This is a genomic window from Egibacteraceae bacterium, from assembly GCA_040905805.1.
In the GTDB taxonomy this organism is placed as follows: domain Bacteria; phylum Actinomycetota; class Nitriliruptoria; order Euzebyales; family Egibacteraceae; genus DATLGH01.
Window position 1 is genome coordinate 1 of sequence record JBBDQS010000035.1, and the last position, 46,875, is coordinate 46,875.

Annotated in this window: 39 protein-coding genes and 1 tRNA gene; 13 read left to right on the forward strand and 27 right to left on the reverse strand. The window is 72.9% G+C overall.

Translation table 11 applies throughout. The features are described from left to right. Positions 1-283: 283 nt before the first annotated feature. From WD250_04725 to WD250_04740, 4 genes are all read right to left on the reverse strand, one after another. The gene (locus WD250_04725; GenBank protein MEX2619504.1) at positions 284-1,912 is read right to left on the reverse strand and encodes an acetolactate synthase; all 1,629 of its coding nucleotides are present in this window, start codon (positions 1,910-1,912) and stop codon (positions 284-286) included. Between the two features lie 80 nt (positions 1,913-1,992). Further along, positions 1,993-2,952 carry a patatin-like phospholipase family protein gene (locus WD250_04730; GenBank protein MEX2619505.1) on the reverse strand — a complete coding sequence of 320 codons (960 nt, stop codon included), beginning with the start codon at positions 2,950-2,952 and terminating at the stop codon, positions 1,993-1,995. A gap of 34 nt (positions 2,953-2,986) precedes the next feature. Further along, positions 2,987-3,412 (reverse strand): HIT family protein, encoded by a 426-nt coding sequence (locus WD250_04735; GenBank protein ID MEX2619506.1) that lies wholly within the window; start codon positions 3,410-3,412, stop codon positions 2,987-2,989. 61 nt (positions 3,413-3,473) lie between these two features. After that, positions 3,474-3,635 carry a hypothetical protein gene (locus WD250_04740; protein MEX2619507.1) on the reverse strand — a complete coding sequence of 54 codons (162 nt, stop codon included), beginning with the start codon at positions 3,633-3,635 and terminating at the stop codon, positions 3,474-3,476. Positions 3,636-3,741: 106 nt separating this feature from the next. On the opposite strand from WD250_04740, the gene WD250_04745 reads away from it, so the two are divergent. After that, positions 3,742-4,224 (forward strand): hypothetical protein, encoded by a 483-nt coding sequence (locus WD250_04745; GenBank protein MEX2619508.1) that lies wholly within the window; start codon positions 3,742-3,744, stop codon positions 4,222-4,224. A 31-nt stretch (positions 4,225-4,255) separates the two neighbouring features. Here WD250_04745 and WD250_04750 read toward each other — a convergent pair whose 3' ends face one another. Continuing rightward, a complete protein-coding gene (locus tag WD250_04750) occupies positions 4,256-6,298 on the reverse strand; it encodes a prolyl oligopeptidase family serine peptidase (GenBank protein ID MEX2619509.1) in 2,043 nt (680 codons plus the stop codon). A 164-nt stretch (positions 6,299-6,462) separates the two neighbouring features. Here WD250_04750 and WD250_04755 point away from each other — a divergent pair, with 164 nt between their 5' ends. Next, positions 6,463-6,942, forward strand: a complete 480-nt coding sequence (locus tag WD250_04755; GenBank protein ID MEX2619510.1) for a hypothetical protein — start codon at positions 6,463-6,465, stop codon at positions 6,940-6,942. A gap of 51 nt (positions 6,943-6,993) precedes the next feature. On the opposite strand, the gene WD250_04760 is transcribed toward WD250_04755, so the two are convergent. From WD250_04760 to lepA, 4 genes are all read right to left on the reverse strand, one after another. Next, a complete protein-coding gene (locus tag WD250_04760; GenBank protein MEX2619511.1) occupies positions 6,994-8,130 on the reverse strand; it encodes a J domain-containing protein in 1,137 nt (378 codons plus the stop codon). A gap of 26 nt (positions 8,131-8,156) precedes the next feature. Beyond that, positions 8,157-9,218, reverse strand: a complete 1,062-nt coding sequence (hrcA, locus tag WD250_04765) for a heat-inducible transcriptional repressor HrcA (GenBank protein MEX2619512.1) — start codon at positions 9,216-9,218, stop codon at positions 8,157-8,159. A gap of 509 nt (positions 9,219-9,727) precedes the next feature. Further along, positions 9,728-10,894, reverse strand: a complete 1,167-nt coding sequence (hemW, locus tag WD250_04770) for a radical SAM family heme chaperone HemW (protein MEX2619513.1) — start codon at positions 10,892-10,894, stop codon at positions 9,728-9,730. After that, positions 10,887-12,716, reverse strand: a complete 1,830-nt coding sequence (gene lepA / locus WD250_04775) for a translation elongation factor 4 (GenBank protein MEX2619514.1) — start codon at positions 12,714-12,716, stop codon at positions 10,887-10,889. The genes hemW and lepA overlap by 8 nt, the downstream gene beginning before the upstream one ends. A 175-nt stretch (positions 12,717-12,891) precedes the next feature. Between lepA and rpsT the strand changes: the two genes are divergently transcribed. The 4 genes from rpsT (at position 12,892) to WD250_04795 (ending at position 16,322) form a co-directional block, all read left to right on the forward strand. Continuing rightward, on the forward strand, positions 12,892-13,152 hold the full coding sequence (gene rpsT, locus WD250_04780; protein ID MEX2619515.1) for a 30S ribosomal protein S20: 261 nt from the start codon (positions 12,892-12,894) through the stop codon (positions 13,150-13,152). A gap of 6 nt (positions 13,153-13,158) precedes the next feature. Beyond that, on the forward strand, positions 13,159-13,965 hold the full coding sequence (locus WD250_04785; GenBank protein MEX2619516.1) for an HAD-IIA family hydrolase: 807 nt from the start codon (positions 13,159-13,161) through the stop codon (positions 13,963-13,965). Between the two features lie 193 nt (positions 13,966-14,158). Then, positions 14,159-15,607: an Ada metal-binding domain-containing protein gene (locus WD250_04790; GenBank protein MEX2619517.1), complete on the forward strand. Its 1,449-nt coding sequence runs from the start codon at positions 14,159-14,161 to the stop codon at positions 15,605-15,607. A 136-nt stretch (positions 15,608-15,743) separates the two neighbouring features. Further along, complete coding sequence (locus WD250_04795) at positions 15,744-16,322, forward strand: methylated-DNA--[protein]-cysteine S-methyltransferase (GenBank protein MEX2619518.1); 579 nt, start codon at positions 15,744-15,746, stop codon at positions 16,320-16,322. On the opposite strand, the gene holA is transcribed toward WD250_04795, so the two are convergent. From holA to leuS, 3 genes are all read right to left on the reverse strand, one after another. Further along, entirely contained in the window at positions 16,252-17,196 is a 945-nt protein-coding gene (gene holA / locus WD250_04800) for a DNA polymerase III subunit delta (protein ID MEX2619519.1), read from the reverse strand. The genes WD250_04795 and holA overlap by 71 nt on opposite strands. Positions 17,197-19,924: 2,728 nt before the next feature. After that, entirely contained in the window at positions 19,925-20,623 is a 699-nt protein-coding gene (locus WD250_04805; protein ID MEX2619520.1) for a ComEA family DNA-binding protein, read from the reverse strand. A 628-nt stretch (positions 20,624-21,251) separates the two neighbouring features. Next, positions 21,252-23,735: a leucine--tRNA ligase gene (gene leuS / locus WD250_04810; protein MEX2619521.1), complete on the reverse strand. Its 2,484-nt coding sequence runs from the start codon at positions 23,733-23,735 to the stop codon at positions 21,252-21,254. A gap of 106 nt (positions 23,736-23,841) precedes the next feature. Between leuS and WD250_04815 the strand changes: the two genes are divergently transcribed. Beyond that, positions 23,842-23,914 (forward strand) — tRNA-Ala (locus WD250_04815). A 73-nt stretch (positions 23,915-23,987) separates the two neighbouring features. Here WD250_04815 and WD250_04820 read toward each other — a convergent pair. The 6 genes from WD250_04820 to nadD all read right to left on the reverse strand — a co-directional run bounded on the left by WD250_04820 (position 23,988) and on the right by nadD (position 29,316). Further along, complete coding sequence (locus WD250_04820; protein ID MEX2619522.1) at positions 23,988-24,521, reverse strand: ester cyclase; 534 nt, start codon at positions 24,519-24,521, stop codon at positions 23,988-23,990. A 16-nt stretch (positions 24,522-24,537) separates the two neighbouring features. Next, on the reverse strand, positions 24,538-26,058 hold the full coding sequence (locus WD250_04825; protein ID MEX2619523.1) for an NAD(P)/FAD-dependent oxidoreductase: 1,521 nt from the start codon (positions 26,056-26,058) through the stop codon (positions 24,538-24,540). After that, complete coding sequence (locus WD250_04830; protein MEX2619524.1) at positions 26,055-27,182, reverse strand: 3-oxoacyl-ACP synthase III family protein; 1,128 nt, start codon at positions 27,180-27,182, stop codon at positions 26,055-26,057. Before WD250_04830 ends, WD250_04825 begins: the two co-directional genes overlap by 4 nt. A 356-nt stretch (positions 27,183-27,538) precedes the next feature. After that, complete coding sequence (locus WD250_04835; protein MEX2619525.1) at positions 27,539-28,207, reverse strand: histidine phosphatase family protein; 669 nt, start codon at positions 28,205-28,207, stop codon at positions 27,539-27,541. After that, a complete protein-coding gene (rsfS, locus tag WD250_04840) occupies positions 28,204-28,587 on the reverse strand; it encodes a ribosome silencing factor (protein ID MEX2619526.1) in 384 nt (127 codons plus the stop codon). Before rsfS ends, WD250_04835 begins: the two co-directional genes overlap by 4 nt. Positions 28,588-28,647: 60 nt before the next feature. After that, entirely contained in the window at positions 28,648-29,316 is a 669-nt protein-coding gene (gene nadD / locus WD250_04845) for a nicotinate-nucleotide adenylyltransferase (GenBank protein MEX2619527.1), read from the reverse strand. 179 nt (positions 29,317-29,495) lie between these two features. Here nadD and WD250_04850 point away from each other — a divergent pair, with 179 nt between their 5' ends. Together WD250_04850 and WD250_04855 are read left to right on the forward strand one after the other, a co-directional pair. Then, the gene (locus WD250_04850) at positions 29,496-30,968 is read left to right on the forward strand and encodes an S-layer homology domain-containing protein (protein MEX2619528.1); all 1,473 of its coding nucleotides are present in this window, start codon (positions 29,496-29,498) and stop codon (positions 30,966-30,968) included. Between the two features lie 11 nt (positions 30,969-30,979). Further along, on the forward strand, positions 30,980-33,550 hold the full coding sequence (locus tag WD250_04855; GenBank protein MEX2619529.1) for a cyclic nucleotide-binding domain-containing protein: 2,571 nt from the start codon (positions 30,980-30,982) through the stop codon (positions 33,548-33,550). Positions 33,551-33,554: 4 nt separating this feature from the next. On the opposite strand, the gene WD250_04860 is transcribed toward WD250_04855, so the two are convergent. Further along, positions 33,555-34,799, reverse strand: a complete 1,245-nt coding sequence (locus WD250_04860; protein ID MEX2619530.1) for a glutamate-5-semialdehyde dehydrogenase — start codon at positions 34,797-34,799, stop codon at positions 33,555-33,557. Between the two features lie 54 nt (positions 34,800-34,853). On the opposite strand from WD250_04860, the gene WD250_04865 reads away from it, so the two are divergent. From WD250_04865 to WD250_04875, 3 genes are all read left to right on the forward strand, one after another. Continuing rightward, a complete protein-coding gene (locus tag WD250_04865; GenBank protein MEX2619531.1) occupies positions 34,854-35,363 on the forward strand; it encodes a hypothetical protein in 510 nt (169 codons plus the stop codon). Then, entirely contained in the window at positions 35,312-35,695 is a 384-nt protein-coding gene (locus tag WD250_04870; protein MEX2619532.1) for a PEP-utilizing enzyme, read from the forward strand. Before WD250_04865 ends, WD250_04870 begins: the two co-directional genes overlap by 52 nt. 89 nt (positions 35,696-35,784) lie before the next feature. Further along, positions 35,785-36,339, forward strand: coding sequence for a Uma2 family endonuclease (locus WD250_04875; protein MEX2619533.1), 555 nt, complete (start codon positions 35,785-35,787; stop codon positions 36,337-36,339). 21 nt (positions 36,340-36,360) lie between these two features. Here WD250_04875 and WD250_04880 read toward each other — a convergent pair whose 3' ends face one another. The 7 genes from WD250_04880 to WD250_04910 all read right to left on the reverse strand — a co-directional run bounded on the left by WD250_04880 (position 36,361) and on the right by WD250_04910 (position 44,870). Beyond that, positions 36,361-37,635 carry a S8 family serine peptidase gene (locus tag WD250_04880; protein ID MEX2619534.1) on the reverse strand — a complete coding sequence of 425 codons (1,275 nt, stop codon included), beginning with the start codon at positions 37,633-37,635 and terminating at the stop codon, positions 36,361-36,363. A 121-nt stretch (positions 37,636-37,756) separates the two neighbouring features. Beyond that, positions 37,757-39,145, reverse strand: coding sequence for an adenylate/guanylate cyclase domain-containing protein (locus WD250_04885; GenBank protein MEX2619535.1), 1,389 nt, complete (start codon positions 39,143-39,145; stop codon positions 37,757-37,759). An 11-nt stretch (positions 39,146-39,156) separates the two neighbouring features. Beyond that, on the reverse strand, positions 39,157-40,281 hold the full coding sequence (gene proB, locus WD250_04890) for a glutamate 5-kinase (protein ID MEX2619536.1): 1,125 nt from the start codon (positions 40,279-40,281) through the stop codon (positions 39,157-39,159). Then, positions 40,278-41,648: a GTPase ObgE gene (gene obgE, locus WD250_04895; GenBank protein ID MEX2619537.1), complete on the reverse strand. Its 1,371-nt coding sequence runs from the start codon at positions 41,646-41,648 to the stop codon at positions 40,278-40,280. Before obgE ends, proB begins: the two co-directional genes overlap by 4 nt. 24 nt (positions 41,649-41,672) lie before the next feature. Next, entirely contained in the window at positions 41,673-42,806 is a 1,134-nt protein-coding gene (locus WD250_04900) for a cystathionine gamma-synthase (GenBank protein ID MEX2619538.1), read from the reverse strand. Positions 42,807-42,844: 38 nt separating this feature from the next. Then, positions 42,845-44,248, reverse strand: a complete 1,404-nt coding sequence (locus tag WD250_04905; protein MEX2619539.1) for a cystathionine beta-synthase — start codon at positions 44,246-44,248, stop codon at positions 42,845-42,847. 58 nt (positions 44,249-44,306) lie between these two features. Beyond that, positions 44,307-44,870: a hypothetical protein gene (locus WD250_04910; protein ID MEX2619540.1), complete on the reverse strand. Its 564-nt coding sequence runs from the start codon at positions 44,868-44,870 to the stop codon at positions 44,307-44,309. Between the two features lie 340 nt (positions 44,871-45,210). On the opposite strand from WD250_04910, the gene WD250_04915 reads away from it, so the two are divergent. Beyond that, a complete protein-coding gene (locus WD250_04915; GenBank protein MEX2619541.1) occupies positions 45,211-45,618 on the forward strand; it encodes a hypothetical protein in 408 nt (135 codons plus the stop codon). 290 nt (positions 45,619-45,908) lie between these two features. Here WD250_04915 and WD250_04920 read toward each other — a convergent pair whose 3' ends face one another. Then, entirely contained in the window at positions 45,909-46,262 is a 354-nt protein-coding gene (locus tag WD250_04920) for a hypothetical protein (GenBank protein ID MEX2619542.1), read from the reverse strand. Between the last annotated feature and the right edge of the window lie 613 nt (positions 46,263-46,875).

Consider the following 46,875-nt stretch of genomic DNA (forward strand, 5'->3'; position numbering starts at 1 on the left):
CAGTAGTGGAACTACCGAGCTGTCATTTAGACCGACTTATTTTGCGGAGGGCCCTAAGTGAACTCGTTGACCATCCGTGCTGGCACGAGCTCGGGGACGCCTCCGAGACCTCCATCACCGGCCATGGCCACTCCGTCAACTCAGTTGTCTAGCACAGTAACGCTTTCATCCTGGACGCCAGGGTCGCGCGGTCCAGGGGCGGCGCAACACCGCGTGGTGGTCGTGCTCAACGGGGGTCAGCAGCAGTTCCTCTCACCACCCCATCGGTCGCGCTCGACTGGCGTCAGGCGAGCGCGGTCCGGCGGGGGTAGGCGACCGCCGGGTCGGTCAGCACGTTCACGAGGTAGGGGACCCCCGAGTCGAAGGCCCGGCGCAGGGCCGGTCCGAGCTCGGCGGGTTCGTCGATGGTCTCCCCGTCCCCTCCGAGGGCCTGGACGACCTGGTCGTAGCGCAGGCCCGACTGCAGGTCGGCGGCGGCGTCCCACCCGCCGTACAGCTGTTGCATGGGGTGCTTCTCCAGACCCCAGATGCCGTTGTTGCCGCAGATCATCACCAGCGGCAGGTCGTGGCGCACGAGCGTGTCGACGTCCATCAGGCCGAAGCCCGCGGCCCCGTCGCCGAGCAGCGCCACCACCTGCGCGTCGGGGCGCGCCAGCCGGGCCGCGATCGCGTAGCCGAGGCCGGTGCCGAGGCAGCCGTAGGGGCCGGGATCGAGCCAGCAGCCGGGCGTGTAGCTGTCCACGTACTTGCCGGCGAAGGACACGAAGTCGCCCCCGTCACCGATCACGACCGCGTCGCGCTCGAGGATCTGGCGCAGCTCGCCGTACACCCTGGCCGGGTGGATCGGCGTCGTGTCCGTGGCCAGGACGTCCCCCTCGTCGAGGCGCGCCGACGCCTCGGCGTCACGCAGCCTCGCCGCCCAGGTGGCACGGCGGTCGGCGCCCTCGTCGCCCTCAGCGGCGTCGGCCAGGGCCAGCAGCACCGTGCGCAGGTCTCCGGCCACCACCCCGGCGAGGTCGACGTGCCTGGCGATCGCTGTGGGGTGGTCGACGATGTGCACGACGGCGGCCGCGCCGAAGTCGCCGTACCCCAGGCGGAAGTCCAGGGGCGCGCCGACCACGACGACCAGGTCGGCCTCGCCCAGTGCCGTGCGCCGCGCCCGCGAGATCGCCAGGTCGTGGTCGGCCGGCAGGCAGCCCCGCCCCATGCCGTTGGCGACGACCGGCAGGTCGACCGACTCGGCCAGGTCACGCAAGGCCTCCTCCGCGCCGCCCAGCCACACGTCGGAGCCCGCGACGACCACCGGGCGGTGCGCCGCGCGCAGGCTGGTGGCCACCGCACCGACCGCCTGGAAATTGACCTGGACCGCCGGTGGGGGCATCCACGGGGGCACGCTGCGCTCCCCGGCCGGAGCGAAGACCACGTCCATGGGCACGTCGACGAACGCCGGCCCGCGGTGAGGCGCCGCGGCGATCCGCAGCGCGTGCAGCACGTCGCGCGGCACCATCTCCGCGGCGGTCGATGTGGCGGCGTGCTTGGTCACCGGCTTCATGAAGGCGACGTGGTCGATCTCCTGCAACCCCCCGCGTCCCCAGGTCCCCTGTGGCGCCCGCCCGCCGAGGACGAGCACGGGCGACCCGCTGAAACGGGCGCTGGCGATCGCGCTCATCCCGTTGGTGACCCCCGGGCCGGCGGTCAGCGCCGCGACCTGCGGCCGGCGGGTGAGCTTGGCCAGACCCTCGGCGGCGAAGACGGCGGTCTGCTCGTGGCGGGTGTCGACGATGCGCACGCCCTCGTGGCGACAGCCGTCGTAGAACGGGAACAGGTGTCCGCCCGACAGGGTGAACAGGTGCTCGACCCCCGCGCCCCGCAACGCCCGGATGGCCAGGTGTCCGCTGCTCAGCTCGCCCATGTTCGCCCCTGTCCGGAAAGGTGCACGGCTCGGCAGCGTAGCGGAGAGCGACACACGCCCCGGCCGGTCAGCTTCACGGCTCAGGGCAGCTGACCGGCTCGCCGCCAGTCGGCGAGGGCACGCCGACCGGCCTCTCGTCCCATCGCGATGTTGCGCGCGGCCTGGCGCGGGTCGAAGCGCAGGCCCTCGCCGAGGTCCAGGCCCTCGGGCTCCACGACCAGGAACGTCACCTCGCGGGCCGTCGTGGCGGACGGGGCGGCGTGCGCCAGCTCGTTCAGGACCTCGGCCCTGGCCAGGTCGTTGTGCAGGGAGTGCGCGAGCACGTTGTCGATCAGCAGGGACAGGGCCTCGCCGAGGTTGGCCGGCGTGGGAGCGGGCCGTTGCCGGGTAGCCGTGGTGACGACGATGACGGTGTCGGGTTCGTAGGCGAGCACGGGCGCGAGCGGGGTGTTCGCGACGATGCCGCCGTCCCAGAAATCCACGCCGTCGACCCGCCCGGGTCGGAACACCAGCGGGATGGCCGCGCTGGCGACCAGGTGGTCGACGTCCAGGTCGACGACGCGGAATCGCGAGCTGTTGCGGTGGGGTGGCGGGCGGGCGCTGGTGAAGCGCACGAGCTCACCGGTGGCCTGCACCACGGCCGACACCATCGCGACGAGGTCCGTGCGGACGGGCACGCGCGCACCGCCGAGGGCGTCGACCAGCGTGTCACGCAACGGCGCGTTGTCGAGGAACCAGGTCCACCCCACGGTGGCGAGCAGGCGCCCCGCGAGGTTGCCCCCCGCCAGCAGCTCTTGCAGGCGAGGCATGCGCCACACGTCGCGGCGCAGTCGGAAGACGTCGGCGTCGCCGATCGACGTCCAGAGCTCGGCGAGGCGCGCGGCGTCGAAGCCGGCCGCGATGGCCGCGGTGTTCAGCGCCCCGGCGGAGGTGCCCGACACGACGTCGGGACGCAACCCCGCGTCCTCGATCGCCGCCACCACGCCCGCCTCGAACGACCCCTTCGCGCCGCCGCCCGACAGCACCAGCCCCAGGCGCACGAGGAGCCCGCCTACCCGGCGACGCCCGGGGGCGTCACGAGTCGGACACGCCGCTGACCCCGAGACTGCGCAGGGACTCGCGGATGGTGTCCGCAGCCAGGTCGAGCTCGTCGGCGTCGGGGTCAGGATCGGCCTGCGCGAAGTCGAGGTCGTGGACGTCGTTGATGGGCACGAGGTGGATGTGCACGTGCGGCACTTCGAGACCGGCCAGCATCATCCCGACCTTGGCGGGCCGGTAGCCGCGCTGCAGCGCGGACCCGATCGCCTTGGACACCCGGGTGAGGTGCTCCCAGGTCCCGAGGTCGAGGTCGATCCAGTGCTCGATCTCCTGGCGGGGCACGACCAGCACATGGCCCGGGTTCAGCGGGTTGATGGACAGGAAGGCGGCACACAGCTCGTCGCGCCACACGAACCGCCCGGGCAGCTCGCCGTCCATGATCTTCGTGAACACACTCGCCATCAGATGCGCCCCTGTCGCCTCGCGGACCGCGGGCGACCGAGTCTAGGAGACGCGGGCGCCGCTATGCGTGGTCGTGGTCCTCGGTGGGGTTCTCGACGTCGGCGTGCTCCCCGCAGGCGCAGCGGCCGGGGGTCTTGGTCGCCTGCCCGAGCGTTTGCAGCATCGGGGCGCCTGCCGTGTCGATGAACTCCGCGGGCTGCTCGTCTGTGCGGTTGTCGCTCATCCTCGTAGGGTACCCGTGCTCGCAGCCGCCGGCACCCGTCGGTACCCTCGGCCACGGGGGATGCAGGGCCCGCCCCAGCCGGGGCGACCGCGAGGGAAGGCTGAGGGTGGTCCAGCGACACAACAGGCGCGGATGGGCGGAGATTGTCCCGCTGGCAGCGGCAGCGGTGCTGCTCCTCGCCGCGTGCTCGCCCGGCGAGGGGTCCGGTGGGACCGACGGCGGGGACGACCCCGGCGTCCTGACCGCCGAGGACTGCCAGCGCTACGTCGGGGCGTTCCAGCAGGCCGGCGCCGTGAACGATCCGAGCCACGCGGAGGCGGTCGGGCAGGTGGCCGGCATCCTGGACGACGGCGCGGACCGGGTGCCGGACGAGATCAGCGACGACTTCCGGGTCATGGCCGGTGCCTACCAGGGGTTCGCCGACGCGCTCCAGGACATGAACACCGACTTCGCCGACCTGGGCTCCCTGTCCGAGCTGGACCCCGAGGACCTGACCGCGTTGGACGCGGCCAACCGGGCGCTGAACACCCCACAGGTGCAGGACGCCGCCGCCAACATCGATGCCTTCCTGACCGAGCACTGCACCTGATCAGCGGTGCCGCTGACCGCCGCGGCCGCGGTCAGCTGTCGACGCCGAGCGCGCGCACCAGGAAGGCGAGGACGTCGGCGCGCTCGTCGATCAGCTTGGCGGTTGGCTTGCCCGCGCCGTGCCCCGCGTCGGTCTCGATGCGGATCAGCGTCGGCGGCCCACCCGGGTCCTGGGCAGCCTGCAATGCCGCCGCGAACTTGAACGAGTGGGCGGGCACGACCCGGTCGTCGTGGTCCCCGGTCGTGATCAGGGTGGCGGGATAGCGCGTGCCCGGAACGAGGTTGTGCAGCGGCGAGTAGGCCCGGACCCAGGCGAACTGCTCGGGGTCGTCGGGGTCGCCGTAGTCGCTGGTCCACGCCCAGCCGATCGTGAAGCGGTGGAACCGCAGCAGGTCGAGCACGCCCACCTCGGGCACGCAGGCGCCGAACAGGTCGGGGCGCTGGACCACGCAGGCCGCCGCAAGCAGCCCGCCGTTGGATCCGCCCTGGATCGCCAGGCGCTCGGGGCGTGTCCAGCCCGCATCGACCAGCCACTGCGCGCACGCGATCGCGTCGTCGAAGACGGTCTGCTTATTCGCCAGCCGGCCGGCGTCGTGCCAGCCGCGTCCGTACTCCCCCCCGCCCCGGAGGTTGGCGACGGCCAGGATCCCGCCCCGCTCCAGCCACACGAGTCCCGCCACCCCGAACCCGGGGGTGAGGGAGATGTTGAAACCCCCGTAGCCGTACAGCCTGGTCGGCGCCTGCCCGTCGGCCTCGACGTCACCACGCCGAACGAGGAACATCGGGACCCGCACGCCGTCCGGGCGCTCCACGAAGACCTGCTCGGCCACGTAGGCGTCGGCGTCCACGTCAAGGCTCGGCGGTTGCACGAGGGTCACGCGCTCCGTCGCCACGTCGACGCGGTAGACGGTCTGGGGCTGGGTGTAGGTGACGACCCCGACGTGGAACGCGTCGTCGGCGGCGCGCCCGGTCAGGCTCGATACCGTCGCGATATCGGGCAGGGCGACGTCCGGACCGGGTGTGCCGTCCAGGTCGTGCAGCCGCAGCCGACTCCGTGCGTGGTGCAGCCGAACAACCACGAGACGACCGCCGACGATGCGCGCGCTCTGCAAGGTGTCCTGCCCTTCCCCGACGACCTCGCGCATGCGCGTCGGGTCCGCCGCGTCGAGCGCCACGACCCGCATGCGGGGGGCATCGCGGTCGGTCAGCACGTAGAGCTCGTCGCCGTCGGTGCCGACCACGAAGTAGGCGGCATCGTGGTCGTCCAGCAGCGGCCGCAGTGCCGTGTCCACCCCGAGCTCCTGAACCCACACCCGTGTGCGGGGGTCGGTGCCCTCCGAGATGTGCACGACGAGCCAGCGCCCGTCCTGGGTCACCGCGGGCGACAGGATCCAGTCGGGCTCGTCGGGGCGGGCGTACACCAGCACGTCGTCGTCCTGGGCGTCGCCGAGCCGGTGGTAGCGCAGCTGGTGGACCCGGTTGGCCTCGGCGTGGTCGCCGCCCTCGCCCGGCGCGTCGAAGCGCGCGTAGTAGAAGCCGGTGTTGGCGGGCGACCACGCCGCCCCGGCGAACTTGCTCCACGCCAGCTCGTCGGACCTGTCCGCGCCGGTCGCGACGGCCCGCACCCGCCAGGTCATCCAGTCCGAGCCGGCGGCGCTGGTCGCATAGGCGAGCAACGTGCCGTCCTCGCTGAGCGATGTCGCCGAGAGGGCGACCGTCCCCTCGGCGGACAGCTCGTTGGGGTCGAGCAACACGCGGCCCGGCTCGCCGGGTGCCGCCATGGTCCACAGCACGTCCTGGTTCTGCAGGCCGGTGTTGCGCATCTGGAACCAGGAGCCGCCACGCCGCCACGGGGCGCTGGCGCGCGGGTGGTCCCAGAGCTCGGCGAGCCGCGCGCGGATGGCCGGGCGGGCCGTGACCTCCCCGAGCCAGCGCTGCGTCACCTGGTTCTGCTCGTGGATCCAGTCGCGCACAGCCGGGGCGTCGGGGTCCTCCAACCACCGGAACGGGTCGGCGACCGGGGTGCCGTGATAGTCGTCCACCTGGTCGACGGTCGGCGTGTGCGGGTAGTCCATGCGCGGGGCGGCTCCTCGTCGGGGATGGCATGCAACCACACCAGCACGATCGTTCCGGACCGGCTACGCTGCACGGCGCTGCACCCAGAAAATCCGGCCCCGGCGGGGCACCCGAGACCGGGAGGTCGACTGTGATCCACCAGCGCAGGTCCCCACGAGCCGCAGTGCTCGCCGTGATCGCCGCGGCGATGATGACGCTGGCCGCCTGCGGCGGCGGGGAAGACCCCGACACCGCGATCACCGACCCGACCCCCACCGAGACGGACACCGACACCGGCGGGGGTATCGCCGCGCTCACCGACGCCGACTGCCAGCAGTACGCCCAAGCGTTCCAGGACGTGCCCAACGTCGCCGACCCCAGCAGCCTGGAGTCCATCGGTGAGCTGGCGGACGTCCTCGACGACGCGGCGGACCGCGTGCCGAACGAGATCAGCGACGACTTCCGGGTCCTCGCGGACGCCTACCGTGAGTTCACCAACGCGCTCGGCGACTCCGACATCGACTTCAGCGATCCGGAGTCCGCGGCCGCGATGGGCCCGGAGGACATCGCAGCCCTGCAGGCGGCCGGGGAGGCGTTCAGCTCCGAGGAGCTGCAGACCGCCACGCAGAACATCCAGGCGTTCCTCACGGAGAACTGCACCTAGGACTGCTGGCTACCCGGGGCGGCCACCTGCGCGTGTGCCGCGCCGGGACGCTCACTGGCGAAAGGCGCCCTTCAGGCGGCTGAACAGCCGCCGGTGCTCGGCGGGCACGTCCTCGCCGCGCGCCTCGGCGAGCTGGCGCAGCAGGGACTGCTGCTCCTCGTCGAGGTCGGTGGGTGTCGACACGCGGCAGTGCACGTGGAGGGTGCCACGGGCGCCACCCCCGCCGAGCTTGGGCATCCCCTGGCGGCGCAACGTGATGATGTCACCGGTGTGGGTGCCGGCCGGCACGGTGACCACCTGCTCGCCGTGAAGCGTCGGCAGCTTCAGCTCCGCCCCGAGCGCCGCCTGGGTCATCGGCACACGCAGCTCGCAGTGCAGGTCGTTGCCCTCGCGGGTGAACACATCGTGCTCGCCGACCTCCACGCTCACGTACAGGTCCCCGACCGCGCCCCCGCGCCGGCCGGCCTCACCGCGTCCGCTCACCCGCAGGCGCGTGCCGGTGTCCACCCCGGGCGGCACATCGACGGTGACGGTGTCGGCGACCTCCAGGCGACCCTCCCCCCCGCATGCCGGGCACGGGTCGGTGACCTGCGAGCCCTCGCCCCGGCACGTCGGGCACGGGGTGGTGGTGAGCATCTGGCCGAACACGCTGCGGGCCACCTGCTGGACGGCGCCCTGCCCATTGCACGTGGCACACGTGACCGGACCGGCGTCGCCGGTCGCGCCGGTTGCCTCGCAGGCATCGCAGGGCCGCGCCACGGTGACCTCGAGATCCCGACGGACACCGGCTGCGGCCTCCTCCAGGGTCAGCGTGACGCCGACGATCGCGTCGCGACCGCTCTGGGGGCCACCCCGGGCGGAACGGCTGCGGCCGCTGCTGAAGCCACCCATGCCGCCGCTCATGCCGCCACCGAAGAAGGCATCGATCAGGTCGCCGAGGTCGCCGAACCCGGCGAACGGGTCCCCGCCGGCGGACCCGCCCGGGCCTCGCGGGTCGCCGTACTGGTCGTAGTTGGCGCGCGCCTCCGGGTTCTTCAGGACCTCGTAGGCGGTCGTCAGCTCCTTGAAGTCGTCCGCGTCACCGCCCGCGTCGGGGTGCGACTCGCGGGCGCGCTTGCGGTAGGCACGCTTGATCTCGTCCTCGGTGGCGTCACGGCTGACGCCGAGGAGCTCATACAGGTCGTGCACGGCGTGGATGCTCTTCCGGTCGGGGCCTAGTTCAACAGCGCATCGGTGGAATCGTCGTCGCGCCCACCGGTCTGCTCGGCAAGCGCCTTCTCCAACGACGAGGCTACCGCCTGCACCGCAGCCAGCGTACGGGGGTAGTCCATGCGGGTCGGTCCAAGGACCCCGAGGCTACCTTCCGCGCCGCCCGCCGTGTCGTAGCTCGCCGCCACGATCGAGCAGGCGGCCAGCTCGACCAGCGGCAGCTCAGCACCGATGCGTACGGCCGGGTCACCCGCGTCGAGCGCGTCGCGCAGCATCTGCAGGACGATGACCTGCTCCTCCAGCGTCTCGTAGACCTTGCCGACCTGCTCCAGGCCCCCGAAGGAGCCGGAGCCGGCGATGTTGGCTGTCCCACCGAGGAACAGCTGCTCGTGCTGGGGCGCCTCCAGCCCGGCGTGCACCGCCACACCCACCGCCTCGATCACGCTGCGCACCTCCACCGGGGCGCCCGCCGCGAGGCCGTTCAGCACGTCGGCGGCGTGCGACATCGGCAAGCCGGCCAGCGCCTCGTTGACCGCGTGCCGGGCGCGCGCCACGTCGTCCTCGACGACCGGGGTGTCCAGGTCGAGCATGCGCTTGACGACCCGTCCGGTGTCGGCGATGACCACCGCGAGCACGCTGGTCGCCCCGAGCCAGACCAGCTCGATGTGGCGCACGCGGCTGCGGTCCAGGCGCGGGGCGACCACCAGCGCGGCGAAGCGTGTCAGCCGCGACAGGATCCCCGACGCCCGGTGCAGCAGCTCGTCGAGATCCGACGAGCCGCGCAGCAGGCCCTCCAACGCCGCGCGCTGCTCGGCGGTCAGGGTGGCGGTGCCGGTCAGCGTGTCCACGAAGTAGCGGTAGCCCTTGTCGGTGGGGATGCGCCCCGCGGACGTGTGCGGCTGGGCGATGTAGCCGGCCTCCTCCAGCGCGGCCATGTCGGCGCGCACGGTCGCCGCCGACACGGACAGACCCGTCTCCCCGACCAGGCGCTTGGAGCCCAGCGGCTCGCCGTCGCGCACGTACCCGCGCACGATCGCCTTCAGGATCTCGCCCTTGCGCTCCTCCATGGCCTCCACGACAGTGCCCGTCCCTCCTTGGCAGTCCTGACTCGTGAATCGCCGGAGCCTGCGGAGGCGATTCTCTGCTGTGCCGGGTGTGGCGGTCGCGCAGCGACCGCCATGGAGATGCTGACCTGCAAGTGCCAGCATCCATAGTGGCGGCTGCCCGCAGCGCGTTCAAGCACCACCGTCGATCCGCCCTCAGCCTACGCCCGCCCGGCGGTGCTTCGGGCGCAGCGCCGCGTGGTAGCGCACCATCGAGCGGCGGTCCACGAAGGGGTCGGGCGGGAGCGCGACCCGCGCCGGGGCATGCCGTTCCTCTACCCGATCTTCGGCAGATCAAGTCCTGGACCTGAGCCGGCGTGGCGCGGTCAGCGTCGGTCAGGACTCCGGCTTCGTCGGTGGGGGTGCCGGTCGGGCTGGCCGCCGTGGCTCCGCCGTAGACCAGCAGGACGACGAGCCCGGAGGCGACGGCCTCGAACGCCTGGCGGCCTCCGATGGTCGCCAACTGGCGAGGTCTAGCGGGCCAGCACCAGGCGGCGGATGACCTCGTCGGCGACGGGACGTCCGGCCGGGGTGAGCGCCAGGCGGGCACCGTCGTCGGCCAGCAGGCCGGCACCGGCCAGCCGTGCGGCCTGGTGCTCGTCGAGGGGCTCCACCGCCGCGCGAGCCACGCCCTCGGTGAGGCGCAGGCCCATCATGAGCCGCTCCACCCGGCGGGTCGCCTCGTCGAGCACCTCCTGCCCGCCCGTCGCGGGCCGCCCGGCGAGGACCGTGTCGGTGTAGCGCACTGTGGGCCGGATCGACCACCATCGACGGCCACGCCAGTGGCCGTGCGCGCCGGCGCCGATCCCCAGCCAGTCCCCGCCGCGCCAGTAGACGCGGTTGTGCCGGCTCTGGGCCCCGGGTCGCGCCCAGTTGGAAATCTCGTAGCGGTGCAGGCCATCCCCGGCCAGCCGGACGTCGGCGGCGGCCATGCGGGCCGCCTGGCGGTCGTCGTCGGGCGCACGGGCGGCGCCGCGCGCCACGTCGATGGCGTAGGGGGTGTTGGCCTCGACGGTGAGCCCGTAGGCCGACACGTGGTCGGGTCCGGCGGCGACCGCGGCGTCAAGCGTTGCGGCCCAGTCCTCGTCGGTCTCGCACGGCGAGCCGTAGATGAGGTCGACGCTGACCTGGCGCACCCCGGCCCGGCGGGCGGCTTGCACCGCGGCCAGCGTCCGCTCGGAGTCGTGGCTGCGACCGAGGAACGCCAGCACGTGCGGAGCGAACGACTGCGCCCCGATGGACAGGCGGGTCAGGCCGGCCTCGACCAGGGTGGCGCAGTACTCGGCCTCGACGTCCTCGGGGTTGGCCTCGACGGTGACCTCGGCGTCGGCGGCCACGGGCAGCACCGCGCGCGCGTGGCGCAGGATCCCGGCGAGGTCGCCCGCGTCCAGCTGCGTGGGTGTGCCCCCGCCCACGAAGATGCTGCCGAACACGGGCCACTGCGCCGCAGCGTCCCCCGTGGCCGTCGGGGCCACCCCGGCCGGCCCCGACGCCGCGACGCGCGCGAGGTCGGTCCGCACCGCCGTGACGTAACGACGCACGAGGGTGCGGCCCGCGCCCGCGGTGACCGCGAAGTCGCAGTAGGGGCAGCGGTGCGCGCAGAAGGGGACGTGCAGGTACAGCCCGGGGGCGTCAGCCACGCTCCGCGGTGAGCGCGGCGACGAAGGCCTCCTGGGGGATCTCCACCGTCCCCACGGACTTCATCTTGCGCTTGCCCTCCTTCTGCTTCTCCAGCAGCTTGCGCTTGCGGGTGACGTCCCCGCCGTAGCACTTGGAGATCACGTCCTTGCGGCGGGCCTTGACGGTCTCGCGGGCGATGATCTTCGAGCCGATCGCCGCCTGGATCGGCACGTCGAACATCTGGCGGGGGATGAGCTCGCGCAGGCGGCTCACCATGCCGCGCCCGTACTCGTAGGCCTTCTCGCGGTGGACGATCGAGCTGAACGCGTCGACCGGTTCGTTGTTGAGCAGCACGTCGACCTTGACGAGGTCCGCCGCGACCATGCCGGCCGGCTCGTAGTCCAGCGAGGCGTAGCCACGGGTGGAGGACTTCAGGCGGTCGAAGAAGTCGAAGATGATCTCCGCCAGGGGCAGGCGGTAGCGCAGCTCGACGCGCTCCTCGGTGAGGTAGTCCATCTTCACCAGGTCCCCCCGGCGCGCCTCGCACAGCTGCATGACCGCACCGACATGCTCGGAGGGGCAGAGGATCATCCCGTCCACGACCGGTTCCAGGATGCGCTCGACGCGGTTGGGGGCGGGCAGGTCCGCGGGATTGGAGACGAGCAGGACCCCCTCCTCGTTGGGGCGCTTCTGCGTCTCGTCGAGGTGGATCTCGTACTTCACGTTCGGCGCGGTGGTGACCAGGGGGATGTCGAACTCACGGTCGAGGCGCTCGGAGATGATCTCCATGTGCAAGAGGCCGAGGAACCCGCAGCGGAACCCGAACCCGAGCGCCACCGACGTCTCGGGCTCGAACGTGAAGCTGGCGTCGTTCAGGCGCAGGCGGTCGAGGGCGTCGCGCAGGTCGGGGAAGTCGTCGGAGTCCACGGGGTACAGGCCGCTGAAGACCATGGGGGTGGGCTCGCGGTAGCCGGGCAGCGGCTCGGGGGCGGGGCGGTCGTGCTGGGTGACGGTGTCGCCGACACGTGCGGAGTCGACCTCCTTGATCGCCGCGGTGAAGTACCCGACCTCGCCGGGGCCGAGCGCGTCGACGGGCTTGGGCTCGGGCGAGATGACCGCCAGCTCGTCGATCTCGTGGTGGTAGCCGGTGGCCATCATCCGCATGTGCATGCCGGGGCGCAGCCAGCCGTCGACGACCCGCACGTAGGTGATGACCCCGCGGTAGGCGTCGTAGACGGAGTCGAAGACCAGGCCCCGGGTGGGGGCGTCGGCGTCGCCGCCGGGCGCGGGCACCTGCTCCACGATGCGCTCCAGGACCGCCGGGACCCCCACACCGGTCTTGGCCGAGACCGCCAGGATGTCCTCGTGGTCCCCGCCGAGCAGCGAGGCGATCTCGATGGCGACCTGCTCGGGGCGCGCAGCCGGCAGGTCGATCTTGTTGAGCACCGGGATGACCTCGAGGCCCGCCTCGATGGCGACGTAGAGGTTGGCGATCGTCTGGGCCTCCATACCCTGCGCGGCGTCGACGAGCAGCACGGCCCCCTCGCACGCGTTCATCGCGCGGCTGACCTCGTAGGAGAAGTCGACGTGGCCCGGCGTGTCGATCAGGTTCAGCAGGTACTCGCTGCCGTCGTCGGCGGTGTAGGGCATGCGCACCGCCTGGGCCTTGATCGTGATGCCGCGCTCGCGTTCGAGGTCCATGCGGTCCAGGTACTGGGCCCGCATCGCCCGGCCCTCGACGAGTCCGGTCGCCTGCAGCATCCGGTCGGCCAGCGTCGACTTGCCGTGGTCGACGTGGGCGATGATGGCGAAGTTGCGGATGCGCTTCGTGGGGTAGGTCATGTGCCCGCCAGGCTAGCCGCCTTCCGCCGGGCCCTGCGCCCTCGTGGCTCCACACGACCGCGTGGCCATTTCGACACGGCGGCACGCCACCCGGTAGACTGGCCGCTTCCCGGGCCTCCGCGCCCCGTTTCTTCCTGTTCCCGCACATCGTGTTCCCTCACATCGAGAGCTGCCTGTGGCCAACATCGCCAGTCAGATCAAGCGCAACCGCCAGAACGAGAGCCACCGCCGGCGCAACAAGGCGGTGCGCAGCTCGCTGAAGACGCACCTGAAGCAGTTCGGCGCCGCCGCCGCCGAGGGTGACCGCGCCAACGCCGAGCAGCGCTTCGCCGCCGCGGCCCGCCAGCTCGACAAGGCGGCGAGCAAGGGCGTGGTGCACCGCAACTACGCCGCCAACCACAAGTCGCGGATGGCCAAGCGCCTCCAGTCGCTGTAGGTCGGCTTGGCTGCTGAGAGCGCCCCGGCGGGAGCCGCGGCGCCGCCCGAGCTGCAGATCGAGCGCTACGCCGGCGTGGTCTTCGACCTCGACGGAGTCATCTACCTGGCCGAGACCCTCGTGCCGGGGGCCGTCGAGACCGTGGCCGCGGTGCGCGCCGGCGGGCGCGCCGTCGCGTTCGTGACCAACAACGCCTCGCGCACCCCCGAGGAGGTCGCCGAGAAGCTGTCCGGCATGGGCGTGCCCGCCACCGTGGACGAGGTCGTCACGTCCTCGCAGGCCGCCGCCCGCCTCGTCGAGCCGGGGACCCGCTGCCTGGTCGTCGGCGCCGACGGGCTCCGGACCGTCCTGGCGCGCCGCGACTGCACGTTCACCCACGACCCCGACGAGGCCGAGACGGTCGTCGTGGGCTTCACCCCCGACCTGGTCTGGGACGACCTGCGCCGCGCGACGCTGGCCCTGCGCCGCGGCGCGCGCTACATCGCCACCAACGCCGACGTGGCCTTCCCGTCACCGGACGGGCTCGTGCCCGGCAACGGCGCGATCGTCGCCGCGCTCAACGCCGCGTCCGGGCGCACCCCGGAGATCGCCGGCAAGCCCTACCCCGCGCTGTTCGAGGCCGTCATCGAGCGCCTGCCTGACGGCTTGCTGCTGATGGTGGGCGACCGACCCGACACCGACATCGCCGGGGCGCACGCCCTCGGCTGGGACACCGTCCTGGTGCTGTCCGGCGTCACGAGCCGCGACGAGACCGCCGGGCTTGACCCGGCGCCCACCTACATCCTCGACAGCGTCGCCGACCTGCTGGCATGACCGCCTGACCGCTCGACCGCCCACGGACCCATCCCGGAGGCGGTCGTTGTGCGCGGGTGTGCGGCCCGGCCAGACCACCACCACCACGGTGGTCGCGTGGCCCGGCGACTCCCCCGGACGTGCGGTTGGGACCGCAACCGCCGCGTCCGATTCCCGCCAGCGCACCCCCGGCTGGTTCTGGTACCACTAGGCCATGCACGACGACTTCGATGCCTGCTACCGGGCGGTGGCCAGCCGCGACGCCCGCTTCGACGGGCGCTTCTTCACCGGGGTGACCTCGACCGGCATCTACTGTCGGCCGGTGTGCCCGGCGCGCACGCCGGCACGGCGCAACGTGCGGTTCTTCGCCTGCGCCGCCGCCGCCCAGGAGGCGGGGTTCCGCGCGTGCCGGCGCTGCCGACCGGAGACCGCACCGGACGCACCGGGCTGGGACGTCCGCGCCGATCTCGTCGGGCGGGGGCTGGCCGCGATCCGCGACGGCGTGGTGGACGCCGAGGGGATCCCCGGCCTGGCCCGCCGCCTGGCGGTCAGCCGGCGCCACCTGCACCGCGTGTTCGTCGCCGAGCTCGGCGCCGGCCCGCTGGCGGTCGCCCGCACGCAGCGGGCGCAGCGGGCGCGGCTGCTGCTCGACGAGGACCTGCCCCTGACCGACGTGGCCTTCTGCGCCGGGTACGCGAGCATCCGCCAGTTCAACGCCTCGATGCGCGCGGCCTTCGGGGCGACGCCCACGGAGCTGCGGCGCTCCTCGACACGGGGCGCCCGCCCGGCGGCCCTGCGCCTGCGGCTGCCCGTCGTCGCCCCGCTCGACGCCGGGGCGCTGCTCGGCTTCCTCGCCACGCGCGCCGTGGCGGGGGTCGAGGACGTCGTCGACGGGGTCTACCGGCGCACCGTGGGCGACAGCGTCGTCGAGCTGGCCGTCGGTGGCGGCGCGGCGCGGTTGGTCGTGCGGCTGGGGCCGGCGGCCGACCTCGCGGGCATCGTGCGCGGGGTGCGGGCCCTCGCCGACCTCGACACGGACCCGGCCGCGGTCGGCGCGGTGCTCGGGGGCGACCCACTACTCGCGCCCATGGTCGCCGCCCGTCCCGGCCTGCGGGTGCCGGGCAGCGTCGACGGGTTCGAGTGCGCCGTGCGCGCCGTGCTCGGCCAGCAGGTGTCGGTGGCCGGGGCGATCACCCTCGCCACCCGGCTGGTGCGCCGTCACGGCCAGGCGCTGGCGGCCCCCGACGGCACCTTGACGCACCGCTTCCCCACCCCGGAGGCACTCACCGATGCCGACCTCTCCGGCCTGGGCATCACCGGCACGCGCATCCAGGCGCTGCGGGCGCTGGCCTCGGCGGTCGCCACCGGTGACCTGGTGCTGGACGGGCGCGGGGACCACGCCGCGGTGACCGCCCGCCTGCAGGCGCTGCCCGGCTTCGGGCCGTGGACCGCCGGGTACGTCGCGATGCGCGCGCTGCGCGACCCCGACGCCCTGCCGGTGGGCGACCTCGGGCTGCGCCGCGCACTGGAGGCGCGTGAGGGCGCCAGCACGCCAGCCGATCTGGCGACCCGGGCCGAGGCGTGGCGCCCCTGGCGGGCCTACGCGGCGATGCACCTGTGGACCGCGGACGCGGCCCCCCGTTCCACGGCGGTGAGCGCATGATGACCACGCCGCCCGTGACCCAGTCGTATCCGGCTCAGCATCCAGGGCGGTCGCTGCGGGCCCGCCCCCCCCACACCCGGCACAGCGGAGAATCGCCTCCGCAGGCGCTCCGGCGATTCACGTCTCAGGAGGAGCGATGACCACGCTGCAGACGACGATCCTGTCCACCCCGGCCGGCGCGTTCACCGCGCTGCACGACGGCGACGGCGTCCTCGCCGCTGGCTTCACCACCGACCCCGCGGCGCTGCGCCGACTCCTGCCGGCGGTGCGGCGCGACGACCCGGTGGCCGTCGAGACGCACCCCGGGGCGGTGGCGACCGCCCTGGCGGCCTACTTCGCCGGCGACCTGGCCGCCATCGACGACGTGGCGGTGGCGGCGACCGGGACCGCCTATCAGCAGCGCGCGTGGGCGGCGCTGCGGGCGCTGCCCCCCGGCGCGCCGGTGTCCTACGCGCAGCTCGCGGCGCGCACCGGCTCGCCGACGGCGGCACGTGCGGCTGGCAGCGCCTGCGGGCGCAACCCGACGGCGGTGGTCGTGCCCTGCCACCGGGTGGTGCGCGGCGACGGCGCGCTTGGCGGGTTCGCCTGGGGCCTGGAGGCCAAGCGCTGGCTGCTCGACCACGAGCGGCGCCACCTGGCGTCGGCTACGCCGGCGTCGCCACCGACACGACCGCGCGCTCCAGTACGAAGGCAGCCGGCAGGTCCCCGCTCTTGATCTCCACGTCGGCGGCCGCGAGCGTGCGGTAGGCGCGGGTCAGCTCGCCCGGTCCGAAGTTGCGCCGTGCCCGGTCGAGGTGGCGACGCTGGCCCTGGCTCAGCCGCAGGCCGGTGTCGGCGTTGTCGAGGTTTCCGGCGACGGCCACGATCGAGCGCAGCCGGTAGGCCAGCGCGCCAAGCACCATCACCGGGTCGTCGCCCGACTCGAGCACGCCGCGCAGCAGCGTCAGGGCCTCGCCCGGCCGGCGGTCGCACATCGCGTCGGCGACCGCGAACGAGCCCCGGTTGCCGTGGCCGACCACGACGGCGGCGACGTGCTCGCCGGTCACCGTCCCCGCGGCGGCGGTCACGGCGACCTGGGCGATCTTCTCGGCGATGACGGCGACGTCGGTCCCGGCGCGCTCGAGGATCGCGGCGACGGCGGTGCGATCGGCGGTGCGGCCCCGGTGGCGGAACTCCTCGGCGATGAGGCGCTCCCACTCCGCGATCTTCCAGTCCGGGGGCGGCGCGACGTCGACCCGGCCGCCGAGCGCCTTGACGCGCTTGGCGAGCTTTTGGATGCGCCCGGTCCCCGAGGCGAGCAGGATGACCGTCGCCTCGGGTGGCGTGCCCTCCACCTCGTCCACCAGCGCCCCCGAGAGGGCCGCGGTCAGGTCCTGCGCGTCGCGGATGAGCACGGCGCGGGGGGTGCCGAACAGCGACCCGGTGCGCAGGTCGGGCAGTCCCTGATCCCCGAGGTCGCCGGCGCGCACGTCGACGATGTCGAGGTCGCCCCCCTCGGCGCGCAGCTCGCCGAGGACGCGGTCGGCGGCCCGGCGCACGAGCAGCTCCTCGGGACCGGTCAGCAGGTAGATCGGGGGGCGGGAGGCCATCGTCGGGCAGTCTAGGCCGCCCCGGCCGGCGCGGCGGGGTGGCCCGCCGGCGTGGGGTGGCCCGCCGGCGCGGGGTGGCCCGCCGGCACGCGTTGGCGGGCGCGCGTGGCCGACGAGCGGCGCGTCGGCGGCGCTGGCGCGGGGTGGCCCGCCGGCGCGGCGGGGCGGGGGCCGGGGCGCGGCCCCGCATCCCCACGAACGCGGGAAAGCGGTGGCCTCGCGGCGTCGCGCGGGGCGCCAAACGGCCCCGGTGCCTTGCTTTCCGGCGTCGGCGCGGGAAAGCTGGCCCGTCGTGTGGTCGGCGTGGGTGGTCCGGGGGTGCCGGCGCCCACCTTCCCGCGCCCGACAGCCGTCGCCGCGGGCGCGGGCGGCGCCGCCTGCTCGGGGCCGTCCGGTCAGCCCCCACCTCGGGAGGCGGGGCGCGGCCATCGGGGAGTGTGGGCGCCGCGCTGACCACGACCGTGAGCGTCCCGTCGCGGTCGGTGCGCACCACCCGCATGCCGTCCAGCGCGTCCAGCACGGCCGGGTGCGGGTGGCCGTAGTCGTTCTCCCCCACCGAGATCACCGCCGTGTGCGCCCCGACGGCCTCGAAGAACCCCGCGGCGTTGGTGTCGCCGCCGTGGTGGGGCACCTGGACGACGTCGGCGCGCAGACGCCGGGGGTCGCGCAGGAGGCGGCGCTGTGCGAGCTCCTCCACGTCACCGGCGAGCAGCAGTCGCCCGCCCGGCGACGACACCCGCAAGACTATGGAGTTGTCGTTGTGGCCGGTGCCGACCGAGCCGTCGGCCGGCGGGCTCAGCACCTCGACGGTGGCTTCGCCGAGCGCGAAGCGCATCCCGGCCCGCACCGCCACGACCGGCACCCCGGCGCCCTCCGCGGCAGCGTGCGCGGCGGGCACGGCTGGGGTGAGGGGCTCGGCGTGGCCCCCGGGCGGGGTCGGCCCGACCAGGAACGCGCCCACGTCCAGGCGCGCCAGGACCGCGGCCAGGCCGGCCACATGGTCGTCGTGGGGGTGGCTGGCCACGACCGCGTCGAGGCGGCGCACCCCCCGCCGCCGCAGGTGGGACAGGGCAGCACCGGGCTCGGGGCCCCCGTCGTAGAGCAGGCGGGCGGTCGGGTCGCCGGGCACCTCGACGAGCAGCGCGTCGCCCTGCCCGACGGCGAACGCGGTCACGGCCAGCGCGTCCACCGCCGGCGGCGGGCGCACCGCGGGCCAGACGCCCGCCGCCACCGCCAGCGCCAGGGCGCCGGCGAGCACACCCCGTCGCCGCCGGACCGCGGCGAGCCCGGCGACGAACAGCAGTGCGGCGACCGGCGTGGCCAGGTGCTCGGGGCGCAGGACCGGGCCGGCGGAGAACGTCTCCGCCGACCACAACACGACGGTCAGGGCTGGCGTGGCCAGCACGGCGATCGCCGCACCGGCCGCCACCGACAGCTGCGCCGCGCCGGCGGCGGCCAGCCCCACGACCTGCGCGAGCCCCGCCGCGGGCACCGCGACCAGGTTCGCCGGCACCGACGCCACCGGCATCCCGTCAAGCCAGGCCAGCAGCACCGGCGCGGCGCCCGCCTGCGCGCCCAGGGTCACCGCCACCGCCAGGCGCACCGGCCGGGGACCCGGCAGCCGTTCGGCAAGCCACGGCGCCACCACCAGCACCCCCGCCGTGGCGAGCACGCTCAGGACGAAGCCGAGCTGCCCGGCGAGCATGGGGTCGGCCAGCAGCAGGAGCAGCACCGCCATCGCGAGCACGTGGCGGGGATCGCGGCCCCGGCCGAGCAGGCCAGCCGCAAGCACCAGGCCGGCCATCATCCCGGCCCGCAGCACCGACGGTTGCCACCGCACGAGCACCGCGTACCAGGCCACCGCCCCCACGCCGAGCAGCCGGCGCCCGCGCGCGCCGACGCCCAGCACCGACGCCAGGCCGAGCACCCCCGCGAGCATGAGTGCGACGTGGCGGCCGGAGACCACGACCAGGTGGGTGAGGCTGGCGGCCGCGAACTGCTCGGCGCGCTCGGGCGAGCGGCCGTGCGTGTCCCCCACCGTCAGCCCGGCGAGCAGACCGGCACGCTCCGCGTCGAGGTGGCGGCCGAATGCCTCGCGGGTGCGGTGGCGCACGGCGTTGGTCGCGGCGAGCAGCCGACCGGGCGGCCCGGCGCGTGTGCGGACGGTGGGCTCGAGCGCGGTGGCGGCGTGGAGCCGACGCAGGTGGGCGCCGAACCCCTCGCGGGGCAGCGGGCTGGCGGTGGCGGTCAGGGTGAGGCGCTCCCCCATGGCCGGCGCGTCGGCCAGGTCGTCGACGCGCATCAGCGCCCGCTCCCGGGTCCGTTGGCCGTCGAGGCGATGCACCCGCATCAGCAGCCACGCCCCGTCAGCGGAGGGCCGGGGCTCGGTCACCACCGTGGCGTGCAGCTCGGCCGCGCCCCCGGTGGCGGCCAGGACCGACAGCGGGCCGCGGTCGCGCAGCGCCTCCCGGCCGCCGGTGAGCCCTGCGCCAGCCACGGCCAGGGCGATGGCCGCCAGCGCCAGCCCGGCCCGCCGACGCCCGTCGCCGCTGCCCCGTCCGGGGTCGTCAGGGCCGGCCACGGCCCGGGCGGCCAGCAGCAGGCCGAGCCCGCACGGCGCCAGCCACCACCGGCCGGGCAGCAGACACCCGGCCCACAAGGCCCCGGCCAGCGCCCAGGCCGATGCCGCGCTCACAGGCGCCGGGTCGCGTCGTGGCCGGGCACCGGCTCACACCGCCACGAGCTCGGCGATGCTCTGGAACTTCTTCTCCCCGATGCCAGGCACGTCGCGCAGGTCGCCGACGGCACCGAAGCCGCCGACGGTGTCGCGGTGCTCCACGATGCGCTCCGCCAGCACCGGACCGATACCGGGGAGCTCCTCGAGGTCGTCGGGGGTGGCGCGGTTGAGGTCGAGCAGGCCGTCGGGGCGCACAGCAGAAGGCGGGGCGGGACCCCCCTGCTCGGTGTGGCCCGCGGCGGGCTGGCCCGGTGGCGGTCCCGGGCCGGGCACGAACAGCTGCTCGCCGTCGGTCAGGGGCCGGGCGAGGTTGAGCGCGTCCAGCCCCGCGTCGGGCAGTGGCCCACCGGCGGCCTCCAGCGCGTCGGCGACCCGCGCCCCGTCGGGCAGGCGGTGCAGGCCGGGCGCTGCCACCTCGCCCGCCACGTGCACCACCAGCTCCTCCAGCTCCTCGCCGACCAAGGCCGGCGCCTCGGGCGAGCCCGCCTCGCCCGCCGGCTCCTGCTGGTCCGCGGCCGGCGCGGCACCGGGGCGGGCCAGCACCCACAGCAGCCCCAGCGCGGCGACCCCGCCGCCCACCAGCAGGGCCAAGGCGGCGATCTCCGCCCCCGAGCAGCCCAGGCGGGCAAGCCCGCGCAGCACCCGGTCGAGGACGGTGCGGTCCTCAGACGGGGCGGTCGGAGCGGCCATAGCGCGACGCTACGACCCACGCGCCGTCCCCGGTCAGGATTCCCGCCTGCCTGTGGACAGCCCCCTGGCGCGGGCGTGGGCGGCAGTGGACACGCAACGTGCGCGCTGCTCGAATGTCAGCAGATCAGCAACGTCTAGATGTGGACGCATTCGCACGGGGGCACGGGGATGGTGCGTGGTCACGGGTGGCGAGTGGGTGAGTCGTGGGCTCGTCCAGGCGACCCGGCGTTCAACGAATCCGATGCCGTCGCGGACCGTCGGCGGGTGTGCAGCACCGCCCCGCCCTTGCCCGGTTGCTGCAGCCCGGCCCAAACCATGCATGAGCGGCTGGACACCTACAGCAGCGGTGACCGGTATGCGACCGCTGACATCTACCGCAGTGCCGTGTTCGTGCGCGAACTCGCCGCCTGGAACGCCGACATCGCCACGGTCCAGCAGCGGGGCGTCAGCGCCGAGTCCGTCGCGGAGATCCGCCGGACGAGCCCACGACGTCGGGCTGCAGCACCAGCAGACCATCATCCGCACCCTTACCGGAGATCGGCCCTCACGCAAGGAACTCGAACGGCGACGCCGCGAAGGGCCGTAGCGGCCGCCGGTACCGGGACCCAAGACGCGAAGCCCCGTCGGCTCAGCCGGCGGGGCGGGTCACGAAGTTCAGCAGGCGGTCGGGCACCCACACGACCTTGACGACCTCACGGCCGTCGAGGTGGCGGGCGACGTTGTCCAGCTCCCGGGCGGCGGCGACCGCGTCGGCCTCGGACGCGCCGGCGGGCAGCTCGGTGGTGTCACGCACCTTGCCGTCGACCTGGATGGGGATGCGCTTGCGGTCCTCGACGGTGAGATGCGCCTCGAACGTCGGCCATGACTGGCGGTGCACCGAGTCGTCGTGGCCGAGGCGGTGCCAGAGCTCCTCGGTGACGTGGGGGGCGATCGGCGAGAGCATCACCTGGATGGCCTCCAGCGCCTCGGTCACGGCCGGCCCGCGCACCCCCGCGTCGCGGAACGCCGCGGACACCTCGTTGGCCAGCGTCATGAGCTTGGCGATCGCGGTGTTGTACTTGAACGCCTCGAAGTCCTCGGTGACCGCGGCGATCGTCTTGTGGGTCGCCCGCCGCAGCGCCACCACCACGGGGCTGTCTGGCGTCGATCCGTTCGACGCCGTCTGGTCGGCGACCATCTCGTCGACCAGGCGTGCCAGGCGCGACAGCCACCGGAACATGCCGGCCTCGGACACGTCGGCCCAGTCGACGTCGTCCTCGATCGGACCCGCGAAGAGCATCGCGACGCGCAGCGTGTCGGCGCCGTACTCCTCGACGATGGCGCCGGGCTGCACGAGGTTGCCGCGCGACTTCGACATCTTCGTGCCGTCCATGATCACCATGCCCTGGGACTTCAGGCGGGTGAACGGCTCGGTGAAGCCAAGATGGCCGAGGTCGTGCAGGGCCTTGGTCAGGAACCGCGAGTACAGCAGGTGCAGGATCGCGTGCTCGATCCCGCCCGTGTACTGGTCCACGGGCATCCAGCGGCGCACGTCCTCGGAGTCGAACGCGACGTCGTCGCGCCCCGGCGAGCAGTAGCGCAGGTAGTACCACGACGAGTCCACGAACGTGTCCATCGTGTCGGTGTCACGCCGGGCCGGCCCCCCGCACGACGGGCAGTCCACATCCGCCCAGTCAGGGTGGCCGGCCAGCGGCGACTCGCCTTTGGGCTGGAAGTCGACCGTCTCGGGGTCGGGCAGGCGCACCGGCAGGTCCGCCGCCGGCACCGGCACCAGGCCGCAGTCCGGGCAGTGGATGATCGGGATCGGCGCCCCCCAGAAGCGCTGGCGTGACACCAGCCAGTCGCGCAGCCGGTAGTTGACCGCGTGACGTCCGCGGCCCTTGTCGGCCAGGTCGTCGGTGATCGTGCGCTTGGCCTCCTGCCACGTCAGGCCGTCGTAGCCCGGCGAGTTGACGACCAGCCCGTCGCCAGGGGCGGCCTCGGTCATGGTGGTCTCGTCGAGGTCGGCGTTCTCCACCGCGACGACGACCCGCACGGGCAGGTCGTAGGTGCGGGCGAAGTCGAGGTCGCGCTGGTCGTGGGCGGGCACGGCCATGATCGCGCCGGTGCCGTAGCCCACGAGGACGTAGTCGGCGGCGAACACCGGGATGCGCTCGCCGTTGACCGGGTTGACGGCGTGCACGCCGAGGTCAAGGCCCTCCTTGTCGCGCTCGGCCGTCTCGCGCTCGATGTCGGTCTTGCGCTGCACGCGGGTCAGGAACTCGTCGAACGCGTCGGCTGTGCCGCCGAGCTCCGCCCACCGCCGCGCGCTCGGGTGCTCGGGCGCGACGACGAAGAAGGTCGCGCCGAACAGCGTGTCGGGGCGGGTGGTGAAGACGACGACGTCCTCGCCGGCCTCCTCGATCGCAAAGGTGACCTCGGCGCCCTCGGAGCGCCCGATCCAGTTGCGCTGCAGGCTCAGGACCCGCTGCGGCCAGGTGTCGGTGAGCTGGTCCATGTCGTCGAGCAGGCGCTGCGCGAAGTCGGTGATCTTCAGGAACCACTGGGTCAGGGAGCGCTTCTCGACCAGCGCGCCGGACCGGTCGCTGTGGCCGTCGATGACCTGCTCGTTGGCCAGCACCGTCTGGTCCACGGGGTCCCAGTTGACCAGCGCCTCGCCGCGGTAGGCCCAGCCCGCCGCGAACAGCTGCAGGAAGATCCACTGGGTCCACCGGTAGTACTCGGGGTCGGAGGTGTGCAGCCGGCGCGACCAGTCCCAGCTGAACCCGAGGCGGCGCATGGTCGCGGCGTGCGTCTCGATGTTGGCGTAGGTCCACGTCGCCGGGTTCGCGCCCCGCTCGATGGCGGCGTTCTCGGCGGGCAGCCCGAAGGAGTCCCAGCCGATCGGGTTCATGACCTCGAACCCGCGCAGCCGCCGATAGCGCGCCACCGCGTCGGCCAGGCTGAACGCCTCGACGTGACCCATGTGCAGGTCCCCGGAGGGGTAGGGGAACATGTGCAGGGTGTAGAAGCGCGGCTTGTCGCTCGCGTCGTCGGCGATGTTCTGGCCCTGGTCCTCCCACGCCTGCTGCCAGCGCGGTTCGATGTCGTGGGGGTCGTAGCCGGTGGCCACGCAAGGCTCCTCGTCAGTCGGGGGTGTGCGCGGGCGAGTCTACCGAGGGGCCCTGGCGCCGGCGGTTGGGGACGGCGGGCTCGGCCGCTATGATGGCCGCCGGTGCGGGGCGTTAGCTCAGTTGGTAGAGCGCAACACTGGCAGTGTTGAGGTCAGGGGTTCGATTCCCCTACGCTCCACGAGCAGGGACGGCAGGGCACATGCGGAGCAGGTCCATGAGCGGCTGGGCGCCCCCGAGTCCGTCGACGCGGCTCACGACGCGGTCTTGGGTGCACCCCGGATCTGGCGGTAGGCGATCGTGACCGTGCTCTTCACGAAGTGCGCGAGGAACCCGGGGGGGCTCGTCCCGCGCGGCGGCAGGATCTCGATCTGCTCGAGCATCTGCAGCAGGTCGGAGGCCTTCCAGACCTCGACGACCTTGCTGTCCTCCAGGCGGTAGATGATCAGCTGGGTCATGTCGAAGGACTTGTAGGTCGGCGGGATCCCGAACATCGAGCCGTCGTGGGTCCCCTGCCACCGCCAGCGGGCGACGACCTTGTCGCCGGCGCCCCAGATCTGGTCGATGTTGGCGACGAGGTCGGTGGCCGCGTTCCGCAGGTAGCCCACGTGCAGCTTGAACGACGCGAGGCCGTTCTCCTCGCCCGGCTGGCGGTCGTGGTCGACCGCGTCCTCGGCGATCAGCTCGTCGGCGAGGTCGATGTTGCCCTCGGTCCAGATCTCCACCAGGATGCGGCGGACGATCTCGCAGTTGCGTTCGACGATGCTGTCGCTGCTGATGTCGGTCATGGTCTCCTCCCGGAGGTCAGGCCTGGGGAACGGCGCGGAAGTCCGGTAGCGCGTCCGGCGCCCCGCTCTGGTCGAGCAGGATCTGGGCGGTCATGATCCCGGCGAAGAACGAGCGCAGGAAGCTCCCGCCGATGCTCGTCCACTGGCTGCACAGCAGCAGGTGGTCGACGGGCGTCACCGGGGTCGGACGCTTGCTCTCGGTGTGCGCCGGCGTCTGCTCCCAGCTGTGGATGGCCCCGCCCCGGTTGAGCGAGAACCGTTCCACGGTGAGCGGCGTCGCGCTCTCCACGAACGTGAGGTCGTCGGTGAAGCCGGGCAGGATCGTGTCCAGCTCGCCCAGGAGCTTCTGGGTGCAGCGCTCCTTGATGTCCGCCCACGGGGTGCCCACGTCGTAGGGGGTGATGGCCTTGCAGACGACGATGTGCTCGCCCTCGGGGGCGACGCTCGGGTCGAGCAGCGACGTGGGTGTGATCCAGCGGACACCGAAGTCCCCCACCGACGTCATCCGGTAGGACTCCTCGTGGTCCCACGACGCGTGGGTGAAGATCTGGTGCGGAAGGTCCCATGCCGACAGGTCGAGGCGGCTGGCCGCGAACAGCAGGAACGCCGATCCCGAGACACGCATCCGCGACAGCTTGCGCAGGTACTTGGACGGGACGTGCTCGTCGGCCACGAGCTGCTCGAACGTCTGGAACGGGTCGGCGCCCGAGAGGACCCAGTCGGCGTGCAGCTCCTCCCCGTCGGCGAGGGTCACGCCGCGCGCACGCCCGTCGCTCACGGGGATGGCGGTGACACGGCAGCCCGTGCGGATGGCGCCGCCCCGGCTGGTGATGGCATCCGCCAGTGCGTGGATCAGTCGTTCGACACCGCCCTCGATCGCGAACAGGTCGTCGGTGTGCACGGTGGTGAGCTGCGCGAACGTCTGGAAGGCCGCCATGCTGGGCGGGACGCCGAGGTACTGCCAGGGCACCGCGCAGACGGCCTTGGCCCGGGGGTCGTCGATGTACTCGTCGAGCACGTCGGCCAGGGTCGACTGGCGGTAGCGGAACATGTTGGGTGCGGCCGCGACGGCCGCATCGAGGTCGCGCAGGTGCAACGCCGCAGGCATGTCGTGGGCCTCGCGATGCACGGTCCGGCACATCTCCCAGAAGCCGCGGATGCCCTCCGCCTCGTGGGGGAAGGCCTCGACGTGGGTCTCCACGTAGCCTTCCCGGTCCGCCGGCAGGTCGATCGCGTAGTCGGGCAGGATCGCCCGGTAGAAGTGCTCCGAGGGGATGAACGTGCAGCTGTCGCGCACGCCGAGGAGCTGGAGGACGCCGCCGAACAGCTGCTGGTCGGCCAGCAGGTGCACGGCCGGGTCGAAGGTGTACTGGCCGTGGTCGCCACGCTGGAACGCGTGGGCGTACCCGCCGAGGCCATCGGCCTGCTCGCACACCACCACCCGCCGCCCGGTGTAGGCGAGCAGCGCCCCCGCCGTGAGCCCGGCGATGCCGCTGCCGATGACGATGACGTCCGCGTCGAGGTCGTGCTCGGTCATGGGTGTTCCCGCCTGTCTTCCCGCCCGCCGGTGGGGACGGGATCATCGCCCCAGGTCGGCAGCGTCCAGTCGAGGACGACGCCGGCGTACTTCCACTTGCTCGTCTCCAGGGCGTCGAGCATGACCCGGTGGCCCTGCTTGACCAGGCCGGTCGTGACGGCATGGTCCAGCGCCAGGGGCACCGCCGCGGTGCCGGTCGCCCCGACCAGCGCGAGGTTCTCGACGACCCGCGGCTGGATGGTCAGCCAGTCGGCCGTGTCGACGTCGGCGCCCTCGAACTCCTCGACCATGTAGCCGGCGTTGCCCTCGGGGATGATGCACACGTCGATCTCGTCGGCCTTGGCCCCGCTGCCCTTCAGGATCGCCCGCAGCGACTCGACGAGCAGGTGAGGGGTGAAGCGGCCGGACTCCACGACGTCGACGTCGAGGACAACAAGGTGCTTCGCTTTGAGCTGCTCGTGGATCGGGGCGTGGGTGCCGGCGCCGACGATCTGCATCCCCGGCCGTTTCTCCCCGCCGATCGACCCCATGGCCGAGCCGATGATCCCACCGTCGCGGTCGTCGGCCGCCAGCACGACCGCGCCGGCTCCGTCGCCGAAGTTGTAGGGGTTCATGCGGTCGCGCATGCGGATCTTGTCGGGCGCCTTGCCGTAGAAGACCGGGACCAGCAGCGGCGAGATGCTCTCGCTGCCGACCACCAGCGCGTTGGTGTAGTCGCCCCGCTCGAGGTAGAGCCGGGCGATGTCGAGGGCCTCGACGAACCCTGCGCACCCGGACCGGATCTCGACCGCGGCGCACGACCGGATGCCCAACCGCTCCTGCAGCAAGGTGGCCATGGGCGGCAGCAGGAACTCGGGGCTGGCGGTCGACGACACGATCAGCTCGACCTCGGCGGCCTCGATGCCGGCCCGGTCCAGCGCCGTGACGGCGGCGTTGAAGGCCATCTCGGAGTTCGCGAACCGGTGCTCGCCCGTCTTGGGGTCGACCATCCAATGACGGGTCTTGACCTGGATGCCCTCGAGCACCTCGTCGGGCAGCGGGCCGACCAGCTCGAGCAGATCGTCGTTGGTGATGGCTTCGCCGGGGAGGAACGAGCCGGTCCCCACCACATGTGCCGTCGCCACTGGCTACCCTCCCGCCCAGGTTCACCGCCACGCAAGAACCGCACAGTCCCCGCAGAGTGGACGAGCCACCGCCCGTGGCGCCTGTACCCGGATCCTACCCGCACCGTCGTGGGGACGGAAGGCCCCCGAGCCAGGGCCTACCCGTCCGAACGGCGCCGCTGCCCCCGACGCATGCCGCGCCCGGACCGGCGCCCCTCCTTCACAGTCGGGGACGCGATGTCACCACGGCCGCCCGTCCGGTCCGCGGGGCGCTCCTCACGGCCGCAGTGGGCCATCCTGAGCTCGGTGCTGTAGCGGGTGGTGGGGCGACCGCACAGGCTGGCGCGACCGTCCGATCGGCCACGGCCGCCCGCCGGTCACGGCTGGATGGCCAGGTGGCCCACCCGGTTGTACGCGACGAGGTGTGCCTTCCCGGCGGCCAGCGCACCCGCCCCCGGCACGTCCAGCACGCTCACCGCGCAGTTGCCCACGGGCTTGACCGACCGGTGGCCGCCGGCGGGCAGCCCCAGGGCGGCGGCCCCCGCCACCCGGATCGGCCCGCCGTGGGTGAACACCACGACCGCGGGGCTCTCCGCACCGTGCGAGCCGACCGCGGCGACCACGTCGGCGAGGCCCTCGACCACCCGGGCACGCAGCTCGGCGAAGGTCTCCCCGCCCCCCGGTGCGACGTCCCGCCCGCCGGCCCACGCGCCGTAGCGCTCGGGATCCGCCGCGGCTGCCTGCGCACGGGTCAGCCCGCTCCACGAGCCCACGTCGATCTCGCGGAGACGTTCGTCGGCCTGCACCGTCACCGCGGCCAGCTCCTCGGTCGGGGCGGCGGTCTCGACCACCCGCGGTAGGTCGCTGCGCGCGAGGGCCGCCAGCCCGGGGTGGTCGCGGGCCAGCATGCGCGCGGTGGCCGCGGCTTGCGCATGGCCTCGCGCGGTCAGTCCCGGACCCCCGTGGCCCTGCAAGATGCCCGCGGCGTTCCACTCCGACTCGCCGTGGCGGACCAGGACCAGGCGGACAGGCCTCGCGGTGGTCAATCCGCCGCGGGCGCCAGCTCGTCGAAGGGCACCGTCGGCGCGTCCGACCACAGCCGCTCGAGGTCGTAGTAGGTGCGCTGCTCGGTGGTGAACGCGTGCACGACCACGTCACCGTAGTCCAGGAGCAGCCAGCCCGTGTCCTTGGTGCCCTCCCGGCGGCGTGGGGCCCGGTCGTGGAAGCGCTTCAGGCGGCCCTCGACCTCCTCGGCGACCGCGCCGAGCTGCCGCTCGTTGCCGGCCGAGACGAGCACGAAGAAGTCGGTGATGCCGAGCAGCTCACCGAGGTCGAGGATGCGGATGTTGGTCGCCTGCTTGCCTGCCGCGGCGGAGGCGGCGGCGAGGGCCAGCTCTCGTGACTCGGTGGTGTCGAGGGTGCTCAGATCGTCGCTCCCGGTCGGGGTCGTGGGCCGCCACCGGCGGGCCTCTCCCGCCGGGTGTCACTACTCCGGATCGTACCGATCCGGGGGCGGCCTTGCATGCCCCCAGGGTTGCGGCGCGTTGCATGCGGAGAGCTGCCCGGCCGTGCCGTACAGGCCGTGCTTGCGGGCGTACTGCTCCACCTCCCGCGGGATCAGGTAGCGCACCGACCGTCCCGCCGAGAACCGCTCACGCACGTCGGTGGAGGAGATGGCGAGGGCTGGCACGTCCAGCACCGTGACCGTGTCGGCGAGCCCCTCGGCCTCCAGGACGCCGACATCGTGACCGGGGCGGGTGGCGGCCACGAAGTGCGCCAGCTGCAGGCACTCCTCGGCGGACTTCCACGTGAGGATGTTGACGATCGCGTCCGCGCCGGTGATGAAGAACAGCTCGTCGGCGGGGCAGGCAGCCCGGAACTCCCGCAGCGTCTCCACCGTGTAGGTCGGCCCGTCCCGCTCGATCTCCATCCGGCTGAGCGTGAACGCCGTGTTGGCCGCCGTGGCCAGCACGGTCATGAGGTAGCGATGCTCGGCGGGCGTGGTGTCGCCCTTCTGCCACGGCTGGCCGGCCGGCACGAACACGACCTCGTCGAGGTGCAGGTCGGCGCGGGCCTGCTCGGCCGTGACGAGGTGGCCGAGGTGGATGGGGTCGAACGTGCCGCCCATGATGCCGATGCGGCGCGTCCCGACCATGCGCCGATCCTAACCCGCCGGGTGTGGGTCGCGAGAAACCCCTATTTTCAGGCGTAGCGCACGTGTTTGGCCATTGTGAGCGTCTCAGGGTAGAGCTGCCATCGCGCGCAGCATCCCCGCTCACCGGGACCCGCGCTGGGACCGGTTGTGCAGCACCCGAGGCGTACCGGAGGCATCCCATGACTGTGACCAACGGCGTGAGCCGACCCGCTCTGCGACTCAGCGCGGTGTTGGTCGCGCTGACCATGGCGTTGGCCCTGCTGCCCCGCACTGGCGCCGCGCAGGATGCTGACGATGCGTGCCCGGAGGCGGCGCCGGAGTCGGACTTCAGCGATCGTGACAAGATCCCTGACGCGCACGTCGGGAACGTCGATTGCGCCGCGCACTTCGACATCGTCAGCGGTTTCGAGGACGGCACCTACCGGCCGCAGTTTCAGGTGCGACGCGACCAGATGGCGTCGTTCATCGCGTTGATGCTGGACGCGGCAGACGTGGAGCTGCCGCAGGGAGACGCTGACACGTTCGACGACGTGCCCGACAGCAACGTGCACGCCGACAACATCAACCGCCTCGCCGCCGCAGGCATCGTGGAGGGCGGGCCGTTGGGTCTGCCCGCGAACGAGTACGGTCCCGAGCTGCGGACCCGGCGTGACCAGATGGCCTCCTTCCTGATGCGGGCCGCCGGTTTCGCCTTGCATGACGACATCGACGCGTTTGACTCCAACGACCAGCAGTTCACCGACGTGCCGTCGGGCAACGCGCACTTCGCCAAGGTCAACGGCGCGGCCAAGAACGGCATCGCCCAGGGCACCGGCGGTGGGCTCTACGCCCCGAGGGAGGAGACCCGCCGTGACCAGATGGCCACCTTCGTGGTGCGCCTGCTGTGCTTCCTGATCTGTGACAGGGACGGCCCGGTGCTGGACGTCGTGCTTGACCCCACCTCCTGCGAGATCGGCGGGGAGCTGACCGCCACGGCCACCTTGAGCATCGAAGGTGACCCGGTCGAGGGCCAAGACGTGGACTTCGCCACGTCGGGTGTGGCGACCACACCGGACGCAGGCAGCGCCGAGACCGATGCTGCCGGCGAGGCCGACTTCACCTTCACCGTCGTGGGCGCCGGCACGCTCACGGTGACCGCGACGTGGAGCAGCAACGGGCAGGACGCAACCGGGACCGCGCAGATCGACTGTGGCGTCGTGGCTGCGTGGGACGTGGCCCTGTCGTGGCTCAACGAGGTCGACGACTCCGATCCGGACAACCCCGAGTTCAGGCAGGGCGAGGAAGGCACCACCGGTGACGCGCGGCTGGTCGTGACCGAGCTCGCCGGTTCCCACATGTTGGCGTTCGAGCTGGACGCGTCAGCGGTGACCGCACCGTTCTGCGACGCCCCCGGGGCGCACCTGCATCAGGGCGGCCTCGACGAGAACGGTCCGGTGGTGGTGTTCTTCGCCACCTGCGCCGACTTGCAGGCCACCAACGGTGTGGTGGCGGGCGAGCTGACCGACGACGACTTCAGTGGCGGCGTGACCATCCAAGACGTGCTGGACGACCCCGAGAGCTTCTATGTCAACGTGCATTCGGCAGCGTTTCCGCCGGGGGCGATCCGCGGACAGCTACCCGACGGTGGGCAAGGCCTGATCCCCCAGCCCTAGCAGGAGGAGCCTTGGCGCAGCGCATCGACACCGGCGAGCTCGAGGCCCGGTTCGGCGGCCTCGCCGCCGACCTCGAGCATGACGAGATCGCGGCGCTGGCGCTGCGCCTGCGCCCCCTCGAGCTCAACGCCGGGGAGGTGCTGATCACCGAGGGCACCCCGACCGGCGGTCTGCACCTGGTGTGGGAGGGAGCCCTCGACGTCGCCGTGGGCAACGCGAACACGCACGTCGGCACGGTGGAGCGGGGCGGGTACGTCGGCGAGGTCTCGCTGCTCGATCCCGGACCGGCGAGCGCCACCGTGCGCTCCGAACAGGGCGCGACCGTGCTCGTGCTCGATCCCGAGGAGCTCGCCTCGTTCGAGGAGGCCTATCCGCGCGCCGCGGCCGCGCTGCTCCACGAGCTTGCGCGGGTGCTCGCGCAGCGCGTTCGTCTGTCCGCCCGCCAGCTCCCGGCCACGGCGCTCGATGCGCCGATCGTCGCGGGGGTCGGCGAGGCGCCGCCTCCCGGCGTCGACAACCTGTCGGACGCGCCGACGCGATTCACCGCCGGCGCGCTCCTGGCCCAGGGCGGTCGCCGGGCAGCGGGGGCCTACCTCATCCGTTCGGGCACGGTGCTGCGGACGATGACCGCCGACGACGGCGGCGCCGAACTCCTCGCGTTGCCCGCAGGGGCGATCGCCGGGGCGGAAGCGCTCCTGCCCGCCGTCCTCGCCACCGACCTCGTCGCGGACGGGGAGGTCGAGGCCAGCCTGCTCCCGACCGCCGAGCTCGCTCGGCAGGCCCACGCCGACCCGCTGCAGTTCCTCGCCGTGCAGCGGGCCGTCGCCGCCGAGCTGGCTCGCGAGCTCCGTGCCCTCACCGTCGCGCACCAGCAGCTGGCGCCGCGGGTGACCCCGAGCGCGACGACCGACGTGGCCGTCATCGGCGGTGGGGTGCTCGGGCTCGCCTATGCGTGGTTCGTCAAGGAGGCGGCGCCCCAGACCGCCGTGACCGTGCTGGAGCGCCGATCGTCGCCGGGCTACAAGATCGGCGAGAGCACGCTCGGGACCACCACCCGCGCGATGCAGCGGATGGGGTTGAGCTTCCCGGTCATGCGTCGCCTCTTCGGCATCAAGGCCGGGATCCGTTTCTGGTGGACGGGCCCCGGCGACCCGCAGCTGCATGGTCATGTCGACGCCGGCGACGTCGATGAGACCTTCCAGGTGGAGCGGCGCGTCCTCGAGACCGCGCTCATGGAGACCGCGCGCCGCCGCGGCATCGACGTCCGTGCGGGCACGAAGGTCCAGGTCCCGACAGCAGAGATCAGCCGCGACGGGGCGCGTCTGCCATGCGCGGACGACGCCGGCCGGTACGACCTGGGTGCGCGGCTCGTCTGCGACGCCTCCGGTCCCGCCGCCGTCCTCACCCGCAGGTTCGGCCTGTACCGACGGGCGCCCGAGCGTCTCGGCACCTTCAACACCCACTCCTACTACGCCTACTTCAGGCAGAAGCAGGACGTGGCCGAGCGGTTCTGGGATGCACCGGCAACCCGCCACATCTGCTTCGAGCAGGGCTGGTGCTGGTTCATCACCGTCACCTCGTGGGAGGGCACACCGCAGGAGAACCTGGAGGCGATGATCCGTTTCCTGCTCGACCACCCGGAGGGGCGGGACGAGTCCTACCCGACCCGGCGCGACCTCGAGAACCGGTTCGGCTGCCGCAGTGAGCCGATCTTGAGCGTGGGCTTCACCGTCCGCGAGGACCTGGACACCGCCGGCGGCCTGTCGCTGGAAGGACGGTTCCGCCACTACCTCGACCGCTATCCGGTGATCCGCGGGATCCTCGACCACTACGAGCCCCTGGCAGCGCCCTACGGCAAGAAGCCCTACTCGGCGTTCCTGAACCTCGTGCACGATGCCTCGGCCGTCACCGGCGACGGGTGGTGCGCGGTCGGGGACGCGGCCGGCTTCACGAACCCGCTGTTCTCCCCCGGCTTGACGTTCGGGACCGGCACCGCCTACGAGGCGGCACAAGACACCGTCCGGGCGCTCGCCAGCCGTGACGTGTCGCGGGCGTCCTTCCGCGCCTACCAGCACTACGCCGAGCGCATGCACCCAACCCTCATGGCCTTCAACGACATGCTCTACCGCTCCTTCCGGCAGCAGCAGACCTTCGAACGGGCTTTGGCCATGTTCCTGTTCCACAGCGCGGGCGATGTCCTGCAGCGCGAGGTCTACTCCGACACCGACCCGTACGTCTGGGACCTCCTCAACCCCGAGTTCACCCGGCGCGTCGACGAGGTGCGGCGGGTCCTGCGCACCGCTGAACAGCGCGGGAGCGACCCCGAGGACACGGCCCGCGAGGTCCGCGAGATCACCGATCCCTACATCCGCAGCGTGCTGGACCGCCCGGAGATGCGCGACATGGACCTCCGGCCTGCCCTGCGGGAGTTCGACGCGAGCGGCGAGCGCCGCGGCGACCGGCACCCCGAGCCCGGGCCCTTCACCGCCGTCCGCTGCGGGGACTGCCGGCTGTTCTACGACGGGGTGCTGGAGCGCTGCTGCGTGTGCGGGGCCGACCGTGCCGTCGGGATGCCGGTCTAGCGGGCTACACCCGCACCTGGCCGTCGCCCTCGACGATGTACTTGGTGGTGGTCAGCTCGGCCAGGCCCATCGGTCCGCGCGCGTGCAGCTTCTGGGTGGAGATACCGATCTCCGCGCCGAACCCGAACTCGCCGCCGTCGGTGAAGCGGGTGGAGGCGTTGACCATGACCGCCGCGGCGTCGACCTCGGCGGTGAAGCGCCGGGCGGCGGCTCGGTCCTCGGTGACGATCGCCTCGGTGTGCATGGTGCCGTGCCGGGCGATGTGGGCGAGCGCGGCGTCGAGGTCGTCCACGACCCGCACGGCCATGCGCAGGTCCAGGTACTCGGTGTCCCAGTCCTCGTCGGTGGCCGGGGCCACGTCGGCCAGGCGCTGGGCGTCGGCGTCACCGACCAGCTCCACGCCCTCGGCGCGAAGGGCCGCGCTCACCGACGGCAGGAACGCGTCCGCGACCGCCCGGTGCACCAGCAGCGTCTCGGCCGCGTTGCAGACGCTCGGGCGGTGCGCCTTGGCGTTGACGGTGATCGCGCGGGCCGCCGCCAGGTCGGCGGCGGCGTCGACGTAGACGTGGCAGTTGCCGACCCCGGTCTCGATCACCGGGACCTGCGCGTCGGCGACCACGGCGTTGATGAGCCCCGCCCCGCCCCGCGGGATCAGCAGGTCGACCAGGCCGCGGGCCCGGCAGAGCTCCTTGACCGACTCCCGGCTGGTGTCGCTGATCAGGCTGACCACGTCGGCGGGCAGCCCCTGGGCCACCAGCGCCGCGCGCAGGATGTCGGCGAGCACCGTGTTCGAGTGGATCGCTGTCGAGGAGCCCCGCAGCACGCAGGCGTTGCCGCTCTTGACGGCGAGGCCCGCGGCGTCCACCGTGACGTTGGGCCGTCCCTCGTAGACCATGGCGATCACCCCGAGTGGCACCCGCACCTGGGTGACCTGCAGGCCGTTGGGCAGGGTGAACCCGCGCACCACCTGCCCGGTCGGGTCGGTCAGCCCCACCAGGTCGCGCAGGGCCTCGGCCATCGCAGTCAGCCGCTGGGGGGTCAGGGTCAACCGATCGAGCAGCGCGTCGGGGACCCCCGCTGCGCTGGCGGCGTCGACATCGGTCGCGTTGGCCGCGAGCACCCGGGCGTGGCCGGCGTCCAGGGCGGCTGCCATGGCCTGCAGCGCCGCGTCGCGGGTCGCGGTGGACGCACGAGCGAGCGCAGGCGCGGCGGCCTTCGCCGCGGCGCACACGTCAAGGACAGCCGACATAGCAGGTAGCCTCCTCTCAAGCCCTGAGGAGCCATGCTAACCGGGAGAGCGGCAGTGAACGACTTCGAGGAGGCGCTGGCGGCCAAGCTGGCGCGCAACGCCGAGATCGCACGCGAGCGCCAGGACAACGTCGAGGCGATGGCTCGCTACGAGGAGGAACAGGCCGAGCAGGCCAAGCACGAGCGGGAGCGGCTGGGAAAGGAGCAGCGCGCCCGCCACGGTGAGCTCGTGGAGGCGTTGACCAATGCGGCGCAGGGCCTCAAGGCCGCCTCCCCCGAGGACTTCATCGTGCGCCTGGGCTGGACGCAGTCGGGCGAGGAGTTCATCGCCAAGATCTCCACCCGGCGGATGGAGCCGGCCCGGTCCCTGCTGATCGAGTTGGACCGTGACGACGACGAGGTGCTCGCCCGCTGGCACAGCGACGTCGGCCACTCGCTGGAGCTGTGGCGCCTGCTCGACGTCGACCCGCAGCTGCTGCACGACCTGGTGCTGCAGGTCGCCGACCAGGACCTGTGGCGCCAGCAGACCCGCCACCCCCCGCCGTTCCCGGGCGCGCGCCAGTAAGGAGCACCCCCGCCTGGACCGTGCTGTTCCACCGTGAGGCGGCGGTGGTGACCGACCGCGGGAGCCCGCTGTCGCACGCCGCGATCGTCGCGCGGGAGCACGGCATCCCCGCGGTGGTCGGCACGCAGACCGCGACCAGCACGATCACCGACGGCCAGGCCGTGCTGGAGCGCTTGTCCGACGCGCCGTCCTGCAGGGCACCTACTTGGCCGTCGACCCCGAGCAGGTCCGGCGGCACCTGGCCGCCCTCGACGGCCTCGTGGCGTTCGCCGGCGCGGTCGAGTCTCACCTCGGTGAGCAGCCGGCTGACCCGCCGGGTCCCGGGGGTGTGAACAGCGGCTGCCGCTGTCGGCTGTGGACAGACGCCGCTGGCGGGGCGAGCATGGCGGTAGCGTTGCCACATGGACCAAGGAGGGCGACCGTGGCTGTCTCTACCGGCGCCGGCATGGCGCAGGCCCAGTTGGCGCGGCTGGAGGCTGAGGGCAAGCTCGACGAGGCGTTGCGCTACGAGATCCTCAACGGCGAGCTGGTGGTCCGCGGGTTCCCGCTGATCGCCCACGAGGAGGCGGTCAACGTGCTGATGGTGCACCTCCTCTCCTGGACCCACGAGCATGGCGGCAAGGTGTTCGCGGGTGCGGGCATCGAGATCGGCGCGCAGCAGCTCGGTCCCGACGTGGCGTTCATCGGCCCCGAGCGGGTCGGCGAGCTTGACGCCGACGGCTTCCACGTCCCGCCCGACCTGGTCGCCGAGGTGACCTCGCCGGGCACGCGCAGCCTGGACCTGCACGAGAAGCGCGACATCTACCAGGAGCTGGGGGTCGGGGAGTACTGGGTGGTGGACCTGCGCCGCCGGCGGGTGCTGGTCCACCGCCTGGACGCCGCCGACGAGGCCCGCACGGTCACCAGCGGCACGCTGGTCACACCAGTCGCGCCGGGTCTTGGCGTCCCGGTCGCCGAGCTGTTCGCGGGCCGGTAGCGCCTCTGGCCACATGCGGCGCTACTGGAAGGGCTGGCGCCAGCCGAACGTCGGGCGGCCGTTGGCCTGGTGCAGGGCCCGGGCGGCATGGCCCGTGAGGTTGGCCAGCAGCAGTCCGACGGCGATGCCGGCCGGCACCATGGGCTGCGGACGAGACTCGCCCTCGCCGACGACGCCGGGCACGTCCAGGACCATCTCGATCCGCTCGTCCAGGGGCGGCAGCGGCTCGGCCGGCGGCACCTCCTCGACCGGCTCGGGGGCCGGCACCGGCTCCGGTGACGGCGGCGCCATCGGGACGGGCGCGGGCTCAGGCGCGGGCACCGGCTCGGGAGCCGGCGGGGGTGGCGGAGGCGGCGGTGGCGCCGCAGGCGGCGGCGCGCCCTCCGCGGTGGAGACGGCGGTCGCGGCGGCAGCCAGGTCCACCACCCCCGCTCCCCCGGGTCCGGGCCGGGCCGTGGCGAACAGCAGCTCGCGCACCTGCTGGGGGGTGCGCCCCGCGCTACGCAGGATGGCCGCCCCACCGGACACGACCGGCGCGGCGAACGAGGTGCCGTCCGCGCGGGCGTAGCCGCCCTGGATGTAGGTCGAGATGATCTCCACCCCGGGCGCGAACAGCGTTCGTGCGTCGCGGTTGGAGTGTGGCCATGCCCGGCTCTGCCGGTCGCTCGCCCCGACGACGATGACCGGGGTCTGCGGGGCGTACGGCGTCGTCGCACGACCCTCGTTGCCGGATGCGGCCACCACGACCACGCCGGCCGCGTGCGCCTCGGCGATGGCCGTCTCCACGTCGCTGCCGATGATCCCACCGCTCCCGCCCGTCAGGCCCGGCGCCTCCGCCAGGCTCAGGTTGATGACGTCCGCCCCGTTGCGCGTGGCCCACCGCACCCCCTCGGCGACGTCCTCGGAGCTGCCGGTCCCGCCGCTGTCCAGCACGCGCACGGGCAGGATGCTCGCCTGCGGGGCGACCCCCACCCCGCCGACGCCGTTGCCGAGCACCGCGGCGATGACGCCGGCGACCAATGTGCCGTGCCCGTTCGGGTCATCGGGCGGGGTGCCCGGCTCGATCAGGTCGACACCGCCCCGGACACGCCCGGCGAGGTCGGGATGGGCGGCGTCGACCCCGGTGTCCACCACGGCGACCACCACGTTGGCGCCCTGGGTCAACGCCCACGCGTCGAAGGCGCCGACCTGTGGCAGGTGCCACTGCTCGGGCACCAGCGGGTCGTCGGGTGGGATGACCGCGCCCAGCGCCAGGCTGGACAGCAGGACAAGGCCCCAGGCGAGCGCGCGACGCATAGCAGCAAGAATGACAGGGCGGCGCCTCCGCCGCACCTGCCCGACCGGCACTCCCGGGCGCGACCACCGGCGGTGGGCGCCCGTGCCGAGGCGTCGGGCCGGGGGAGCAGCGCTGTGAGGCTCAGGCCGGCAGGTGGTGGAGCACGTAGGCGGTGACCGGCTCGGCCTTGCCCTTGATCTGCAGCGGGGGCAGGGCCTCGACGACCACCCCCTCGGGCAGGGACGCGCGGGTGCCCTCACCGATCAGCACCCCCCCGACCGGGGCCTGGGACTCGAGCCGGGCCGCCAGGTTGACCGTGTCGCCGATGAAGTCGTGCTTGCGGTGCCCCCGCTCCCCGACCACCCCGGCGGCGACCGCCCCGCTGTTGACCCCGACGCGGAACCGCGGCCAGTCCGGGTTGGCGGCGGCGACCTCGGTGGCGACCTCCTGGAAGGCCAGTGCGGCGCCGGCGGCGAGTCGGGCGTGGTCGGGCTGGCCGCCGTGCTTGTTGAACACGACCATGATCGCGTCCCCGATCAGCTGGTGGACGGCACCGCCGTGCTGCTGCATGAGGGGGATGAGGCGCGCGAAGTAGACGTTGAGCATCGCCTGCACCTCCTGGGGCTCAGTCCGTTCGGAGTAGGGCGTGAACCCTTGCAGGTCCGCGAACAGGATGCTCGCCTCGGAGGTCCCGTCCAGGGTGTGTTGGAGGTAGAGGGCGCTGAACCGCTCCTCGTGCCACTCCTGGCGGGCCGCGCCGGCGATCAGGCCGAACGCGGCGAGCATGAGCACGTGCCACTCCCACCAGGACAGGCGCCAGTTCACCGCCGCCGTCAGGACGACCAGGGCGGCGGCGAGCAACGCGAACGCCACGGCGAACGCGAGCACGATCGGCGTCCCCCGGCGCTGGTACAGCCGCAGGTAGCCCCACGCGCCGGCCGTGTACCCCAGCACCCCGACGACAGCGAAGGCGAGCTGCCAGCCACCGAGGGTCTCCCGCGCGACGGCGTCGGCCAGCGGCGGGAGCTGCGCGACCGAGAGGACGGCCCACACGACGATCAACGCGAACAGCGCGGTCATGATCAGCCGCGAGCGCGCCATGATGCGCTGGGCCGTCGTCGGCGAGAGCTCGATGGCCGAGAGCGCGGCGAACACGCCCCCCACGACCAGGCCGACCGGTGTCGCCAGCTCGAACCCCGCGTTCGGGCCGAGCAGCACCCCGGGGGTCGCGAGCGCGTGCAGGCCCAAACCGCCCGCGGCGGCGATGAAGGCCATGGAGACCATGAACAGGCGCGCGTCCCGGCGCCGGCGGGACGCCGCCGTCACGGTGGAGCCGAGAGCCGTGGCGATCACCGCCGCGGCCAGCACGAGCCAGAAGTGCGCGGGGTGGTTCTGCCACAGGCCGTCCAACGCCGGTCGCAGCCGCAGGACCGCCAGCAGCGCCAACGGGGCCAGCACGGCCACGACCACCACGGCGACCCCGAAGGTCTTGCGTCGCGTCTGGGTCTCGTTCGTGTCAGCGACTGGCATCGGTGTGCACCCTAGGCCACCACGACCAGCGAGTCGCGGTGGATCACCGCGCGGGCGTACTCGGCGCCGAGCTCGGCGGTGGCCGCACCGGTGGACCGCCCGAGCAGCCGCTCGACGTCGTCGCGTCCGTACGCCACCAGCCCGCGGGCGACGACCCGCTCGTCGGGTCCACGCACGTCGACGGCGTCACCCGCCGAGAAGCGCCCGTCGACGGCGACCACACCGGCGGCCAAGAGCGACTTGTTGCCCTCGACCAGCGCCGTCACGGCGCCCTCGTCGACGAACACCGAGCCCTGGGGCGCGGTCGCGAACGCGATCCAGAGCTTGCGGCTCTCGGGGCGCCGGGCGTTCGGCGGGAACCAGGTCCCCACCGGTGCGCCCCCGACGACCGCACGCACCACCCCCGGCCGGCGCGCATTGGCGATCACGCAGTGGGCGGCGCTGAAGGTCGCGATCCGCACCGCCTCCACCTTGCTGGCCATCCCGCCGCTGCCCACGTCGGACCCGGTCCGATCGAACGTGCGGGTGTCCAGGGTGCTCAGGTCGTCGACGCGGTCGAGCACCGGCAGGTCGGGAACCTGGCTCGGATCTCCGTCGAGCAGCCCGTCGACGTCGGACAGCAGCACGAGCAGGTCCGCGCCGAGCATGCTGGCCGCCAGCGCCGCCAGCCGGTCGTTGTCACCGAAGCGCAGCTCGTCGGTGGCGACGGTGTCGTTCTCGTTCACGAGCGGGACCGCTCCGAGCTCCAGCAGTCTCTCGAAGGTCTGGCGGGCGTTCAGGTACCGCGCCCGCTGGACGACGTCGTCGGGAGTCAGCAGCACCTGCCCGCACACCATGCCGTGCACGGCGAAGGACTGCTGGTAGGTGTGCACGAGGAGGCCCTGCCCGACACTGGCCGTCGCCTGCAGGGTGGGCAGGTCGCTCGGCCGGTGCACGAGCCCGAGGGGGTGCAGCCCAGCGGCGACCGCCCCGCTGGACACGAGCACCACCTCGACGCCCTTGGCACGCACGGCGACCAGCTGGGTGACCAGGTCGGCGACCAGGTCGCGGTCCAGTCCCCCCGTCGGACCGCGCAGGCTCGACGAGCCGACCTTCACGACCACCCGGCGTGGAGGGTCGAAGCGGGCCGTGGTCACGCCCCGCCCCGGCCACCCGCCAGACCGTCGGCGGGGCCGTCGGTCTGGTCGTCCTCGGCTGGGTCCTCGGGCGGGAGGTCGGCCTGGTCAGGTTCGAACGCGAACACGGCGCCGGCGATCTCCACGTCGTCGCCGCGCACCGCCCCCGCCTTGACCAGCGCGCGCTCCACGCCCGCGCGCACCAGCCGGCCCTGCAGGTGGCGGACAGCCTCGGGGTTGTCGAGGTCGGCCATGACCACCCAGCGCTCCACGCGATCCCCGGACACGCGGAACCCACCCTTGATCTGCTCGACGGCGAAGTCCACCTTGGAGTGCTGACCGGCGGGGCGCAGCACCGGTCGCTCGGGGGTGTGCTCGGGTGTCGTCTGCTGGGTGCGCGCGAACGCGACGAGGGCGGCGAGGCGGTGGCGCAACGCCGGGAGCCCCTCCCCCGTGACCGCGCTGCCGGCCAGGACCTCCCACCCGGCCGCCTCCAGGTCCGGGCGGATGATCTCGGCGGTGTCACGGTCGGCGTCGACCTTGTTCAGCCACACCAGGGCCGGGCGCTCCAGCAGCTCGGACTGGTAGGCGGCCAGCTCGGCGACGATGGTCGCCAAGTCGTCGCGGGGGTCGCGCTGCTCGTAGTTCGCGCAGTCCAGGACATGCACCAGCACCCCGGCGCGCTCGACGTGGCGCAGGAACTCGTGGCCGAGGCCGCGGCCCTCGCTCGCCCCCTGGATGAGGCCGGGGACGTCGGCGACCACGTAGTCGAGGTCGTCGTGGCTCACCACCCCCAGGTTGGGCGCCAGCGTGGTGAACGGGTAGTCGGCGATCTTCGGCTTGGCGGCCGACAGCCGCGCGATCAGCGACGACTTGCCGCCGTTGGGGTAGCCGACCAGCGCCACGTCCGCGACGAGCTTCAGCTCCAGGACCAGCCACCGCTCCGAGGCCGGCTCGCCGTGCTCGTGGAAGCGCGGCCCCCGGCGCTGCGCGGTGGCGAAGGCGGCGTTGCCCCGCCCGCCCCGCCCGCCCGCGACCGCGACCAGCTCCGCACCGTCGCCGAGCAGGTCGCCGAGCACGGTCCCGTCGGCGTCGCGCACCACCGTGCCCCGGGGCACCGTCAGGACCACGTCCTCGCCGTCGGCACCCCGGCGCAGGTCCCCCTCGCCGTGCTGGCCGTTGCCGGCCTTGCGGTGGGGACGGTGGTGGTAGTCCACGAGCGTGGCCACGTTCGAGGACGCGCGCACCACGACCGACCCCCCGTGCCCGCCGTCCCCGCCCTCGGGGCGCCCCTTGGGCTCGAACGGCTGGCGCGCGAAGGCCGTGACGCCGTCGCCCCCGTGCCCACCGGCCACGTGCACCTTCACCTGATCCACGAACGTGCTCATCGCGTCCAGCCTACGACGAGGGCCTCAGGCGAGAGCCTGCTGGAGGTCGGCGACGAGATCATCGGGCTCCTCGATGCCCACCGACAGGCGGATGAGGTCGTCGGGCACCGCCACCGGCGAGTCGGCGGTGGACGCATGGGTCATGCGCCCCGGATGCTCGACGAGGGACTCCACACCGCCGAGCGACTCGGCGAGGATGAACAGCCGGAAGCGGGCGCAGGCCCGCAGGGCGGCCTCGACGTCGGCCATGCGGAACGACACCATGCCGCCGAAGTCGTGCATCTGGCGGGCGGCGATCGCATGGCCGGGATGCTCGGGCAGCCCCGGATAGAGCACCGCGGTCACGGCCGGGTGGGCTCGCAGGGCGTCGACGACCGCCCGTGCGCCCTCGCAGTGGGCGCGCATCCGGACCGCGAGGGTCTTGACCCCGCGCAGCGTGAGCCACGCGTCCCACGGGCCCGGGACCCCGCCGATGGCGTTCTGCAGGAAGCCGATGCGCGCGGCCAGGTCGTCGTCGTCGAGCAGGACCGCACCGCCCACCACGTCGCTGTGGCCGCCCAGGTACTTGGTGGTGGAGTGCACGACCATGTCGGCCCCCAGCGCCAGCGGCTGCTGCAGGTAGGGCGTGGCGAAGGTGTTGTCCACGACCACCAGCGCCCCGCGCTCGCGCGCGAACGCGGCCAGCGCCGCGATGTCGAACACCGTCAGCAGCGGGTTGGTGGGCGTCTCGATCCACAGCATGCGGGTGGCGGGTCGCCACGCGGCGGCGACCGCGTCGAGGTCGGCCAGGTCCACCGGGTCGAACGCCAGCCCCCACGGCGCGTGGACCTGGGCGAACTGTCGGTACGTGCCGCCGTAGACGTCGTTGGCCAGCACGACGTGGTCGCCGGGGCCCAGGGTGCGCAGGACCGCGTCGCCGGCCGCCAGCCCCGAGGAGAAGGCGAACCCGTGGGCCGCGCCCTCCAGGGACGCGAGCGCGACCTGCAGCGCGTCGCGGGTCGGGTTGGCGCTGCGGGCGTACTCGTACCCGGAGTGCCGGCCGACCTCGGTCTGGGCGAACGTGGAGGTCTGGAAGACGGGCACCGCGACGGCACCCGTGCGCGGCTCGGGCGCCTGCCCCGCGTGGATGGCGCGGGTGGAGAACCCCGCTTGGGTCACGGCGACGCCTTCATCTCGGTCCCCACCCTCCACGGCGACTACGTCGCCGCCTCTCCCGTGAGGAAGTCCAGGACGTCGGCGCGGGTCAGCACGCCGATCGGCGTCGGACCCTCGCACACCACCACCGCCGGGCCCTGCGAGGTGAGGACCGCCATCGCGTGGTCCACGGTGTCGCGCGCGTCGACCATGGGCAGCGGATCGTCCATGACCTGCGCGACCGTCTGGTCGAGCACGCCGGTGTCGCGGTAGGCCCGGTCGAGCAGGCCGCGCTCGGCGATGCTGCCGAGGACCGCGTCGCGCGACTCGATGTGGACGGCCGCGGCGCCCGACCCCGCCCCCTCGGTCTTGACCACCGGCATCTGGCTGACGCCGTAGCGGTGCAGCGTGGCGATCGCCTCGCGGACCGACTCGTCGGGGTGCACGTGCACGATCGCGGGCAGGTCCCCGTGGCGGGCTGCGAGCACCTCGGAGAGGCGCGCGGCGGCCCCACGCCGGTCGAGGAAGCCGTTCGCGGCCATCCACTCGTCGTTGAAGATCTTGGACAGGTAGTTGCGCCCGCTGTCGGGCAGCAGCACGACGATGATGGCATCCGGCGGATACTGTGCTGCCACCGCCAGGGCCGCCCACGCCGCCAACCCACCCGAGCCGCCGACGAGCATGCCCTCCTCGCGGGCGAGCCGGCGGGTGGCCAGGAAGGCATCACGGTCGCTCACCGTGACGTAGCGGTCGACGACGCTGGGGTCGAAGGTGGCGGGGATGAAGTCCTCCCCGACGCCCTCGACCAGGTAGGGGTAGGCCTCGTCGCCGGAGTACAGCGAGCCCTCCGGGTCGGCCCCCACGATCTGGACGTCGGCGTTCTGCTCCTTCAGGTAGCGGCCCGCGCCGCTGATGGTGCCGCCGGTGCCCACACCCGCCACGAACACGTCGAGCTTGCCCTCGGTCTGGCGCCAGAGCTCAGGGCCGGTGGACGCGTAGTGCGCCTCGGGGTTGGCCTGGTTGGCGTACTGGTTCGGCTGGTAGGCCCCGGGGATCTCGTCGGCCAGGCGCTCGGCCGTGCGGTAGTAGCTGCGCGGGTCCGCGGGCTCGACCGCCGTGGGGCAGGTGACCACCTCCGCCCCGTAGGCGCGCAGGAGGCTGATCTTCTCCTGGCTCATCTTGTCAGGCATCACGAACACGCAGCGGTACCCCCGCTGCGCGGCGGCGATCGCCAGCCCGGCACCGGTGTTGCCGCTGGTCGGCTCGACGATCGTGCCGCCGGGCCGCAAGTGCCCCGCGCGCTCGGCGGCCTCGATCATGGCCATGCCGATACGGTCCTTGACGCTGCCGCCCGGGTTCATGTACTCGACCTTGGCGATCACCGTCGGGGGGACGGCCGCGCTGAAGCGGGCCATCCGGACCAGGGGGGTATCGCCCACCAGGTCCACGAGCGAGTTCACGATCATGGGCGCCCCTGGCACTCGGCTACCCCCGCAGCCTAACCGACGTGTGGGCCGCCGGAGCTCACCGGGCGAGGCGGGCGGTCACGCGATCGGTGACCGGGGCGACCTCGGCCGGGATCCGGGGCGTCGGGGCGAGCACGGGGTAGGCCACCTGCGGGTGCCCGCCGCGCACCACCACGACCCGGTCTGCGAACAGGGCGGCCACCCCCACGTCGGTGACGGCCACGACCGTGGTGAGCCCCAGGTCGGCCACGCCCGCCAGGTCGGCCAGCGCCAGATCGTGGCTGCCCGCGCCGGCGCGCGTGAAGGGATCGGTGATCGCGAGCGCGCGCATGCCGACCCGTGCGGCCTGGACCGCGTGGATGCGCACCGTGCCGGCGGCTGCCGCGACGGCCCCGTCCAACATGGCGCAGTCTTCCAGCGCGTCGGCCAGGGCGTCCAGGACCTCGCGGGTGCCGTCGCCCACCAGCGCGAGGGTCTCGCCGACCAGGACGTTCAGGCCCGGCACCCGGGCGGCGTAGCGGGGGGTGCGGTCGGTGCCCCAGGTGTGCACGACGAGCTCGTCGGGGCTGAGGCCCACCCGGGTGGACGGGCGAGCGGTCTGCGGCGCGGTCTGGGTGGGCATGGGGCGATGATCGGGGGCGCCTGCACCGTCCACAACAAGGACAACGCTGCAAACCCCGTCGGGTCGCAGGATCAACCGTGTAAAAGCGGGGACTACCCGTGGATCTCGGCGTACTTGCGCTTCCGCGACCGGTGTCGACCCGTGTCCGTTTCGGCCGGTGCGACCAGGGTTTTCGTCGGCGGCCATGCGCATGATGTCGACCCATGTCGAAGCCGGTTGGGGTCACCGTTGGGGTCACACGGCCTTCCTGGCTACCAGGCGGGATGATCCTGGGAAGCACGCCAGAGGCACACGGCTAAAGCCGGAGGGGGGGACGCCCACCCTCCTATAGTCTCGTCGCGTGGAGGGGGACACCAACAGTCTAGGCGACAACGCACTCGTCGTGCGCTTCAGGCCCATCATGGCCGAGGCCGTCCTTCGATCGGCCGAGAGGGCTCATCGCCGTACGGGATACCATCGTGTGTCGGTCTTTGCCGCTGAAGCAGTCCCGGGCGAGAGCGCCGAGTCTCTTCGTGCCCGTCTTCTCGCGGCCGCGGAGCTCTCAGGCATTGACCCGCACGGCAACAAGCGCTACTACGTCTGCGCGAAGGCCTCCACGCTTCGGGAGCGCGGATTCACCTTTCAGAAGTCCGGGTATCCAGGAGAGGCCTCTGAGCATTATGATGTGGATCTAGGAGTGAAGCCCGACGTCGATGTGGCCGAGAGGTTCCTCGAAGCCTTCACTTCAGCGGAGGAGTGGTCCCGGTGACCGTACGAGTCTCAATAGACCTTAATGTCCGAGTTCGTGGAAACCACACCTATACCGGGTTGGAGGATGTGTCCGGCGGCATTGCCCGTGAGAGGATGGCCGTTGAGGTCCATGAAGAGGAAAGCGGCCTAGTTGGCCGCGGGTACATCACCGAGATCGATGAAGACCGTCAGTTGGTGTACCTCGCTGTCGAGTGGGACTCTTTGGCCCCCCCGTCCCAGGCTGGAGTCCGAGCGACCTCCTCCGCCAGTTCGTTCAAGCGTCTCAGTCAGCATCCCGATGACGGGTCGCTAGTCCGGTCCGGCAACCACCTCGCGAAACTGAGCAGATAGCTCGGGAGGCATGGCTAGCCCGATGTTGGTGAAGCGGCAGCCGTAGAACTCACACGACTCAATGCCGATCGCCCCTACTACCCATCGCCCTGTCTCAATCTCCCAGATGACGCTGTCCAGGTCGTTGTTCGCGACGTCGTAGGTGCACCCGTTCATGGTTACGCCATCGAGGACCGCGAGAACTGCAGGCCCCATGATGTGACAGCTCTCGAATGTCAGCCCTCGCAAGACCGCGTCCGTGACAGCCAGCTCCGTAATGCGGATCGTCGTGTTGCGGTAGGTGCGGTCGCTAGGCGTCAGCTGTGGCGGCACCGGCCCGGTCCCCCCTTCGGATCTTGTAGGCGGCCTGGAGCGAGGGGCTGCAGGTTCCCACAGATTGCCGGTGTGCGCACGTGCATAAGTGCACGCGCGCGAAGGTCCTGACAGCTCTTCGAGGGCAGTCACTCCGACATTCCCCCGGAATAACCTACGATGCCCGGTGATGAGCAGCCTCCCACCGCCACCCCGGCGCGGACCTTACATGCCCGCGCCCGGGCAAGGCCCACACCGGCCCCGCCAGCCTTGGTACGACGACACCTGGAAGCTGATGGGGGTCATCGCCGGAGGGCTGACGGGCGCCATCATCGCAGTGCTGTTGCTCGCGACGCTACTCATCAGCAGCGGCGACGGGGGGCGGCCCGCCGCAAGGTCCGCCTGCCGACCAGGACAACGGTCTCGCGGCGGACGACGCCGAGACGGGGCCGGCTGACACGCCGGATCGGACGCACGACCCAGAGCCGGCGACGGAACCCACACCCGCCAGCCCCGACCCCGAGGTGACCGAGCACGCAGGCATCGGCGAGCCCGCGTCGGACGGCCAATTCACGTTCACACAGGCTGTCGCAGAATGGGCCGACGGGCCGACAATGCATGCGCACGCGCCTGC

Excerpts from the sequence above, each read along its gene's own strand:
- WD250_04725 (MEX2619504.1), bottom strand. The coding sequence starts at position 1,912 with ATGGGCGAGCTGAGCAGCGGACACCTGGCCATCCGGGCGTTGCGGGGC.
- WD250_04735 (MEX2619506.1), bottom strand. The coding sequence starts at position 3,412 with ATGGCGAGTGTGTTCACGAAGATCATGGACGGCGAGCTGCCCGGGCGG.
- WD250_04740 (MEX2619507.1), bottom strand. The coding sequence starts at position 3,635 with ATGAGCGACAACCGCACAGACGAGCAGCCCGCGGAGTTCATCGACACG.
- WD250_04750 (MEX2619509.1), bottom strand. The coding sequence starts at position 6,298 with ATGGACTACCCGCACACGCCGACCGTCGACCAGGTGGACGACTATCAC.
- hrcA (MEX2619512.1), bottom strand. The coding sequence starts at position 9,218 with ATGGAGGAGCGCAAGGGCGAGATCCTGAAGGCGATCGTGCGCGGGTAC.
- lepA (MEX2619514.1), bottom strand. The coding sequence starts at position 12,716 with ATGACCTACCCCACGAAGCGCATCCGCAACTTCGCCATCATCGCCCAC.
- WD250_04790 (MEX2619517.1), top strand. The coding sequence starts at position 14,159 with ATGCACGACGACTTCGATGCCTGCTACCGGGCGGTGGCCAGCCGCGAC.
- WD250_04795 (MEX2619518.1), top strand. The coding sequence starts at position 15,744 with ATGACCACGCTGCAGACGACGATCCTGTCCACCCCGGCCGGCGCGTTC.
- holA (MEX2619519.1), bottom strand. The coding sequence starts at position 17,196 with ATGGCCTCCCGCCCCCCGATCTACCTGCTGACCGGTCCCGAGGAGCTG.
- WD250_04805 (MEX2619520.1), bottom strand. The coding sequence starts at position 20,623 with ATGGCCGCTCCGACCGCCCCGTCTGAGGACCGCACCGTCCTCGACCGG.
- WD250_04820 (MEX2619522.1), bottom strand. The coding sequence starts at position 24,521 with ATGACCGACATCAGCAGCGACAGCATCGTCGAACGCAACTGCGAGATC.
- WD250_04825 (MEX2619523.1), bottom strand. The coding sequence starts at position 26,058 with ATGACCGAGCACGACCTCGACGCGGACGTCATCGTCATCGGCAGCGGC.
- nadD (MEX2619527.1), bottom strand. The coding sequence starts at position 29,316 with ATGGTCGGGACGCGCCGCATCGGCATCATGGGCGGCACGTTCGACCCC.
- WD250_04850 (MEX2619528.1), top strand. The coding sequence starts at position 29,496 with ATGACTGTGACCAACGGCGTGAGCCGACCCGCTCTGCGACTCAGCGCG.
- WD250_04860 (MEX2619530.1), bottom strand. The coding sequence starts at position 34,799 with ATGTCGGCTGTCCTTGACGTGTGCGCCGCGGCGAAGGCCGCCGCGCCT.
- WD250_04880 (MEX2619534.1), bottom strand. The coding sequence starts at position 37,635 with ATGCGTCGCGCGCTCGCCTGGGGCCTTGTCCTGCTGTCCAGCCTGGCG.
- WD250_04885 (MEX2619535.1), bottom strand. The coding sequence starts at position 39,145 with ATGCCAGTCGCTGACACGAACGAGACCCAGACGCGACGCAAGACCTTC.
- obgE (MEX2619537.1), bottom strand. The coding sequence starts at position 41,648 with ATGAGCACGTTCGTGGATCAGGTGAAGGTGCACGTGGCCGGTGGGCAC.
- WD250_04905 (MEX2619539.1), bottom strand. The coding sequence starts at position 44,248 with ATGATCGTGAACTCGCTCGTGGACCTGGTGGGCGATACCCCCCTGGTC.
- WD250_04910 (MEX2619540.1), bottom strand. The coding sequence starts at position 44,870 with ATGCCCACCCAGACCGCGCCGCAGACCGCTCGCCCGTCCACCCGGGTG.